37 protein-coding genes and 1 riboswitch are annotated in these 41,649 nt (G+C 46.2%); of the genes, 30 read left to right on the top strand and 7 right to left on the bottom strand.

The annotated features are described in order from the left end of the window. Positions 1–206: 206 nt before the first annotated feature. A complete protein-coding gene (locus tag HMPREF0581_RS08135) occupies positions 207–1,877 on the top strand; it encodes a formate--tetrahydrofolate ligase (RefSeq protein ID WP_036382167.1) in 1,671 nt (556 codons plus the stop codon). Between the two features lie 169 nt (positions 1,878–2,046). Continuing rightward, on the top strand, positions 2,047–3,837 hold the full coding sequence (locus HMPREF0581_RS08130; protein ID WP_036382164.1) for an aminopeptidase P family N-terminal domain-containing protein: 1,791 nt from the start codon (positions 2,047–2,049) through the stop codon (positions 3,835–3,837). A gap of 113 nt (positions 3,838–3,950) precedes the next feature. Here HMPREF0581_RS08130 and HMPREF0581_RS08125 read toward each other — a convergent pair whose 3' ends face one another. Further along, positions 3,951–4,490, bottom strand: a complete 540-nt coding sequence (locus HMPREF0581_RS08125; RefSeq protein WP_009644365.1) for an MFS transporter — start codon at positions 4,488–4,490, stop codon at positions 3,951–3,953. A 370-nt stretch (positions 4,491–4,860) separates the two neighbouring features. Next, positions 4,861–5,271 carry a metal-dependent transcriptional regulator gene (locus HMPREF0581_RS08120; protein ID WP_009644269.1) on the bottom strand — a complete coding sequence of 137 codons (411 nt, stop codon included), beginning with the start codon at positions 5,269–5,271 and terminating at the stop codon, positions 4,861–4,863. Positions 5,272–5,452: 181 nt separating this feature from the next. On the opposite strand from HMPREF0581_RS08120, the gene HMPREF0581_RS08115 reads away from it, so the two are divergent. The 22 genes from HMPREF0581_RS08115 (at position 5,453) to HMPREF0581_RS08010 (ending at position 26,534) form a co-directional block, all read left to right on the top strand. Further along, positions 5,453–5,836, top strand: a complete 384-nt coding sequence (locus HMPREF0581_RS08115; protein ID WP_009644345.1) for a Fur family transcriptional regulator — start codon at positions 5,453–5,455, stop codon at positions 5,834–5,836. A gap of 59 nt (positions 5,837–5,895) precedes the next feature. Beyond that, positions 5,896–6,438: an NADH peroxidase gene (locus tag HMPREF0581_RS08110; protein WP_009644236.1), complete on the top strand. Its 543-nt coding sequence runs from the start codon at positions 5,896–5,898 to the stop codon at positions 6,436–6,438. 203 nt (positions 6,439–6,641) lie between these two features. After that, positions 6,642–6,968: a hypothetical protein gene (locus HMPREF0581_RS08105; protein ID WP_009644286.1), complete on the top strand. Its 327-nt coding sequence runs from the start codon at positions 6,642–6,644 to the stop codon at positions 6,966–6,968. A 20-nt stretch (positions 6,969–6,988) separates the two neighbouring features. Continuing rightward, positions 6,989–8,263: a DUF2130 domain-containing protein gene (locus HMPREF0581_RS08100; protein WP_009644319.1), complete on the top strand. Its 1,275-nt coding sequence runs from the start codon at positions 6,989–6,991 to the stop codon at positions 8,261–8,263. Positions 8,264–8,310: 47 nt separating this feature from the next. After that, a complete protein-coding gene (locus HMPREF0581_RS08095; RefSeq protein WP_036382161.1) occupies positions 8,311–8,721 on the top strand; it encodes a hypothetical protein in 411 nt (136 codons plus the stop codon). 318 nt (positions 8,722–9,039) lie between these two features. Continuing rightward, positions 9,040–9,822, top strand: coding sequence for an acyl-CoA dehydratase activase (locus HMPREF0581_RS08090; RefSeq protein WP_009644246.1), 783 nt, complete (start codon positions 9,040–9,042; stop codon positions 9,820–9,822). Between the two features lie 149 nt (positions 9,823–9,971). After that, the gene (locus tag HMPREF0581_RS08085) at positions 9,972–11,216 is read left to right on the top strand and encodes a 2-hydroxyacyl-CoA dehydratase subunit D (RefSeq protein WP_009644368.1); all 1,245 of its coding nucleotides are present in this window, start codon (positions 9,972–9,974) and stop codon (positions 11,214–11,216) included. Positions 11,217–11,218: 2 nt separating this feature from the next. Further along, positions 11,219–12,337 carry a 2-hydroxyacyl-CoA dehydratase subunit D gene (locus HMPREF0581_RS08080; RefSeq protein ID WP_009644341.1) on the top strand — a complete coding sequence of 373 codons (1,119 nt, stop codon included), beginning with the start codon at positions 11,219–11,221 and terminating at the stop codon, positions 12,335–12,337. Between the two features lie 39 nt (positions 12,338–12,376). Beyond that, positions 12,377–13,615, top strand: a complete 1,239-nt coding sequence (locus tag HMPREF0581_RS08075) for a CaiB/BaiF CoA transferase family protein (protein WP_009644351.1) — start codon at positions 12,377–12,379, stop codon at positions 13,613–13,615. A 130-nt stretch (positions 13,616–13,745) separates the two neighbouring features. Then, positions 13,746–14,747: an NAD(P)-dependent oxidoreductase gene (locus HMPREF0581_RS08070; protein WP_009644326.1), complete on the top strand. Its 1,002-nt coding sequence runs from the start codon at positions 13,746–13,748 to the stop codon at positions 14,745–14,747. 12 nt (positions 14,748–14,759) lie between these two features. Further along, a complete protein-coding gene (locus HMPREF0581_RS08065) occupies positions 14,760–15,902 on the top strand; it encodes an acyl-CoA dehydrogenase family protein (RefSeq protein WP_009644220.1) in 1,143 nt (380 codons plus the stop codon). A 15-nt stretch (positions 15,903–15,917) separates the two neighbouring features. Then, complete coding sequence (gene acrB, locus HMPREF0581_RS08060) at positions 15,918–16,718, top strand: acryloyl-CoA reductase electron transfer subunit gamma (RefSeq protein WP_009644330.1); 801 nt, start codon at positions 15,918–15,920, stop codon at positions 16,716–16,718. Positions 16,719–16,733: 15 nt separating this feature from the next. After that, positions 16,734–17,849 (top strand): acryloyl-CoA reductase electron transfer subunit beta, encoded by a 1,116-nt coding sequence (acrA, locus tag HMPREF0581_RS08055; RefSeq protein WP_009644233.1) that lies wholly within the window; start codon positions 16,734–16,736, stop codon positions 17,847–17,849. 150 nt (positions 17,850–17,999) lie between these two features. Continuing rightward, positions 18,000–19,130 (top strand): butyrate kinase, encoded by a 1,131-nt coding sequence (gene buk / locus HMPREF0581_RS08050; RefSeq protein ID WP_009644306.1) that lies wholly within the window; start codon positions 18,000–18,002, stop codon positions 19,128–19,130. A gap of 190 nt (positions 19,131–19,320) precedes the next feature. Further along, entirely contained in the window at positions 19,321–20,493 is a 1,173-nt protein-coding gene (locus HMPREF0581_RS08045) for a THUMP domain-containing class I SAM-dependent RNA methyltransferase (protein ID WP_036382158.1), read from the top strand. Positions 20,494–20,533: 40 nt separating this feature from the next. Beyond that, positions 20,534–21,496 carry an alpha/beta hydrolase gene (locus tag HMPREF0581_RS08040; protein WP_036382155.1) on the top strand — a complete coding sequence of 321 codons (963 nt, stop codon included), beginning with the start codon at positions 20,534–20,536 and terminating at the stop codon, positions 21,494–21,496. Then, positions 21,486–22,823 (top strand): acetyl-CoA hydrolase/transferase C-terminal domain-containing protein, encoded by a 1,338-nt coding sequence (locus tag HMPREF0581_RS08035; protein WP_009644281.1) that lies wholly within the window; start codon positions 21,486–21,488, stop codon positions 22,821–22,823. The genes HMPREF0581_RS08040 and HMPREF0581_RS08035 overlap by 11 nt, the downstream gene beginning before the upstream one ends. Positions 22,824–22,940: 117 nt before the next feature. Beyond that, entirely contained in the window at positions 22,941–23,642 is a 702-nt protein-coding gene (locus HMPREF0581_RS08030; RefSeq protein WP_039883711.1) for an A24 family peptidase, read from the top strand. A gap of 14 nt (positions 23,643–23,656) precedes the next feature. Further along, entirely contained in the window at positions 23,657–24,505 is an 849-nt protein-coding gene (gene truA, locus HMPREF0581_RS08025) for a tRNA pseudouridine(38-40) synthase TruA (RefSeq protein WP_009644234.1), read from the top strand. Continuing rightward, the gene (locus HMPREF0581_RS08020) at positions 24,493–25,251 is read left to right on the top strand and encodes a segregation and condensation protein A (RefSeq protein WP_009644331.1); all 759 of its coding nucleotides are present in this window, start codon (positions 24,493–24,495) and stop codon (positions 25,249–25,251) included. The genes truA and HMPREF0581_RS08020 overlap by 13 nt, the downstream gene beginning before the upstream one ends. Continuing rightward, positions 25,238–25,843 (top strand): SMC-Scp complex subunit ScpB, encoded by a 606-nt coding sequence (scpB, locus tag HMPREF0581_RS08015; protein ID WP_036382152.1) that lies wholly within the window; start codon positions 25,238–25,240, stop codon positions 25,841–25,843. Before HMPREF0581_RS08020 ends, scpB begins: the two co-directional genes overlap by 14 nt. After that, positions 25,830–26,534 carry a pseudouridine synthase gene (locus tag HMPREF0581_RS08010; RefSeq protein ID WP_009644362.1) on the top strand — a complete coding sequence of 235 codons (705 nt, stop codon included), beginning with the start codon at positions 25,830–25,832 and terminating at the stop codon, positions 26,532–26,534. The genes scpB and HMPREF0581_RS08010 overlap by 14 nt, the downstream gene beginning before the upstream one ends. Positions 26,535–26,683: 149 nt before the next feature. Here the strand turns inward: HMPREF0581_RS08010 and HMPREF0581_RS08005 are convergent, their stop codons facing one another. The 3 genes from HMPREF0581_RS08005 to HMPREF0581_RS07995 form a co-directional block, all read right to left on the bottom strand. Next, entirely contained in the window at positions 26,684–27,316 is a 633-nt protein-coding gene (locus tag HMPREF0581_RS08005; RefSeq protein WP_009644329.1) for a cytidylate kinase-like family protein, read from the bottom strand. A 51-nt stretch (positions 27,317–27,367) separates the two neighbouring features. Then, the gene (locus tag HMPREF0581_RS08000; protein ID WP_009644243.1) at positions 27,368–28,612 is read right to left on the bottom strand and encodes an alanyl-tRNA editing protein; all 1,245 of its coding nucleotides are present in this window, start codon (positions 28,610–28,612) and stop codon (positions 27,368–27,370) included. 299 nt (positions 28,613–28,911) lie between these two features. Continuing rightward, entirely contained in the window at positions 28,912–30,183 is a 1,272-nt protein-coding gene (locus HMPREF0581_RS07995; protein ID WP_009644297.1) for a hypothetical protein, read from the bottom strand. Between the two features lie 149 nt (positions 30,184–30,332). Next, a riboswitch (SAM riboswitch) is annotated at positions 30,333–30,434 on the top strand. Between the two features lie 110 nt (positions 30,435–30,544). Here HMPREF0581_RS07995 and metK point away from each other — a divergent pair. The 3 genes from metK to HMPREF0581_RS07980 all read left to right on the top strand — a co-directional run bounded on the left by metK (position 30,545) and on the right by HMPREF0581_RS07980 (position 35,002). Further along, on the top strand, positions 30,545–31,735 hold the full coding sequence (metK, locus tag HMPREF0581_RS07990) for a methionine adenosyltransferase (protein ID WP_036382149.1): 1,191 nt from the start codon (positions 30,545–30,547) through the stop codon (positions 31,733–31,735). Positions 31,736–31,880: 145 nt separating this feature from the next. Next, positions 31,881–33,269, top strand: a complete 1,389-nt coding sequence (locus HMPREF0581_RS07985) for an NAD(P)/FAD-dependent oxidoreductase (RefSeq protein WP_036382146.1) — start codon at positions 31,881–31,883, stop codon at positions 33,267–33,269. A 122-nt stretch (positions 33,270–33,391) separates the two neighbouring features. Continuing rightward, complete coding sequence (locus HMPREF0581_RS07980) at positions 33,392–35,002, top strand: NAD(P)/FAD-dependent oxidoreductase (protein WP_051426982.1); 1,611 nt, start codon at positions 33,392–33,394, stop codon at positions 35,000–35,002. A 113-nt stretch (positions 35,003–35,115) separates the two neighbouring features. On the opposite strand, the gene dapB is transcribed toward HMPREF0581_RS07980, so the two are convergent. Together dapB and HMPREF0581_RS07970 are read right to left on the bottom strand one after the other, a co-directional pair. Then, positions 35,116–35,910: a 4-hydroxy-tetrahydrodipicolinate reductase gene (gene dapB / locus HMPREF0581_RS07975; RefSeq protein ID WP_009644042.1), complete on the bottom strand. Its 795-nt coding sequence runs from the start codon at positions 35,908–35,910 to the stop codon at positions 35,116–35,118. Positions 35,911–35,979: 69 nt separating this feature from the next. Then, the gene (locus HMPREF0581_RS07970; protein WP_036382143.1) at positions 35,980–36,471 is read right to left on the bottom strand and encodes a deoxycytidylate deaminase; all 492 of its coding nucleotides are present in this window, start codon (positions 36,469–36,471) and stop codon (positions 35,980–35,982) included. Between the two features lie 142 nt (positions 36,472–36,613). Between HMPREF0581_RS07970 and HMPREF0581_RS07965 the strand changes: the two genes are divergently transcribed. From HMPREF0581_RS07965 to buk (HMPREF0581_RS07955), 3 genes are all read left to right on the top strand, one after another. Further along, on the top strand, positions 36,614–38,479 hold the full coding sequence (locus HMPREF0581_RS07965) for a DUF2207 domain-containing protein (protein ID WP_084645374.1): 1,866 nt from the start codon (positions 36,614–36,616) through the stop codon (positions 38,477–38,479). A gap of 30 nt (positions 38,480–38,509) precedes the next feature. Next, positions 38,510–40,393: a translational GTPase TypA gene (typA, locus tag HMPREF0581_RS07960; protein ID WP_036382138.1), complete on the top strand. Its 1,884-nt coding sequence runs from the start codon at positions 38,510–38,512 to the stop codon at positions 40,391–40,393. Between the two features lie 78 nt (positions 40,394–40,471). After that, a complete protein-coding gene (buk, locus tag HMPREF0581_RS07955; RefSeq protein WP_009644036.1) occupies positions 40,472–41,530 on the top strand; it encodes a butyrate kinase in 1,059 nt (352 codons plus the stop codon). Positions 41,531–41,649: the final 119 nt, after the last annotated feature.

Genomic DNA, 41,649 nt, shown 5'->3' with positions numbered 1-41,649 from the left:
TTCTTACTGGGATTAGCAAAACACGTTTTTTGTCCTATAAGCCAACAAGCAGGCTGCAGCAGGGGAACGCATGTAATAAATAAAATATTTAAATAAGTTGAATTTATTAAATTATTTTATGATGCATGTACATATTGTTTGCTTATACGTACATGCGTATAATGATGTTGTATGCTTGTGGTACATAGTTTTTTGTGGAGGATATCATGAAGACAGATGTTCAAATTGCTCAGGAAGCGCATATGCTTCCAATCACTGAAGTTGCTAAAGCTCTCGATATACCGGGCGATGAGCTGGAGCAATATGGAAAATACAAGGCTAAGCTATCTTACTCCTACATAAAGGAGAATATGAATAGAGAGAACGGCAAGCTTGTGCTCGTTACCGCTATTAACCCAACCCCTGCCGGAGAAGGTAAAACGACAACTAATGTTGGATTATCGATGGCACTCAGCAAGCTGGGCAAGAAGACAATCACGACTCTTCGTGAACCGTCACTAGGTCCTTGCTTCGGTATCAAGGGCGGCGCTGCAGGCGGCGGTTACTCACAGGTAGTTCCAATGGACGATATCAACCTTCATTTCACAGGTGATTTTCACGCTATAACCTCAGCTCACAATCTGCTGGCAGCACTGCTTGATAACCATATTCATCAGGGTAACAAGCTTGGAATCGTAACTAAGAAGATTGTATGGAAGCGCGTTGTAGATATGAATGACCGTGCACTTCGTAACATCGTAATCGGTCTTGGCGGCAAGGCTGATGGCGTGACTCGTGAGGACGGATTTGATATTACAGTTGCTTCTGAAATTATGGCGATCCTATGCCTTGCAACTGACCTGGAGGATCTCAAGGAGAGACTGTCCAAGATGGTAGTTGCCTATAACTACGATGGCGAGGCCGTAACTGCCGGTGATCTGGAGGCAACCGGAGCAATGGCTCTGCTGCTCAAGGATGCGATCAAGCCTAATCTGGTGCAGACGCTCGACAACACACCGGCATTCATCCATGGCGGGCCGTTTGCTAACATAGCTCATGGCTGCAACTCCGTAGTTGCGACGCAGACAGCGCTCAAGCTGGGTGACTACGTAATAACTGAGGCAGGCTTTGGGGCGGACCTTGGTGCTGAAAAATTCTTTGACATAAAGTGCAGATATGCCGGCTTAAAACCGGATTGTGTCGTAATAGTGGCTACAGTTCGTGCACTTAAAATGAATGGCGGAGTGTCTAAGGATAATCTCTCGGAGGAAAATCAGGAGGCTCTCAAGGCCGGTTCATCTAACCTGATCAGACATATAGAAAATGTCGTAAAATTTGGTGTACCATCGGTGGTAGCCATCAACAGATTTCCTACAGACACCGAGGCTGAGTTGGAGCTGCTGGATAAGATCTGCGAGGAATACGGCGTGAAAGTGGTCCTTTCAGAGGTGTTCGCAAAGGGCTCTGCCGGCGGTATGGAGCTTGCCGAGGAAGTCATTAGGATTTGCGAGGAAGGAACAGCAGATTTTAAGCCTCTATATGACCTCGACATGACTATTGAGGAGAAGATGGAAAAAATCGCCAAGGAAATCTACAGAGCTGATGGCGTCGACTTTACAGCAGCAGCTCAGAAGCAGATTAATGAGCTTAACAAGCTTGGATACGACAAGTTCCCAATCTGTGTTGCCAAGACTCAGTATTCCTTTTCTGACGATGCCAAGCTGCTGGGTGCTCCCACCGGATTCAGGATCACAGTTAGAGAGCTCCGAGTATCCGCCGGAGCGGGCTTTATCGTGGCTCTGACAGGTTCAATTATGACTATGCCGGGACTTCCTAAGGTGCCTGCTGCTAACGGCATGGATATCAAGTCAGACGGTACTATCATCGGATTGTCTTAAGGTCTCAGGATGCTATATCGGCAGATAGGTGTTAGAGACCCGGAACGGCCGGTCAAATGAGAGCTGTATAAATTAGAATATTTAAACTGAAGCTCTCTGATGATATAATCAAGTGTAGACGTTTATAACCATTATTTATATATTACTTATATTTGAAAGGAGACTTTAAATGAATGTAATTCAGGAGAGGCTTGCTGCACTTCGCGCCAAGATGCAGGAGAACGGAATCAATTACTATGTAGTTCCAACTGCTGATTTCCACCAGAGTGAGTATGTCGGTGAGCATTTTAAGGCTAGAAAGTTTATTACAGGATTCTCCGGATCTGCCGGAACTGCAGTAATCGGTCTGGACGGAGCATGGCTGTGGGTAGACGGCAGATACTTCCTGCAGGCGGGTGCGCAGCTGGAGGGAACAACCGTTGAGCTGATGAAGATGGGAGAACCTGGAGTTCCTACTCTGGATGCATTCCTGGACAGCAAGCTCGTTAAGGGAGATAAGCTCGGCTTTGACGGCAGAGTTGTATCGATGGACGAAGGTTCTCTTTATGAAGGTATAGCTCTTAAACACGGCGGCTGCATCGAGTACAGCCTTGACCTTATTGATGAGATTTGGACTGACAGGCCACCGTTATCCGAGAAGCCTGCATTTGAGCTTGACGTTAAATACGCAGGTAAGACCGTGGCTGATAAGCTTTCCGATATCCGTGAAAAGATGGCAGCTGCAGAAGCTGATATGCACGTAGTAACTACGATTGATGACATCTGCTGGACTCTTAATATCCGTGGAGATGATATTGATTTCTTCCCGCTCATTCTGTCCTATGCTCTGATGGACGACAAGGCATATCACCTGTACATAGACGAACGTAAGCTGAGCGACGAGATTAAGGCACACCTCACGGCTGACGGAGTAGTGCTGCATCCATATAACGATATTTATGAGGACATCAAGCATATTCCTGCAGATGCTAAGCTGATGCTGGATGCTTCTAAGGTTAATTATGCAATGTTCTGCAACATTCCTGATTCAGTTAAGAAGATTGATGTGATGAATCCTGAGATGATATTCAAGAACGTCAAGAATCCTGTTGAGCTCGAGAACATCCGAAAGGCCCAGATCAAGGATAGCATTGCGCATCTGCGCTTCATGAAGTGGCTCAAGGAAAATGTGGGTAAGATTGAGATGACCGAAATCAGCGTTTCCGACAAGCTTGACGAGTTCCGCAAGGAGATGGGCAACTTTATTCGTCCAAGCTTTGAGCCTATTTCTTCATATGGTGCTCATGCTGCAATTGTACACTATGCGCCAACTCCGGAGTCGGATATTCCGGTGCTGCCAAAGGGAATGCACCTCACAGATACCGGTGCCGGCTTCTACGAGGGGTCGACTGACATCACCAGGACATATGTACTGGGGGAGGTTACAGATCAGATGAAGAAGGACTTTACTCTAGTTGCTATCAGTAACCTGTCGCTGGCAAATGCCAGGTTTCTCTACGGCTGCAACGGCGTAATCCTCGATGCTTACGCAAGAAAGCCTTTCTGGGATCGTCATCTCAACTTCAATCACGGAACCGGTCATGGAGTAGGATATCTGCTAAACATCCACGAAGGTCCTGCAAGCTTCCGTTGGGTATACAGAAAGGGTAACCAGTGCGTAATCGATGAAGGCATGGTCATCACAGATGAGCCCGGTATCTACATCACTGATTCGCACGGAATACGTCTGGAGAACGAACTTCTCTGCGTACTGGATGAAGTAAATGAGTACGGCAAATTCCTCAAATTTGAGCCAATCACACTAGTTCCATTCGACCTGGATGCTATCGATCCGGAATACATGACAGCAGAAGAGCGTAAGCAGCTCAACGATTACCACAAGCATGTATACGAGGTCATCGCGCCATACCTGGAAGAGGACGAGAAAGAATACCTTGCTAAATACACAAGAGAGATTTAATTGACATATCATAGATCAGTAAAATCGACACCTGTGCAGATAAAGCCTAAGTTCAATCGAGCTTGGGCTTTTCTTATACGGTGTTCATACGATATGACTAAACGAAGAGTGAGCTAAGGTCTGAATCCCAGCAAATCACCGGTCTTGAAGGTGTACTGATATAGGATCCCGGCAAGCAGAGGTCCGAAGAATGCTCCGATATTTACAAGGGAATAGCGAATTGAGTATGCGGAGTTAAGCTGCTCAGGCTTTACTACTCTTCCGATCAGAGGTCCGGTTTTAAATAACCCGAGGCCAAACGCTACGCAGAATATCATGACGTACACAAGCTTGGCGTCGTGCGCCATAGAGCCGGCAAAGTAGCCAAATGAAATGATGAGTGCTCCTACAGGTGTAGTATATCTCGCGCCGACAAATCTATCTGTTATAAATGCGCCGATGAAACCTGCTAGATATGAATATGCCGTAATGTCTGCCTGCATCTTGGCTGCGGTTGTATCAGCGAGGCCGAGTCCGCCGGATGCAACTGCCGTCGAAACAAATACCAGAATTAGAGAACGACCTAAATAGAAGGAGAGGCGTTCAAAGATCTCCGTACATCCACAAATCCAAAAGGCTATCGGATATTTGTGCTTTCTTTCAATTTCTGTCATTGGTTAACCTCCTTGATAAGGTGTGAAAGCAATAACGTACGCTTCATATTTTGGCTCATATTCCGCTGACGAGATTGCTAAAATAATGGGTTAAAACAATGAAGAAAACACACTAACGTATGGCAGAAGTGACGAAGTATCACAAGGAAATTTTGCCATATATTTTTTGGCAAGTAAACCTTATTTAAAGAATATAAATAATTTTAAACACTTTGAAGGTTGAGATTGTATGGACACACATAAAGTATTGCTGTTAGGTGTGGCAAATTACAAATGTGAAATCTGCTGTGTAAAAAATATTAAAGCAAAAAATACCACCCGCGAGGGTGGTAAAAGCGCTTACATAATCTGCAGCGGATAACTGCAGAGACTATGCTGTCGGTTCATGGTCATGATTCATAGCCGGGCACTCGGCAAGGAAGTTGTTAACGTGATTACATATTGCTTCGTAAGTAGCCTGACTTATGTCATGCTCAATCTTACAAGCGTCTTCGTCCGCAGTATCCTTGTCAATACCGAGCAGAAGCAAGAAACGCGAGAGCATCTTGTGCCTGTCGTAAATCTTTGTTGCGATTGCAAGGCCGGATTCGGTTAGATGAATCAGCCCGTCATCATCCATAGTTATGTAACCGTTTTCTCTTAATCTTTTAGTAGCATACGAAACGCTGGGCTTAGTTACGTCGAGGTGTCTTGCGATATCGATAGACTTGACATAACCTCTCTGCTCACTCAGCATCAGCATTGTCTCTAAATAATCTTCTGAAGACTTCTGAATTTTCATGGAATACGCCTCCTTCACTATAGTTAGAGTAGCATAACACGCTGATAATATCAATATAGAAGACAGATTAATTGATTAACTTTAATTTTTTTCAATTTAATTGTTGACAAGATATTTTATACGAGTATAATAATGATAACGATAATGATTATTAAAATTAAAGGAGACTAATTATTAACTAATGATTAAGTATAGCAAACAGCGTGAAGCGATCAAGAACCAATTATCTGACAGGAAAGACCACCCGACCGCTGAAACTCTGTATACAGAGCTTAAGAGCAGCATGCCTAATCTTAGTATTGCGACTGTATATAGGAATCTCAAGCAGCTCGAAGATATGGGAGAGGTTTCTGCAATCATTACGGATGGAGCTACAAGGTATGATTATAATGTCAAGCCTCATGCGCATTTCTTCTGTAACAGATGTGGCGCAGTCTTAGACCTTGATGCGGATAATAATCGGATCGTTGAGATCGGCCGGAAGAATTTTGGCGGTACGATAGAGGGGTGTGAAGTCAATTTCTATGGCATCTGCCCGGAGTGCATGTCTAACAAGCGTGCATAGATGATTAACAAGACGACTTTATAATTTTATTTCAGCACAGCTGAGGAAGGGAGTATGAAATGGCTAAGTTTGTATGTCAGGTATGTGGTTATGTTCATGAGGGAGATCAGGCACCGGAGAAGTGCCCGGTATGTGGAGTTCCTGCAGAGAAGTTCACTAAACAGGAAGGCGAGATGGAATGGGCAGCTGAGCATGTTGTAGGTGTTGCTCAGGGTGCTGACGAAGATATTATAGCTGATCTAAAAGCTAACTTTGAGGGAGAGTGCAGCGAGGTAGGTATGTACCTGGCTATGGCAAGAGTTGCTCACAGAGAGGGATATCCAGAGGTTGGTCTATATTATGAGAAGGCAGCTTGGGAAGAGGCAGAGCACGCTTCCAAGTTTGCAGAGCTTCTCGGAGATGTTATCACAGACAGCACCAAGAAGAACCTTCAGATGAGAGTTGATGCTGAGAACGGTGCAACGGCCGGTAAGTTCGACCTTGCCAAGAGAGCTAAGGCAGCTAACCTTGATGCTATCCACGACACAGTTCACGAGATGGCAAGGGACGAGGCTAGACACGGAAAGGCGTTCAAGGGTCTACTTGAGAGATACTTCGGCTAGAGCTCTTCCCCGGTGCAGCTACTATTACGATATTAAGCGGGGCTTCGGCCCCTTTTTTAATGCGATAATTCGACAATATTAATTCTTATTTAATATAGCGTCACCAAATATTCAAATACCCTGTGCTATAATACGTTGTAATCGATTAGGAAAACAGAAACTAACTTAGTATATATAGGTGTTTATATAATTAGGAGGACGAAATGTATTATCGTGATGGAGGCGGCCTTGGCTGCGTGATAGGAATATTCATATTTTTGTTGCTTGCATCGGTGGTGATAGCTATTCTGCTTAATCCATTATTCTGGATTGTTGTAGGTCTTCTCGTGTTATTTCAAGCTGTAGCTAGATGGTGGAGAGATAAATCAGGTGAAGCCGGGAGTGCTCGTCGCTATCGCAGTGGTGATAGTGGTGATAGTGGTGATAACAGATCTTCCTATGACAGGAGAGCCAGTGCAGGCGACCTCGAAGATGACTTCACAAAGGATGCGGTCGATGTGGATGTCGAGGTAATTTCGGACGATAAATAGAATTTCTGAGGAGGATTGTCATGCAGCAGATTAAGTGCCCTAAGTGCGGCGAAGTGTTCCGGATAGATGAGGCTGGGTACGCGGCAATTGTCAAACAGGTCAGAGACAAGGAATTTAACAATGAGATAAAACGTGCCGAAGAGCAGTATGAGAGCGACAAGACAGCTGCAGTCAATCTGGCGAAGGCAGAGACAGCTAATCGGCTTCATGATGCGCTGGCCGGTAAGGAACAGGAAATCGTTAGACTGCGTGCCACCATAGCTGCAAATGATAAAGATAAGGCATTGGCTGTAAATGAAGCCGTTCAAGCGAAAGTAAATGAATATCGAAAGCTTGCTGACACCAAGGAGGCTGAATACAGAAAACTCGCTGCGTTTAAGGATGAGGAACTTAATCAGCAGCGGGAGGAGCTTCAAAAGCTATCCGGCGATTTCAAGGTAAGTGAGAAGGAGGCGGAGCTTAATCTTCAGGTGCTTCGCGATGAATATGAAGCCAAGCTCAAGATGAAGGACGAGCAGATAGATTACTATAAGGACCTCAAGGCACGTCAATCGACCAAAATGGTGGGAGAGACGCTGGAACAGCATTGTGAGATAGAATTCAACAAGCTGAGATCCACGGCCTTTCAAAATGCGTATTTTGAGAAGGACAATGATGCCAGAACCGGTAGCAAGGGAGATTATATATTCCGCGAATCAGACAGCAATGGGGTTGAGGTCGTGTCAATAATGTTTGAGATGAAGAATGAGATGGACGCGACTGCAACAAAGCACAAGAACGAAGATTTTTTTAAAGAGCTTGATAAGGATAGAAGAGAAAAGAACTGCGAGTATGCGGTTTTGGTGTCGCTTCTGGAAGCTGATAACGAGTTCTATAATCAGGGAATTGTTGACGTATCTCATAGATATGACAAGATGTACGTTATCAGACCTCAGTTCTTCATTCCGATGATTTCGCTTCTGCGCAATATGGGTCATAACGCTCTCAAGTACAGGCAGGAACTGGAAACGATGAAGGCTCAGAATATCGATATCACTCATTTCGAGGAGGATATGGAGAACTTCAAAAACGCATTCGCAAGAAACTACGATATAGCATCCAGGCGATTTCAGGAGGCTATTGCTGAAATCGATAAATCAATCGATCACCTCGAAAAAATTAAGAAGGCACTGACCTCGTCGGAGAATAATCTTCGTCTAGCTAACAACAAGGCAGAGGATTTGACTATCAAGAAGCTTACAAAGAACAACCCAACGATGCAGCAGATGTTCAAATCACTTGAAAAAAGTGAATAATCTATGTTAAAATGTTTAACCAGATTAATTAGAAAAGGAACGATAAGATGAGCAAAGGTAAGCAGAGACCACCACAATATATTAGACAGTCAAAGGGCTATCAACAGAATCTATATAAGAAGCAGATGAAGGATCAGAATATCCAGCTTCCTAAGTCGATTGATATTGACAAGCTGACTAAGATTAACAGAATACTCGGAATCGTATGGATTGTACTAATCTTTGTATGCGGCTTCTTTTGGACTTGGGTCGCTTCGGCAGTTCTCACGGTAGCAGGTGCGGCGTATATGGGAGGCTTCTTCTTATATATGAACAACTACTCCAAGAAGTACCTGTCTGCGTATAAAAAAATGGGAATGCCTAAGGAGATGTATATGAAGCAGCTCAAGAAGAACGGCACAGACGTCAAGAGTATCGAAAGAATGTCCAAGCTTTGGGATAAGATTAAGGTTGATTAGATTCATTGGATAGATTTACAAGTATCTGATAGTTGCCGTCTTGATGATGTGACGGTGCTATGTCGGTGCTCTTATGATGGTTTATAACAAGACAGATAAAGGTCTACAGTTCGGGGAGAGGCTTATGCCTCTCCTTTTATCTGCGCAAATGTTGAAATTTCAACGAAAATAGGATAGCAGAATCACTGTTTTTAAAATTCTTAATACCATATTTGAAAAACTGCTATAATAATTTTTTAACAAACTCTATTGACTATAAAATAACGAGCGCTATAATGAGTTTGTACGAGAATATGTACATGGGAAGGAGACCGGCAGATGTATACTCTTGGACTCGACATAGGCTCTACCACATCCAAGTGTGTAATCCTGGAAGACGGAACCAAATTAATGGCAAAGGCTCTATGTGTAGGCGGACTTGGCACTTCAGGACCGGAGGATGTCAAGCAGGAGTTGATGACCGGTTCGTGTCTGTCTGAAGCTGATATAACTAATACCGCAGTTACCGGTTATGGACGCAATAAATATAAGGGCTGCGATCTTGAAGTCAGTGAACTGACATGTCATGCGCTTGGGAGCAGATTCGTATTTCCGGACGTCCGTACTGTGATAGATATCGGCGGTCAGGATGCCAAGGTTATATGCATGAGTGAGTCAGGTAAGATGACGAATTTTGTGATGAATGACAAGTGTGCGGCCGGTACAGGTAGGTTTCTGGATGTGATGGCTAATATTTTACGAGCAGATATTTCAGAATTGGAGGTATTAGCTGCGAAGGCTGAGAAGCCGGCCACTATTTCGAGTACATGTACGGTTTTCGCAGAATCAGAGGTTATCAGCCAGTTGGCAAACGGAGAGAGCAGAGAAAATGTTATCGCCGGGATTTGTAACAGCGTTGCGACGCGTGTAAGCTCATTAGTCAGGCGTGCGGGCTTCAAAGAGCCTGTGTGTATGTCTGGCGGCGTGGCGCGAAACGGCGCAGTTCGAGAAGCTATGAGCAAAGCAATTGAAACAGACATAAAGTACGACCCGCTTGCACAATATTTCGGAGCTATTGGGGCGGCGATTTATGCATACAGAAGCGCGGGCTATGACAACTAGGTGAAAAAATTTACATCTTCAAGGGAGCAAAAATTTTTAGGGAAAGATGTTAATGAATTAACAAAATGCGTATTTAATTTTTTTACACAGATAGATTCAGCCTAAATATTTCTAAATGATTAACAAAATGGAAAAGGAGGTAATAGGTTATGGCAGAGGAAATCAAAAAGCCTAGGAAGCCAATTGATCCTAATTCAGCCAAATTTAAGCTAGGAAAGATTGCCGGTGATGCGTTTGCCGGCGCAATTGAGGCAAAGAAACGGGGTGTTCCTGTCGCTTGGGTATCCAGCAACTTCCCTGTTGAGATTCCTGAAACACTGGGAATTGCGACTGCATACCCTGAGAATCAAGCTGCGGGAATTGCCGCCAGAGGTGCAGGAGAAAGAATGTGCAATGTCGCGGAAGCAGAGGGGTATTCTAATGACATTTGTGCATATGCGAGAGTAAGTCTTGCGTACGCCAAGCTCAAGGAATGTCCGGAGCAGGATGTTGCAATGCCGGATGTGCTGCTGTGCTGCAACAATATCTGCAACTGCATGATTAAGTGGTACGAGAATCTCGCCAGAGATCTCAACATCCCAATGATTATTCTAGATATTCCTTTCAATCCGGACTATGAGGTTTCCGATGCTGAAGTAGCCTATGTGTCTGCGCAGTTCTGGGATGCAGTTCATCAGCTTGAAAAGCTATTTGGCCTGAAATGGGATGATGCAAAGTTCGAAAAGGTTACAGGATTTAGCTGCAGAGCCAGCAGAGCATGGCTCGAAGCTACGGCACAGGCAAAGTATGTGCCTTCTCCGTTTAACGGATTCGACCTGCTTAACCACATGGCTGTAATGGTTACAGCTAGAGGCAAGGAAGAGGCCGGAGAGGCCATGGAAACTCTCCTCAGGGAATACAAGGAAAATCATCTTAATGGTACCAGCACATTCAGAGCTGAGGAAAAATACAGAATTATGTTTGAAGGGATAGCTTGCTGGCCTTATCTGAGAGCAACATCGCATGGACTTAAGGATCGCGGTATCAACATGGTTACGACGATATACGCCGATGCGTTTGGATTTGATTACCATTCGTTTGAAGAGATGATTAAGGCATATTGCAGTGTTCCTAACGCCATCAATCTGGAGAAGTCCAGAGATAAGAGAATCAAGCTCTGCAAGGACAATCACGTTGAAGGCTTGTTGGTACATACCAACCGTTCATGCAAGCTGTGGAGCGGATTTATGTATGAAATGAGCAGGCAGATCGGAGAAGCGTGCGATATACCGGTTGCAAGCTTTGACGGAGATCAGGCCGACCCCAGAAACTTTTCAGAAGCACAGTACGATACGAGAGTTCAAGGGCTGATGGAGATTATGGAATCCAACAAATCTGAGAAAGGAGACAGATAGCTATGACATACAATACAATCAAGGATTTTCATGAGATAGCAGCTTCTCCTCGCAAGCAGATGGACAGGTATCTGGGAGAGGGCAAAAAGATTGTTCTCACCGTTCCGTATTACACGCCTGATGAGATAGTTCATTCAATGGGGCTTGTGCCAATGGGAACATGGGGTGCAGATATGGAACTCGACAGAGCAAAGGAGTATTTCCCGGCGTTCATGTGTTCAATAGTTCAGTCTATCTTGGAGCTGGGCATCACCGGTAAGTTTGAGGGCGCGAGCGCGATTATAATTCCGTCGCTGTGTGACACTCTCAAGACCATGGGTGAAAACTGGAAGTATGCAGTTCCTGATATAAAGTTCATACCTATGACATATCCACAGAACAGGAAGCCTGCATTTGGAATCGCGTACACAAGGGCCGGATACGAGCGAGTAATCAAGGAGCTCGAGGAGTGCACGGGAGCTGAATTTTCGCCGGATAAGCTTGCTGAATCCAACCGACTGTACAACGAGCATAATGCAGCGATGCGTAAAATAGATGCTCTGCTCGCTAAACACGCCGAGATTACGGTTCAGGAGCGTAGCGATATATTTGCAAGTGCTAACTATATGCTCGTAGAGGAGCACACGGCTCTCGTAAATAAACTAATTACCGAGCTCGAGGCCGCCGACGAAAGCGTAGGCAACTTCCCGATCGTAATTTCCGGAATACTCACAGACATGGATGGTCTGAGCGAAACCTTTGACGAGTTCGGAATGCACATAGTTGCAGATGATGTCTGTGCACAATCCAGACAGTACAGGACAGATGTTCCTTTTGGAGCTGATGCGCTGCAGGCGCTAGCCGAGAAATTTGCAAATACAGATAACTGTTCTGTTCTCTACAACGTAGAGAAACCGAGAGTTCAGTGGATTGTAGATGTTGCGAAGAATAGAGGCGCTAAGGGAGTGGTAGTAGTAATGACAAAGTTCTGTGATCCGGAGGAGTTCGACTTCGTATGTATAAAGGAAGCGTGCGAGAAGGCTGATTTGCCACTGGCTCTAGTAGAAGTCGATAGACAGATGAATCAGTTTGAACAGGTTAAGACTAACCTTGAGACGTTCCGCGATATGTTATTGTTCTAAAACGTTTTAATGCTTAGATAAATTTCAAGGAGGATAATAATGGGCAATAGACCACTTGAAGGAATCAGAGTCGTTGAGATGGCTACCTTTATTGCAGCACCTTGCACAGCCAGATTCCTGGCTGACCTCGGTGCAGAGGTTATCAAGGTCGAACCGCCTAAGGGCGATCCGCTTCGCTACACTGCAGTAAACGAGGGTCGTCCTCTCGATCAGAAGGAAAACACATCTTACGACCTTGAGAATGCCGGAAAGACCTGCATTGCACTTAACACTAAGTCTGAAAAGGGGAGAGAAGCGCTTGAGAAGCTGCTGGCAACTGCAGATGTATTTATCTGCAACTGGCGTCAGTCACCGCTCAAGAGAGCAGGGTTGGACTGGGAGACTCTTCATGAGAAGTATCCTAGCCTGGTTTATGGATATGTATCCGGATATGGGGAAAAGGGACCGGATAAGGATCTGCCGGGCTTCGATTTTACAGCCTTCTACGCCAGGGGCGGTATCCTGGGTCCGCTTCGTGACAAGAATAGCTTGCCGATGCTGACAGTTCAAGGCTTCGGTGATCATCAGGTCGCTATGAACCTCGCAGCCGGAGTTCTCGCGGCGCTGTTCAAGGCCAAGATGACCGGCGAGGGCGACCATGTGGTGGTATCGCTGTTCCACAGTGCTATTTGGGATATTTCATTGATGCTTCAGGCTAGTCAGTATGGTGCTGACAGCACACAGTATCCGATGGAGAGATGGAAGCTTGGTAATCCGCTGGTCCTCTGCTACGAGACTGCTGACGGCAGATGGCTGCAGATCGCTATGCCTCAGTACGACAGGCATTATCCAATACTTATGAATGCAATGGGGCATCCGGAACTGGCAGATGACGCGAGATTCTATCCACAGAAGAACCTTATCCCTAACCGCGAGGAATTTTCAGCATGGATTACAGCGGAGTTTAAGACCAAGAATTGCGATGATTGGTGTCGGATTTTGGATGCTAATGATTTACCATATGCAGTCGCTCAGGGCTGGGACAGCTTGCTGGAAGACAGGCAGGCTTGGGCGTCTGACTGCTTCTACGAGATGGCTTATAGCAACGGCAATAAACGCACCCTTGTAAGACCGCCGGTTCTATTTGATCGGATGGGACTTCCGCCATACGAGAGAGGACCTTATCTCGGAGAGCAGACAAAGGATATCCTCGGCGAACTCGGGTATTCGACAGAGGATATTTCCGCAATGCTTGAAAGTGGTGCCGCAATCGATATGGATCCCGCTCTACAGGACTAATCAAAAATAAGGGGTGAATTGGGTCGTTTTAGAGATTGCAACGGTTTATATGCAAAGTGGAACAAGCTGTTATATGACATGTTTTATAAGAAAATGTGTCGGTAAAACATATTATACGAGGAGAATTGACATGAAAATTACTGCATATGAAGTTAGACCGGACGAAGAGCCTGTCATCAGAGGCTTGTGTGACAAATACGGCATCGATGTAGTTATTACAAGAGCTAATTTGGATGAGACAACGGTAAACCTGGCAGAGGGAAGCTACGGTATTACAACTCTGGGTCAGAGTACATATTCAAACGAAGTACTCGACGAGCTCAATAAGATGGGTGTTAAGGTTTTAGCATCCCGCTGCGTTGGCTATAATCACATGAACGTAGAGTATGCCAGAAAGCTGGGATTTAAGCTTTGTAACGGCTCTTATGCTCCTAATGGAGTTGCCGAGTACTCTGTAATGGCTATACTGATGTGTATGCGTCATCAGAAAAAGGCGCTGTACAACACTAACGACAACGATTTTACACTTAAAGGCAAGATGGGAAGGGAGCTCCGTTCTCTCACAGTCGGAGTGCTCGGTGCGGGTAAGATAGGCAAGACTGTGGTCAAGATTCTGAGCGGGTTTGGCTGTAAAATCTTAGCTTATGATGTTATTCAGGACGATGAGGTGAAGGAATACGCTACCTACGTTGATGTAGACACAATTTATAAGGAGTGCGATGTAATCACAATTCACATGCCGCTCCTGCCGGCTACAACAGGTATGATCAACAAGGAAGCAATCGACAAGATGAAGGATGGCGTAATACTCATCAACAACGCAAGAGGAGAACTGTTGGATATAGACGCTGTTATCGAAGGTGTTGAAAACGGTAAGATTGGCGCATTGTACTGTGATGCATTCCCCGGGGAGACAGGAATCATTCACGTTCCTCACAACGAGGATATTATCAGGACAGAGGGAATGCCTTACTTCAAGCTCAAGTATCTGCGTTCTTTCGTAAATGTGTATCACACACCACACATGGCTTTCTTCACAGAAGAGGCTGCTGCATCTATGGCTGCATGTGGAGTTGACAGTATTTATGAGATCATGACTGAAGGAAAGTCGTCTCACGAGATACCATGCTAAGGAGGTAAATAAATGATTTTGGATCGAAAGCACGCGCTGCAGCAGAAACTGTTCCGTGAGTTTGCTGAGACTGAATTCACCAAGGAGCTTCAGGATGAGCTCGATGAGACCGGTGAGTTCAACTGGGATATGCACAAGAAGATGTCCCGTTACGGATTTATGGGAGTTAAGATTCCGGAAGAGTACGGCGGCGCAGGATCGGATAGCTTGACCTATGTGCTCATGGACGAAGAGTTTGCACGCCAGGATGCAGTTCTGGCTATTTACGCAAATACTTCAAACTCACTCGGTGGAGGCCCGCTGCTCCTCGCAGGAAGTGAGTCTCAGAAGAAAGAGTATCTACCGCAGGTTGCAAGCGGAGAGAAAATCCTCGTATTTGGACTTACAGAGCCGGGAGCCGGATCAGATGCCGGTGGTACAACCACAACAGCAATTCCTGATGGAGAAGATTTTATCATCAACGGACGTAAGTGCTTTATCTCCGGTGCACCGATGGCAGACTGGATTATCATCTATGCCAAGACAGATCTCTCGCAGAAGGGTTCCCGCGGTATATCTATGTTCATAGTCGACATGCACGCAGAGGGTGTTTCGCTGGGAGCACCGGAGAAAAAGATGGGAATTAACGGATATCCGACATCTGATGTGGTATTTGAGGATGTAAGGGTTCCTAAGGCAAATCTTATAGGACCTCTCAACAAGGGATTCCAGTACGCTATGAAGACTCTGGATGGAGGCAGACTCGGAGTTGCGGCTATGTCTGTTGGAGTAGCTCAGGGGTGCCTGGATGAGGCTGTAAAATACGCTAAGGAGCGTAAACAGTTTGGTCGTAGAATTGCAGACTTCCAGGGTGTTAGCTTCATGATTGCAGAGATGCAGGCGGATGTAGAGGCTGCAAGACAGCTCACATATCACGCAGCAAGCCTCAAGGATCAGAATTCACCACAGGCCGGAATGGCTTGCTCTATCGCTAAGTTCTTCGCTGCAGAGGCTGCAAACCGCTGTGCATACAAGGCAGTACAGATTCACGGTGGATATGGCTACATCAAGGAATACAGAGTTGAGAGACTTTACAGAGATGCTCGTATAATGAGCATATTTGAAGGAACCAGCCAGATTCAGGAAGTTGTAATCGCTAACAATTTGCTTAGATAGAGGAGGAAGGAAGAAATGAAAATTTTCGTAACAGTTAAGCAGGTTCCTGATACCTCCGGCAAGGTTGCAGTAAACGAGGATGGAACACTTAACCGCGCTTCAATGCAGACAATCATCAACCCGGATGATCTCAACGCTGTAGAGCAGGCGCTGACTCTCAAGGAAGAGTTCGGATACAAGGTAGTCGCTTTCACTATGGGACCTATGCCGGCTGAAGGAATGCTCAGAGAACTGATGGCAATGGGAGTAGACGAGACAGTTCTCGTTTCCGCTCGTGAATTTGGAGGATCTGACACATATGCTACATCGCAGATCTTGGCTGCGGCTATTGATACGTATGGTGTTGAGACTGATGATATCATCATCGCCGGCCGTCAGGCTATAGATGGAGATACAGCTCAGGTTGGGCCTCAGATAGCCGAGAAGCTGCATCTGCCGCAGGTAACCTATGCCGGAGAAGTCAAGAAAGAGGGAGGCTCACTGATAATTAAGAGAATGCTGGAGGACGGATATATGCTGGTCAAGGTTTCGACTCCTTGCATGATTACTTGTATCAAGGAACTGAATACTCCTAGATACATGAGCGTAGTCGGAACAGAGAAGTGTTGGGATATGCCGCTTCAGATTATGGACTTTGCAGCGCTTGAGAACCATCCGCTGATCGATAAGACTACTATCGGACTTAAGGGTTCTCCAACCAACATCTACAAGTCGTTTACACCTCCGGTAAAGGGTGGCGGCATGATGATGGAAGGTTCTGATAAGAATACTACTGACGAGCTTGTGTCAATTTTGACCGGCAAGCATATCATATAGAGAGGAGAATTCAATATGGCTTACGATAGTTCGCAAATCGACGCTTTCAAAGATGTATGGGTGTTCTGTGAACAGCGTCAGGGCAAAATGATGCCGACAACATTTGAACTTGTTTCCGAGGGCAGAAAGCTTGCTGATGAGCTTGGCTGCAAGCTGTATGGCATCCTCCTCGGAGATGACGTAGATGGCCTTGCTAAGGCGCTGGGCGGATACGGAGCAGACGGTGTGTATGTGTACAACAGCCCGCTGCTTAAGAATTACACAACAGATGGTTACACTAAGGTGATAAGCGAGGCGGTGCAGGAATTTAAGCCGGAGGTTATGTTGTTTGGGGCTTCCAATATCGGTAGAGACCTGGCTCCTAGATGCGCTGCCAGACTTCATACAGGTCTCTGTGCAGATTGCACACACCTTGATATAGACCTTGATGGTTATATCAATTTCCTGCGCACAGGCTCATCGCTCGATGTTGACAACATGAAGTTTGATACCAGGTTGTTCGATGTTAACACCAACCTCAAGATGACTCGTCCGGCATTTGGCGGACACCTCATGGCTACAATCGTGTGCCCAAGATTTAGACCGGCTATGGCGACTGTAAGACCCGGTGTTATGCAGAAGTGCCCTTACGATGAAGCAGGAGCTGCAAAGGTCGAAATCATGCACCCTGCATTTGAGTTAGCAGCTGGCGACATTGAGACAGAGGTTCTCGATATCGTTAAGGCGGCTAAGAAGATGGTCGACCTGATTGGTGCAGACGTAATCGTATCGGTCGGAAGAGGAATCGCTAAGGATATAGAAGGCGGAATAGCTCTTGCAACAGAGCTGGCAGAGCTTCTCGGCGGAGTGGTAGGCTCCTCCAGAGCTTGCGTAGATGCCGGCTGGATAAGCGCAGACCATCAGGTGGGACAGACCGGAAAGACTGTACATCCGAGGATTTACATAGCTCTCGGAATTTCGGGAGCTATTCAGCACAAAGCAGGAATGCAGGATTCAGAGTGTATCATAGCTATCAATAAGAACGAAGCAGCACCTATATTTGAGATTGCTGACTACGGAATTACGGGAGATCTGTTCAAGGTAGTTCCACTGCTTATCGATTCAATCAAAGCAGCAAAGGAAATTGCATAAGCGGCAAGTACAGGGGTGTGAGGACGTGTTCTTCGCGCCCCTGTTCTCAGCAATATATGCCTTGATGTGCTTTGGAGCCATAACAAGATTCGCGGTTGCCCGTGATAGACAAGCCCTATTCTCAACAACATATGCCTTGGAGGGACGAATATGACTGATAAGATATACAACATAGTCGCGATAAATCCTGGATCGACTTCGACAAAATTCGGATTCTACCACAATAGCGAAAAGGTATTTATCGAAAATATATACCATAATAAGGACGAACTCTCCAGATTTGGCAGTATTCAGGAACAGCTGAGCTACAGACGGCTGCTGGTAGAAAATCGTTGTGAATGCAATGGCGTTAAGCTCAGTGAAGTCGATGCTTTTGTCGGCCGTGGTGGAGGGCTTCTGTCTTCCAATGGCGGTGTTTATTGCATTACGGACAAGATTATCTATGATTGCGAAACGGCGGCATCCGGTGTAGAGCATCCCGCTCAGCTCGCATCTCAGATTGCGAGACAGCTTGCAAATAAGTATGGTGCAAATGCATACATCGTTAATCCGCCGGATACCGACGAATTCCAGGATCTCGCTAGAGTGACCGGAATCAAAGGAGTGTATCGCGACAGCCATGTGCACTGCCTCAATCAGAAGGAAGTTGCCAGAAGGTATTGTGAAGAAAAAGGCTTGAATTACAACAAATGTAATTTTGTAGTATGTCACTTGGGCGGAGGAGTTTCTATCACTGCTCACCGTGAAGGGCAGATGATCGACAGCAACGATAATCTTATCGGCGATGGCCCGATGACACCGCTTAGAGCCGGAACAATACCGGCGACCAAGCTGCTGGATCTGGCATTTAGCGGTGACTATACGCATGAGGAGCTTGAGGATATAATCGTCAGAAACAGTGGCTTAAGCAGCCATCTGGGTACCTCCGATGTCAAAGAGATAATGCGGCGCATTGAAGAAGAAAACGATGAATATGCCAGGCTGGTGCTGGATGCTATGATATACCAGTTTTCCAAGGCTGTAGGTGAGTGTGCCTGCGTGCTGAAGGGCAAGGTGGATGCTATTCTGATTACAGGTGGACTTGCTCGCTCTGAGTACATAGTCAGGAGCCTCAAGCAATATGTAGATTGGATAGCGGAGACGTGGGTTATGCCCGGAGAGTGGGAGATAGCGGCACTTGCATCAGGTGCCTATCAGGCTATGACAGGACAGGTTCCTGTGTTGACCTATACGGGTGTGCCGGTATTTCGCGGTTTTCGCTCTTTGAAATATCATCTGTAAAGCTACGTGATAATGATATTTAACGAAGGCGCGGCAGAAATGCCGTGCTTTTGACGTGCAAGATAAAATTCCAGACTAAAACAGCGCTTATGTACAGGTTAATGTGCTAAAATTATAAAGTAATATTGTATAACAGCTCGGAGCATCGGAGTGCGACGAGAGATTATGATTTTGGGAAAGTAAATATTTTATGAAATATGAATTGATTGCAACAGCGACATTTGGCCTTGAAGCTGTGGTCAGGATGGAGCTGCAAGAGCTTGGGTATCAGGTGCTCAAGACGGAGGATGGGAAAGTAACCTTCGTCGGCGATGAAAAGGCAGTTGTACATTCAAATATGTGGCTGAGGACGGCAGATAGGGTTTATATCAAGGTTGCCGAATTCAGTGCCGAGACGTTTGAGGACTTGTTCCAGCAGGTGAGAGGACTACCATGGGAGAACTTTCTTCCTATAGATGCGGCATTTCCGGTTGTCGGAACCTCTGTCAAGTCCACGCTTCACAGCGTACCCTCGTGTCAGAGTATTATCAAGAAGGCCATAGTCTCAAGGCTTTCGGATTTCTACGTACAAAAGCATTTTGAGGAAAACGGTGCGAGCTACCGCGTCAGGTTCTCAATTTTAAAGAATAAGGTTACGATTATGCTAGATACATCAGGAGCCGGTCTGCACAAGAGAGGATACAGGGTATTTGATGTGGCGGCGCCTATGAAGGAAACGCTGGTAGCCGCACTTGTGAAGCTGAGCTTCTGGAAGGAAGGCGTGATGCGCAGGGACAAGGATAACCCCGAGCACTTCTCAAGAATGCTTGTAGATACGTGCTGCGGTTCAGGCACGATTCTGATTGAGGCGGCGATGATGGCAAGAAATATTGCTCCGGGACTGACCCGCAAGTTTGCAGCTATGGACTGGGATCTCATTCCGGATGAACTGTGGGATGAGGAGAGACAAGCTGCATATAGGGCTGTGGATTATGACAGTGAACTGATTATCATGGGCTTTGATATAAACGGTAAGGCGATCGCCTCCGCTCAGGCCAATGCGGCGGAAGCCGGCGTTGAAGAGGATATCACGTTCAATCGCATGGATATGCGCAAATTCAGAGCTGCCGTATCCAATGGCGTCATTATCACCAATCCGCCGTACGGAGAGCGAATTGGTGATAGGGAGGCGATTCACGGTATATATTTCAGACTCAAGGAGATTCTTGAAAATGATCCCTCCTGGTCGCTGTTCATGATTACGACGGATCGTGAGGTTGAAGAGATATTTGACAGAAAGGCGGACAGGAGACGCAAGCTGTATAACGGAAGGCTTCAGACTACATATTATCAGTTCCATGGTCAGAAGATGGCTAATAAGTAAAGGATGAAAATACATAATTAATACAAGACAGGGAAAATCGATGAAAAAGACAGACGAAAAATTCACATCTGCGGATGGCAGAACACCAATACACGTTAGAAAATGGAGCCCTGATGAGCAGCCAAAGGCAGTTGTCCAGCTGATTCACGGTATGGTTGAATTTGTGGGGAGATATAGCGCCTTTGCTTCATATCTGACGGATCATGGCTACGTGGTAGTTGGTCATGACCAACTAGGTCACGGAGAGTCGGCGATGACGCCTGACGATTATGGGTATTTTGGAGAATACGGCAACGAGGCGCTGATTGCCGATATTCACACGTTGAGAAAGAGAACCGAGGCTGAATATCCGGGACTGCCTTACTACATGCTCGGACACAGCATGGGTTCGTTCTTGCTGAGGCAGTACCTGACGGAAAAGGAGAAGTATGGAGCTAGCTGTTCTGAAGGATTGGCCGGTGCAATCATCATGGGCACGGGTCAGCAGAAGGCAATTGCGCTACAGTCAGGTATCGTGCTATCAGCGATAATCAAAGGAATTAGGGGGCATCGCCATAGGAGCAGGCTGATTAATTCCATGGTATTTTCATCGTACAACAAGAAGTTTAAACCGGCGCGTACAGCGTTTGACTGGTTGACCAAGGATACTGAAGTGGTGGATTGGTATTGTGACGAGGAGTGGTGCAGCTTCATATTTACGGTGAGCGCATACAACGAGATGTTCAAGGGGATTCTCAAGTCAATTGATAAGAACAGGACGAAAACCATATCACCGAACCTGGCAATGTTGTTTGTATCGGGTGCAGATGACCCTGTCGGTGATTTTGGTGAAGGAGTCCGCAAGGCTTATATGCAATATATCAGCAACACAAAATGCATTGTTGATATCAAGCTTTATTTAGATGATAGACACGAGATATTGAATGAGACGGACAGAGATGTAGTTTACGCAGATATTTTAACTTGGCTCGATGAAAGGTTGGCAGACATTGATGAACTATAGAGAAGAGTATAAAAGCAAGCTTAGGACCGCTCGAGATGCAGCACAGATTGTAAGAAGCGGTGACTGGGTTGATTTCGGATGCTATCAGGGCTTTCCGTCGCTTTTTGATGAGGCTCTGGCAGCTAGGCGTGATGAACTTGAAGATGTAAAGGTCAGAGCGTTGCTCATTACCAAGCCGCTTCAGATTGCAGAGCAGGATCCTGAGGGCGAGCATTTCACATATAATTCGTGGCACATGATTGGATACGAGAGGAAGCTGTGTGACAGAGGGCTGTGCAAATTTATACCTATGGTATTCAGAAACCTTCCCGATTACTACAGGAGATTTCTCTCAGTCAATGTAGCGGTGATGGGTGTAACACCTATGGATGAGCAAGGATATTTCAATGTGTCGCTCAATAATTCCAATGCGCGCGCTGTCTTTGATGTTGCAGACGTAATCATACTTGAGGTCAACGAGAAGCTGCCTTGCGTGCACGGTCTTGAAAATACAATTCACATCTCCGAGGTGGATATGGTAATTGAGGGCGAACACGAGGCTTTAACAGAGTTTCCGTCAATCGCAGCAGGTCCCGTTGAGGAAAAAATTGCATCCTCTATTGTCGGACGTATGACTGACGGAGCTTGCATACAGATCGGCGTTGGCGGTATGCCGGATGCCATAGGCAAGCTGATAGCAAACTCCGAGCTCAAAAATCTCGGAGTTCACTCAGAGCTGCTTGTAAATGCGTACCTGGATATGCATAAAGCGGGAAAGATTACTAACCTCAACAAGCGCGGAATCATGCGTGGTAAATCGGTGTTCAGCATTGCTCACGGCAATCAGGAACTGTTTGACTGGGTAGATAACAATCCCAGTATGTGCTGCGCCCCAATAAACTATGTAAATGGACTCAATGTGATAGGTGAGATTGAAAACTTCGTATCTATCAATAGCTGTATTGCTGTGGATCTTTTCGGCCAAATTTCAGCTGAGAGCGCAGGCACTCGTCACATCAGCGGTACAGGCGGGCAACTCGATTTTCTGACGGCAGGTTTCAAGAATCCCGATGCACAAAGCTTCATAGCGCTGCCATCGACATTTACCGACAAGAAGGGCGTGATGCATTCCAACATCAGACCTATCTTTGATGGTGGGGATATAGTAACAGATCCCAGAAGTCAGGCATATATTATGGTGACCGAGTACGGCGTGGAGAATCTTGCCGGTTCTTCGGTATGGGAGCGCGCGGAGAAGCTGGTTAACCTGGCACACCCTGATTTTAGAGACGAGCTGATTAAGTCGGCAGAGGAAATCAATGTGTGGAGACGATCAAATAAGAGATAGTATCATATACAAAAAGTGCATCAATCATCGATAATAGGTATTGAAGGGTACACTTTGAGGTGCCTTAATTATTATATTGTGTGTTATAATTAGCGGATGAATCAATACTATGTGTTTATGGCAATAAAAGCGGTAATAGCGATCGTTATCGCATTAATACTTGGGAATGGCGGAGTTGTGTGGTTTAACCATCTGCCTGTGCGATGGTTCTCCGGGGAGGATAATTCTCTGCCGGAGAGACTGCTGCAGGACATGGATAGTGACAGACAGCGGCTACCCAGCACTCCGTGGAAGCTTGTGTTTACAGTTTTTTTCGGTGCGTGTGGCGTTTTTTTGGCTGTTCGCGAATCGGCTCAATTTATGCTTTCCGCCGTGCTTGTCATATTTATCGTAACTATGATGGCTACGTGCGATGCAAAGTACCGCGTGGTTCCAGATCAGCTCAATGTGCTGCTCTCTGTATCAGCGGTCGGCTTTGTGAGCTTCAACGACAGACTGCTTGAGCCACTCTATGGTGCGCTTGTTGGGCTTGCTCTCGGTATGGCCTCGTATGGGCTGGGGCGTATCCTATATCATAGGACTGTGATAGGAGGGGCTGATCTAAAATTTTATATTTCGATAGGATTTGTGACCGGAGTCAGAGGGATTATCTCGATCTTTATATTGATAGCAGTGTTTGCGCTTGTTCACATAATATACCTGAGTGTTGTGCATAGATTCAATGCTGACGAGGGAAGACCGATGTTGGTATACGCATTGCCGGCGGTGACGCTGTACATGCTTGCGCTGTGGGATTTCGTACCTTTTGTGCTGCTATAGCAGTGTTCGCTGCCTTGGCATATAACAGAGAGTTGGTGACAGGGGAGAATATGTCCGATAATACCAAAAATATCCTGCTAAAAATTCAATATGACGGTACTAACTTTCACGGTTGGCAGAAGCAGCCTAATGGGAGAACCGTACAAGGTGAAGTAGAGCATGTGCTGAGGTTCATCGCCGGGTATGATGTGCCGGTAAATGGCACTAGCCGTACTGATGCGGGGGTACACGCTCTCGGTCAATGTGCTTCGTTTAACTGGGATAATCCGCTGCCAACGAATAAGCTTGCTAACATCATGAACAGAAGATTTGGAGCCGGAGGGCTTGGCAGAAGCGGTCTTCCGGGCGATATACGGGTAATCTCGGCAGTAGAGGTTCCGTCGGATTTTCATGCGAGATTTTCGTGCCACGGTAAAACATATAAGTATGTTGTTGACAGAAGTGGGGATATCTTTGAGCGAAATTACGTCTATCAGTATGGTTATGAACTTGACCACGAGGCCATGAGAGTAGCAGCCAAGGCTGCGGTTGGAACGCATGATTTTGCGTCTTTTCAGACAGCCGGAGGGATACCGCGAGAGACGACAGTTAGAACCGTTACCGATATTGCTATTTCCGATGAAGGGGAACGAACGATTATAAGAGTCACCGGTGACGGATTCCTGTACAACATGGTGAGAATTATCGTTGGCACACTGCTGGAAATTGGTACCGGCAAGCGTTCGGCGAGCGATATGGAGCAGATTGTGGCTGATGCCACGCGGAGCAGCGCCGGGTTTACGGCACCGCCACAGGGGCTATATTTGGAGCAGATATATTTTGATGACGAATTTAAACGTGGAGGCAGTACTTGTACAAGGTAAGGATTGATAAGTTTGAGGGTCCATTTGACCTGTTGGTATATCTGATACAAAATGCGAAAATGGATATATACGATATCAGGGTTGCTGAGATTACTGAGCAGTATATAGCGTATCTCAAGGAGATGGGGGAGCTCAATGTAGAGGTCAGCAGCGAATTTATTGTGCTTGCAGCTGTGCTGATTAGACTTAAGTCGCGGATGCTGCTTCCTCGCGTCAATGAGATTGGCGAGATTGTGATAGACGAAGATCCTCGCATGGAGCTGGCAAGCAGGTTGGCAGAATATGTCAGAACCAAAAAAATCGCAGAGATGCTGCAGGAGAGAATGGAAGCGAATGAATGCGTTCACGAGAAGCCGGCGGAGGACATGTCGATATACATAGACTCGCCGGACGAACTTCTCAAGACGGATATCGAACAGTTTGTAAGTGCATTTAATGCATTTTTGCAAAAGAAGAAACGAGTCGCTGATGTTAAAAAGCGATATCAACGAATCAAGCGAGATAGGGCTTCGATAGAGGAGCGAATCAACTATATGAGCATGATTATCAAGGACAGGGTTAGCGTGGGAGAATCTATCGATTTTGCAAGACTGGTACCCGAGGATGCGGATAGATATGATGTGACTCTGTCGTTCATGTCGCTGCTGGAGATGATCAAGATGCAGGAAGTTGACGCTAAACAGGATCGAAATTACGGAAATATAAGTGTTATTAAGAAAGAGGTTCAGACAGATGTACAACGATAAGGTAATGAAATCAGCGCTGGAGTCCATGATGTTTGTCTGGGGAGAGCCTCTCAAGGTTAAGGATGCTGCAGAGGTACTTGATGCAGATAAGAAAGAAATAAAAGAGCTGTTACTCAGTCTACAACGCGAATATGCAATGAGAGGGAGTGGCCTCAGAATTAGAGAAGTAGACGGGGCTTTTCAATTTGTGACTAACGGCGAAAACGAAATTTTCATCGAGAAGCTGTGCACTCCGGTCAAGATCAGGAAATTATCTCAGGCGGCACTTGAGGTACTGGCGATAATCGCTTACAGGCAGCCGGTGACGAAGAGTGAAATCGATTCTATTCGCGGTATCAAGAGCGAGAGGGTAATCGATGGACTCATGAACAAGGAGCTTGTAGAAGTTGCCGGCAGGTCGGAAGGTGTGGGAAGACCGCTCCTGTATAGGACGACTGCAGAGTTCCTCAAAAAATTCGGGTTTACATCCATCAATGAGCTGCCGGACATCACAGAGTTCGATGAACTGCAGGATTACGACGATGAGGATGGAAAGGCTCACGAGCAGTTGTCGATTAATTTTGAAGGAGACGCAGATAGTGAGGATAAATAAATATATCGCTTCTTGCGGAATTACGAGTAGACGCAAGGCTGACCAGCTTATATTGGACGGTAGGGTTGCAGTTAACGGCGTCATTATGAGGGAACCCGGATATGATGTGAAGCAGGGAGAAGAAGTCACATGCGACGGCATAAGGATTGCACCCGAACGAGACAAGATCTACATACTGCTCAACAAGCCGCTTGGCTATGTGACGACAACATCCGATGACCGGGGGCGTCCTACAGTTCTCGACCTCATACAGGATGAGGATAGGCGGATTTTTCCTGTGGGGAGGCTTGATTACAATACTTCAGGGCTTCTTATCTTGACCAATGACGGCGATGTGGCAAATAAACTCATGCATCCGTCGAAGGAGCTCGAAAAAACGTATCGAGCCGTTGTATCGGGGATACTTACGTGCGGCAAGATTGCGAGATTGGAATGCGGAGTGAATATCGGAGGCTTCAAGACCTCGCCGGCGAAGGTAGAGGTAAGGAAGCACAATAAGAAGTCGACGGTTGTGGATATCACTATTCATGAAGGCAAGAATCATCAGGTTCGCCGCATGTTCAAGGCTGTGGGTGCACCGGTGCAGGAATTGCAGAGAATCAGAATTGGCAAACTGGTGATTGGTCGACTGGCGATAGGAGGTTATAGAAAGCTGGGACCGGCTGAAGTAGAGTATCTCCATTCTATTTAGCGTGCCATATACATTCCATGAATGTGACGACATAATAAGCCCTGTACGGCACTTGATTAGGAAGTGCTCACACAGAGCTTTGGCTTACACAAACTTTGGAATAATCCCTGAAGCATGCGCAGCATGTACAACAACCGCATTACAGTTATCTAGTCCGGCATCATGCTTTCGCCACGGCTTGACTCGATATAAGATCTGATGATTTTAACAGCACCGTCGATTCCGGCACGGCTAGTGTTGATGAGCAGGTCGTATGAATCTCTCTCTCCCCATCTGGTATCGGTGTAATATTCGTAGTATCTACGACGCTGCTTGTCCATCTGCTTGACAATTTTCTCCATCTGAGCAGGCGTCATTTTTTTGGCTTCTTCACCAGAGAGTAGAGCCATCTTGCGCTTAATTCTGTCTTCAATAGGTGCGAAGAGGAAGACGCTGACGTGTGATTGATCGCGCAGGATGTAATCCGCAGCTCTTCCAACTATTACACAGCTGTCTTCCGCAGCAATCTCGCGGATGAGCTTATACTCCTCAGAGTGAATCTTGTCGTAAGGAGACGGCTGATATAGTTCTATACCGGAGAACAGTGCACTTGCTGCAAAGTCCGGAGCCTTCTCCTCGTTACTCTTAACGTAGTCCTCATGGAATCCGGTCTTCTGGACTGCGAGTCTGATGAACTCGTTGTCGTAAAACTTGATGCCAAGAGCCGCGGCTAATCTCTTGCCGACCTCGTGTCCGCCGCTTCCAAATTCTCTTCCAATAGTTACTATGACTTTATTTGACATAATACAGCCTCCCTCCTGCTGATTATAACACAATCGTGTTTTTAAATAATACTATAATTTCTGCGCGATAGCTCCGACAAATGCTTTTAGATCGTCATCGTTATCGAACTGGGCACGGGCGTTGTCAGCTCTGCCTCCCCCTTTACCACCGTACTCCTTGACGTTTTCCTTGACCAGCTTGCCGCAAGGGTAGCTGCCGTCGGATACCAGCATGAGTGTGCCGGATGGGGAGCAGGCTAGAGCCAGTAGAGGTTTGTTATCTCTTTCAATCAGGTCGAGCGCTTTGAAGCCTAGCTTTTGGAGTTCGTTAGGTGAAATATCGGAATATGCCCTATATACGAGCTTGTCGTTGGGAGCAGCTGCACATAGTGCAAGAGCTGTAGCCTCGGCAGTCCTGAAATATTCGGCCAGATGTGCACGTTCAGCCTTTAGTTCAGATTCTTCCTTGTCCCTTTTATCTAAGGTACGTATCAAATCCTCCGGCTTCGAAGAAAATCTCTCCGCAACATCGGTCAGGATGCGGTGCGACTCCTGATAGTGGACGAGGGCGTTTCTGCCACAGTCGAAGTAAATCCTCGTCATTCCCTTGTTGGATTCTGCTTTAAATATCTTGATAATTCCAATCTGTCCGCTGGTGGAAGGATAGGTGCCGCAGCATGCGCAGCAGTCAAATGGGTCGGCAGGATCGCCGACTGTGACGATAAACACAGAGCCTTCCACTTTTTCGTTGACGGCCTTTCTGAGGGGCATAGCGTTTGCCTCTTCAACTGAATCGAAATAATGAGCCCGGATAGGCATGTCAGCCCATACCGCTTCATTGGCAAGCGTTTCAGCAGCTTCCAGCATGGCAGTATCCATAATTTTTCCGTCAAGATCAATATCAATAGTTATATAATTATGCCCCATGTGAAAGCCTCTATTAGTTCCTCTGTACAGCTTGTAGATTGCGCCGCTCAGGATGTGCTCACCATAGTGTCTCTGCATGTTGCTAAATCTAAAAGTCCAATCCAGCTCCATAGTGACCTTGTCGCCGACATTGAAAGGTACATGCTCCGAATTTGTATAATGCGCAACTGACTCGCCGGAGTCGTGTGTGTCGTAGATATCCACATGCTTGGTTTCATCCTCCGTCAAATACATTGTACCCCTGTCCCCGGGTTGTCCGCCGCCCTCGGCAAAGAAGATAGTTCTGTCTGTAATTATTTCAATCCTGTCCTTTTTAGAAATAACATCCAAAACAGTGGCATCCAGTGATTTTAGGTACCGATCATTGTGGAAAACTTTTTCTGTTTTCATAGTCCCTCCTCGTTTTTTCCCTAGATTGAAAATCGAACAAAAGTGTAAAAATTATTTTTATAAAACTGTTGATAACTTGCCTTGACATATCCATTAATCGCTGATTAGTGTTGAAAAATACGCATTTTTACCAAGTTACTTATCCACTTCGACATGTTGAAAAGATTGTATACAATTTTTGAACTTTATGTGGATAATCCCCGATGTGCACATTTTATCGGCAATCGAGTGATGTGGATAACTTGTGCTTGTTTCAGACGGCAAAAAAGAACAACCGTTAACAAATAAATTTCAATTTACTATTGCTCCGGATTGAATATCATATCGCTGAACATCGTATTAGGCGACTCGGCGAAACTCTGGAATACCTGAGTCTCCAGCTTGTATCTGCCCTTGAGCTCCAGCTTACTGATATTGATACTCTTGTTGATATCCATCTCCATATTGGTGATTTTCATCAGATCATGACTCATCACAACCAGCTCATTTTTTGGAGTCAGCAGGTATGCTCCATATAAATCATGATTCATATAGTAATTAGCTGAATCAACATGTGAATTGTCTTTGTTGTATAGGACGTAGACGATTCCGTTAGGGGCCGGCGTCATCGCGGTGTCTGCCCCGAAGACGGAATCATCGATATCGAATTTTTCCTGCGGTACTGTCAGCTTATACAGTGTTATGTATTCAGGTTGCTGCAGCTGGAGCGCCGCCTCGTAGTCGGAAATGTGCATCAGTGTCGTTACTTCGAATTCCAGAATTCGTCGTGACCGCGTGAGGCTGCGCAGAGACAGGGTGAGCAGCGCTTCACCATATATGTAATCATCGGAAAGCGCTGTGAACCTACACTTGTACACTGTCGCTTCGCCGCTAGGCGTAGCGGCAGTGGTTTCCTTGGATATTTTATTTCTCACTAGCTCAGCTAGTCCGATCTCATTGAATTTGCTGCGCTTCATCGCTCCGGCAGTCACATCGGCAAGCAGTGCGGCTCCTCTATAATCCTTATCCAGCAGCCTCATCAGGAAGTAGTTGATTAGTTCAAAAGATGTGAGAGGAGACTTGCACACCATCTCCATGCCTTCTCTGCTCGTCTTGTCAAAGCCGGTGTCTTCACCAAGCAGCTTTACCGAAGCCTCTTTCATGAGATTGATGCGCATGAGCGTCTCCTTGCGGAACTCCTGTATGAATGGCGCATGATTTTCATAGAACAGATCATTCGTAGCGATTACTTCATTGATCAACTGTATCATGGTGAAGAACGGAATTTTGACTTCATTTCCGCCAAGCCCTCCGGAAATACGCTTCCATTCCGCCTTGACCTCTCGCCCTCCCTCCAGATTACCGGCCTTGGTGAAAATCTCTCTGTAATCGTCCACTCCATATTCTGAGAAATCCAAGTGGATAAGCTGAAACAGCTTATCCTTGCTTCCATCCTTAGCAGTCCACGACACCTTGAGGGCTACAACACCCATCAGACGGGTGTTTGTAGCGACACAAGAATCAAAGCGGTAGTCCATGAAGTGATTGTATTTATTTGAAAGTTTACCCTCTACTACTTTTAGTACCGGCATAGTTGCTCTCCTCGGTAAGTCAATAATATATAATTATACCAAATATGGCGGTGGAATCCTTCATCTAACCCATTAAAATCAAAAAACAATAATATTCGTAACATCTGAAACTTGACACTGCTCAAAATACATATATAATACAGGTGAATTCCTTATTGAGAGCGAGTGAGGGAATGGGCCCTATGAACTCGCGGCAACATCGTGTATAACGGTTGTGCCAATTCCCACAGGCAAGGCCTGAAAGATGAGGAGACATATTCATATTTAGAACTTGTCTCTTCATGCATGTGGCTCATGCTGAAGAGTTTTTTATTTCATGGATTGGAGGGGGCATGATGCTCGTGCCCGAAGGGAGGTTTCAATGAAGAAGTTATTCACATCCGAATCAGTTACCGAAGGTCATCCGGATAAGGTTTGCGATCAGATTTCTGATGCCATACTGGATGCAATCCTCGCTGAGGACCCAAATGCTCACGTGGCATGCGAGACAGCGACTAAGACAGGCTTTGTAATTGTATTTGGAGAGATTTCAACTACGTGCACAGTGGATATTGAGGGTATCGTTAGAGATGTAGTCAAGAGTATCGGATACGACTGCAGCGAGGTTTGCTTTGATGGAAATACTTGTGCTGTGCTCGTAAGCATTGAGGAGCAATCACCGGATATCGCAATGGGTGTTAACGAAGCACTCGAAGTTAAGGAAGGTGAGGAAGCAAGCGATGATGCTATGACCGGTGCGGGAGATCAGGGTATGATGTTTGGATTCGCCTGCGACGAGACTGATGAGCTCATGCCTATGCCTATCTCGCTCGCACACCGACTAGCCGAAAGACTTGCAGATATTCGCAAGGACGGCACTCTGAGATATCTGAGACCTGACGGCAAGACACAGGTTACGGTCGAGTACGATGACGACAGGGTTGTGAGAGTTGATACAGTTGTAATTTCGACACAGCACGATCCTGATGTTGCACTCGAGCAGATCAGAAAGGATATGATTGAACATGTTATCAAGCCGATTATCCCTGTTGAGCTGATTGATGACGACACAAAGTTTTTCGTAAATCCGACAGGCAGATTTGTAATCGGTGGGCCTAAAGGTGATTCCGGTCTTACAGGTCGCAAGATTATAGTCGATACTTACGGTGGCTATGCAAGCCACGGGGGAGGTTCATTTTCAGGAAAGGATCCGACTAAGGTCGACAGAAGTGGCGCATACATGGCTAGATATATTGCAAAAAATATCGTCGCCGCCGGACTTGCCCGCAGGTGCGAGATTGAGCTGGCATACGCAATCGGCGTAGCAGAGCCTGTATCCGTGTATGTCAACACGTATGGAACTGCAACTCTCAAGGACGAGGATATCGCCAAGCTCATAAAGGCGAACTTTGATATGAGACCTGCTGCTATTATCAAGCAGCTAGACCTGCTCAAACCGATATACAGATCTCTGGCTGCATACGGCCACTTTGGCAGGACCGGCCTCGGTGTCAAGTGGGAAGATACTGACAAGGCATCACAGCTCAAGGCTGCGGCAGATCAGTATGCATAGACAATAGGAATAGGGCTATAGTATATTTTCGTATCATCAATATGAACGACTGGAAATTTATAGGCTAATGCAATCATGTAGGTGTTTGTATTAGCCTATAATGTTATAATTAGCTTCAATTTAAATCGCAGCGAGAGGTGGATATATGGCTCACAGTACTCAAAAAAGGCATGCAAATACACGGAATATCACTGCCAAAGCTCCTGCTTCCGTATGCGACATACTCATCATCGGTGGTGGTCCGGCGGGGATGGCTGCTGCCACAAGCGCCAAGCTCAGCCATCCGGATTCAGAGATCGTTATACTCGAGAAGAACGAAATCCTCGGAAGGAAGCTTAGAGCGACAGGAAACGGACGATGCAATATAACTAATACATGTGCAGACGGATACGAAGAAGTAATAACTTTTCTTTTCTCGTTAGGGATAGCTACGAAGTCTAAGGAGAGGGGCTTTGTGTATCCTGTATCGGAGTCAGCGCCGGACGTTGCAGAGCTACTGGAGCTGCGGCTTGAGCAGCTTGGAATAAAGGTGTATAAGGGTGCTACAGTATCTGCAGTTTCTGTAGTTCCATATTGCGATAAACAGGACAGACCGCTCGATGGTGCAAGCTTCAATTCAGGTATTTCGTTTAAAACTGTATTTACCATTGCCGGTATCGATAACGATTACCGGATGGAATCGCAGGCTCTTGTAATAGCCGCCGGCGGGAAGTCGGCTCCGGTATATGGAGCCACAGGAGACGGATTCTTGTTGGCAAGGTCACTTGGACACAGCGTCACCAGGACGGTTCCATCGCTAACCCCTGTGGAGTGCGGAAACTCTGAGCTAACAGGCTTGTCCGGGGTGAGAGTGCGCGCAACAGCCAAGCTTTTGAAGGATGGAGAGCAGCTATATGAAGAGAATGGCGAGGTGCAATTTACCAAGTACGGACTTTCCGGCATTTGCATATTTAATCTCTCGAGGATGATGAGATTTGGAAAAGGCGAGGGATTTGATAATTTCGATATATCGCTGGATGTAACCGATGGCTTTAATTTGAGCGAGTGGCTTACGGCTGCAGCTAAGAGGGCCGTAGTGAATAGAGAAACAGTTGACGCGAGGAATTCACAGAGGAGTGCTATCGAGGCGAATTCTGCGGTGTGCGAGAATTCCTCATATAATAAACTTGTAGAGGTGTTTATGACAGTATATAAGGAAGGGCTTGCCGTGGAGATAATCAGACAGGCAGGATTGGATTATACGTCTAATGCTTCTATATTGACAGATGCGGATGTTCGCGACAAAATCATCAGGAGTGCAAGTGACCTGAGATTCAAGCCGACCGGGCTCAAGGGCTGGAAGGAAGCGCAGTGTACTTCCGGTGGTGTCGATATGCATGAAATAGATGATGAGAGCTTTGAGTCGAAGCTCTTGCCGAAGTTATACATTGTTGGTGAGACTTTGGACTATGACGGCTTTTGCGGTGGCTACAACCTTAATCACGCATTTTTGTCCGGAAAGCGCGCCGGAGAAGCTGCGGCTAGAGAGATATAAAGCTTTTCCTCATGGGGTATGCTGTACAGCAACTGTGGCGCATGGATTGTGCATAATATTTTCTATAGAGATAAAAGCATTAAGATATATTGAACAGACGTAATAGTTTGCGAAGGTGGGAGATGGATGCAAGGTTTAAGAACAGAGTGTGGCGTGGAGGAGAGAGGGCCGGGAAATATGCATACAGGATGAGTGAGATCAAGCTGCCTGTCGGAGCTGAAATGACAGAGCTGCCTGCCAAAATTGCGAAGCAGCTGTCCATAAAGCTGTCAGATATTATGACTTGGCAGGTCGCTCGAGAATCGATAGATGCCAGGGATAAATTAAATATCTTCATGGTATATACATTGGATTTTACGACGAACTCGCAGATATCATCAAAGACTGCCAAGAAGCATAGGTGTAACGTGTACAAGCATATTGAAAGGCACGCGCCGATATCAGGTAATGAGTGCTTGACAGGGCGTCCTGTAGTCATCGGGTTTGGACCATGCGGTATCTTTGCTGCGCTTGAGCTGTCACATAACGGATACAGACCGATTGTTATAGAGCGTGGCAAGACTATGTCCGCACGAGTAAAAGATGTGGAGAATTTCAGACAACACGGGGTACTTGATGGGGATTCCAACATACTTTTCGGGGAAGGCGGTGCAGGCACATTTTCGGATGGTAAACTGACGAGCGGAATTAAAGATCCGAATATAAAGTTCGTATTAGAGACATTTGCCGGCGCCGGTGCGGGAGACGAAATTGTCTACAAGCATAAACCTCATATAGGGACTGATGTGCTTAGAGCTGTAATTGTGAGTCTCAGAGAGCAGATCTTAGACCTCGGTGGAGATGTCCGTTTTGGAACGCGTCTGACCGGACTTGAAATAGCTGATGGCGAGTTAAAAGGTATAACCGTTATGGATAGCGATGGCCGAGAGGAGCACATTGACACCAATGCTGTTATTCTGGCAACAGGGCACAGCGCAAGAGATACGTATGAACTTATAAAAGAATCTGCTCTGGAAATGGAACAGAAACCTCTATCTATAGGCGTCAGAATGGAGCATTCGCAGGAATTGATAAATCGCGCTCAGTATGGTGAGGAGGATAGACTGCCGCCTGCAGAATACAAGGTCTCGTATAAAGCCAGCAACGGAAGAGGAGTGTATTCGTTCTGCATGTGTCCGGGCGGGGAGGTTGTAGTGTGCTCGACCGCTGATGGCGAGCTGTGCGTCAACGGCATGAGCAACAGAAGGAGAGATAGCGGAGTGGCTAACAGCGGCATCCTGTGTGATGTAAGGGTGAGCGACTTTGATTCGGATGATGTGCTGTCAGGTGTCAAATTCCAGCAGAAATACGAGAGGCTGGCGTTCGAAAATGGCGGCGGCAAATTTAACCCGCCCACCTGCACTATGAAGGATTTTCTTGATGCGAATGCTCAATCCGTTATAGCTTCTCTTCCGGACTTCGCGTATGAAGCAATCAGGGAGGCTATTCCTTTCTTTGCTGAGAAAATACATGGATATGATGACCCGGATGCAGTGATCAAGGCGGTGGAAACGAGAAGCTCGGCACCGGTGCAAGTGCTTAGAGATAAGGATAGTGGAGAGAGCACTGGAATTTCCGGCATCTATCCGGCCGGTGAAGGCTGCGGCTATGCAGGAGGAATTACATCTGCAGCATGCGACGGAATTAAGCAGGCCGATAAGCTGATCGAGCGTTTTGGCAGACCTCGTGGATAAGCTGAATTGAGTGAAAGCGGTGACTGCGGAAACGCCGATGATAGTAATAGCATAAGAAAAAGAGATATGGGCTGCTCAGCTGCTCAGCTCATACCTCTTCTTTTTCTTATTACCTACAGTCCAAAACAATCCTGTACCGTGTATGAACCGACTGACTGCTTGCCGAGGAATACCGCGCAGTCGACAGCGCCGGCAGCAAAGCACTTGAAGCTTTGTGAATGATGTGTAATCTCGAGTCGCTCGCCCGGACCTACAAAGTAAGTAGTGTGGCTGCTCGAAATATCTCCACCTCTGATGGAGTGAAAAGCAATCTCCCCGTGCCTACGAGGGCATCTGCCTTCGCGTCCATATCTATCTACGTCGTGTAAAGCTTTTCCTCGCGCAGCTGCGACTATTTCGCCGATTTCCTTTGCGGTTCCGCTTGGTGAATCAAGCTTGGTGTTGTCATGCATGTCAAGAATCTCAATATCGACATCTCCGGCGAGCTTCGTGGCATCCTCGATTAGCTTATACATTACATTTACAAGCCTCGATGTGTTTGCTGCGAGCATAACAGGGATAACCTTGCCGGCTTCTTCAAATGTTGAACGCTGTTCTGCGTTGAATCCCGTAGTGCCGCAGATCAGCGCCTTTTTGTGTCTTACCGCTGCCTCGAGTGTGACCATAGCCTGCTCAACGGTTGCAAAATCAATGATAACATCGCACTTATCGATAAGCTCTTCTACGTCGGAAACAACCGGTACTCCGAGTGATCTGCCTATCATAGCGACTTCTCCGAGATCCGTGCCAATGTAATCTCTGCCTGAAGGCGCAACACCTCCGACTAGAGTTATGTCTTCGCGTTCAGCTGCAATACCTGTGATGAGACGCCCCATCTTGCCGCGAGGGCCGACCACTAGAAGCTTCATAACAATACCTCCTCATAATTCTGAATAAGCCATAATATACTTAATATAATATTGCATATAATACTGTCGTTATCGATCCGGGTTGCTTTCAAAACTGAGTACCAGAGTTTTCTCCCTGGGCTTCAGCTTGCGCATTTTGACGCCTGCCATCGAAAGGAGCCGCTTAGAAGCGAGAGTGGATTTTGCGTTTGCGTATTTGTCGTCCAAATACACGACTTCACGTATACCCGATTGAATAATTGCCTTGGCACATTCATTGCAAGGGAAGAGCCCGACGTATATGGTCGCATCTCTCAGCGATTTTCCGCCGGAATTCAAGATAGCGTTGAGTTCAGCATGCACAACATAAGGATATTTTGTATCTTCGCCGGTTCTTGCCCATGGCAGTTCGTCATCAGAGCAACCGAGCGGGAAGCCGTTATACCCCGTAGAGAGGATGACGTGATTGGAATCAACTATGCACGCTCCAACCTGCGTATTAGGATCCTTGCTGCGCTTTGCTGCCAGCAGGGAGACCCCCATGAAATATTCGTCCCACGAAATGTAATCTTGTCTCTTCATATTGCTACCTCATTAATGTAGTATCTATTCTGTATTTTATACTAAGGCATATGCTGCCGCAAGCGTCCGATAGTGTTTAAGCATTTGAATTTAGACCCCCTATAAGGTATAATATTCAGAAGTATTGCCTAGAAGGAGGCGTATGATGACGAGCAGCAGTAAAGCACTGTCAAATACATATAAATACTTACTCAGAATGGTTTTTATCATGGTAATTTTGAGCGTTGGCTTGGGTGTATTCCGAGCCAATGCTTTTGGTGCGATAAATGATACCAGTTACGAGATTATTAATTATGATTTCAAAGCTGTAGTTAAGAAGAATCACGTATACGAGGTAACAAAAAAAGTTACAGTCAATATTCCAAATAATCTATCCGAGCTCAAGTTCGATATTCCTACCGGAAACTATATGGTCGGCAAGGCAAATGTTAAGGGCACGGATTTTGAGCTGCGCAAGGATGGGAATAAATATAACATCATCATCAAGGATAAGACTAAGCTCAAGAAGGGAAAGCACACCTACGATATCACCTATGTTGTGAGAGAGTATGCTGATAAGAACAAAAATTACGACCTGTTTTACCTGAATGCACTATCATCTGATTGGGAAGTACCAATTCAGAACTACAAATTCACACTGGTTCTGCCTGATGATTTTCCTCGTGATGACCTTCAATACTATGCCGGGCAGTTTGGGTCACAGGATGTATCCAACAAGACCTCATATACGGTTGATGATAACGTCATCACAATGACAGGCTCACTGATTCCGGCGGACTTCGGTATCACATTTAAGGCGGAGCTCCCCGACGGGTATTGGAAGAAACCGCTTAACAACGAATGGACCATCGGGCTCGGAGGTCTGCTGTTCGTGGGTGCAGGGACACTGATACTGATTCTGTGGCTGATTGGCGGCAGAGACTCAAGGTTCAAGCGGAAATTTATCGCACAGCCGATAAGCGGAATATCGACAGCTGATATCGCTTACATATTTAATGGTCAGCTGACTATCAGAGACATAGTTCCGCTGCTGGTTAGACTCGGCATAAATGGAAATCTCAAGATAGTTGAGTATGCACCTAAAAAATACAAGCTTGTCAAACTTGCTGCGCCTTCAATCGACGAGGATAGGTACATCAGAGGCATTTATTCTGAATTATTTGAAGATGTATACGAGGGTAGGGCGATTGAGATGGAAGATCTGGGTAAGCACCTCAAGAGAATCCTTTATGACGTAGAGACAAGTGTTTCCAGCGGGTATAACTCTAAGGGTATGCGGGCAAGTACCAGACTTTCGCTGGTCTTCAGATGGCTTGGTATTTTGGCTATGTCGTTAACTGTAGCGTCTGTGCCGATATTAACCAGTATGTATGTGTACGAAGAAGATATTTTGTACGGTATTCCGATTGCGTTTTTCGCTTTTTCAGTCCTTGTTCTCAACATGATTGCAAGGCGATTTGACCTCAGGTATGATATGGACTGGACGCACTTTAAGGTATCTATAGGTATGTATTCATCTTTGTATGCTGCTGAGCTCATATATGCAGGTTACATGATATACAGCTGCAACAAGTCGGTTTTCATTCCAATTCTGATTCTCATCTCGGGGGTATTTGGAGCGATTCTGATTTGCCTCATGCCGGCGAGAGCCCGCGAGAATGCTCGCCTGGCAAATAGAATGATGGGTATGCGAAATTTTATCGAGGAGTCGGAGCCGCGTGATGTAGCGGTGCTCCAGAGGCGCAATCCGGGATATTTCTATGAGATGCTTCCATACGCTATACAGTTCTCACAGTACGAAATATGGGCACAGAAGTTCAGAAGCATCGATGTCGAAGCACCTTCTTGGTTTGAAGGCCTTGCAGAAGGTCACACTGTTAACGTAAATATCTCAAAGGACGATCTCGAGAATTTAGCAAGGGAGCTTCATAGATTTGAAAGAACTATTGAAAGCGTATACAACGTGATGAACCGCAGACAGAGGATTTTCCTCGGTGCGGGAAGATAGATATGGCAAAGCCGGTTGGAAGGGATAATAATGGGAGATAAAGAGAAGATAATTAACATTGCAGTTATTGCGCACGTCGATGCAGGGAAGTCTACGCTGGTTGACGCGCTGCTTGCACAGTCTCATGTATTTCGTGAGAATGAAGAGGTTGTGGATTGCGTGATGGATAGCGATGCTATAGAGAGAGAGCGTGGCATTACTATTTATTCCAAGAATTGCTCAATCATGTATAAGGATTATAAGATTAACATCGTAGATACACCCGGACATGCCGATTTCAGCTCTGAGGTTGAGCGCATTATGAAGACTGTGGATACAGTTATTCTGCTTGTAGATTCGAGCGAAGGGCCAATGCCTCAGACTAGATTTGTACTGAATAAGTCGTTGGAACAGGGGCTCAATCCAATCCTGTTCATCAATAAGATTGATAAAAGAGACGCTAGAATCAATGAGGTTGTAGACGAGGTATATGAACTGTTTATGGATCTCGAGGCTAATGACGATCAGCTGGATTTTCCAATCATGTACGGAATCGCAAGACAGGGAATCGCTGTTAGCGATCCAAGTGAGGTTGCGGACATCATGGTTGATGATGGAACCATCAAGATTAAGAAGAGTCCTAAGGGGTACGGAGACCTCAATGTTGAGCCGCTGCTGGACAAGATTGTGGAGCACTGCAATCCATATCCGGATCTGAGAGAAGAACCCCTCCAGTTCCAAATATCCTCGCTCGCTTATGACGATTACATAGGCAGGCTTGGAATCGGAAGGATAACCAGAGGCAAGCTCAAGGCGGCTCAGCAGGTTGCGGTTATGAAGAACGAAGAGGAATCCTACAACGCCAAGGTCAATCAGGTGTTCGTATATCGCGGCCTGCAGAGAATGGCTGTAGATGAGGCTGAGTGCGGCGATATTGTAGTTGTATCCGGTATTCCGGACATCTCCATCGGGGAGACCATCTGTGATCCCGCTCATCCTGAGTCTCTTGGAAATATCAGTATTGAGGAACCTACACTTTCGATGAACTTCATGGTCAACTCATCTCCATTTGCCGGCAAGGTGGGCAAGTTTGTCACAAGCAGGCATATCAAGGAGAGACTGGAGAAGGAGCTTGAGGTAAATGTTGGACTGGTTGTCGAGCCGACCGACTCGACAGATTCATTCAAGGTGTCAGGTAGAGGAGAACTCCATCTGTCAATTCTGATTGAGAATATGCGCCGTGAGGGTTACGAGCTTGCCGTATCCAAGCCGGAAGTTGTAATCAAGCGAGGCGCAAACGGAGAGGTTCTGGAGCCTGTTGAAGAGGTTGTAGTAAGCGTTCCTGACGAGCATTCAGGCTCTGTGATTTCCAAGCTCAATATACGCAAGGGAATGATGAAGCAGATGATGAGTGAAGGAAATGGTTACTCCAGGATCGAATATTCAGTTCCCACTCGTGGACTGATGGGTTATAGAAGCGAATTTATCAACGATACGCACGGCGAAGGGACTATGGTTAGACGTTTTGATGGATTTGAGCCTTGGAAGGGTGAGATTCCGGAACGTACTAATGGAGTTGCAGTAGCTCAGGAAGAAGGAAACTGCACTCCATATGCAATCTTCAACATTCAGGAGCGTGTTCAGATGTTTGTCGAGCCCGGAACTCATGTGTATGAAGGTATGATAGTGGGTATGAACTCCAGAGGTGACGACATGGTAGTCAACCCATGCAAGGCCAAGAGAGTTTCCAATATGCGTGCTGCCGGCAGTGATGACACAATCAAGCTGACACCGCAAAGAACATTTACACTCGAAGAAGCGCTTGAATTCATCAACGGCGATGAGGTGGTTGAAGTAACCCCTGAAGATATAAGACTTCGCAAGAAGCTTCTCAGAGAGATTGACAGACGTAAGGCTGGCAATAGAAATAAGTAGTCATGTTATCACGTTCATAAGTATTTATACTAAGGACATGATTAAAATATAGAGGTAACGAAAGGAGAAATTGGTAACATGAAGATTCTTGTAATCAACCCTGGTGCAACATCGACTAAGATTGCTGTATACGAAAACGACCAGGAGCTGATGCGCGTTGGTATTGACCACGATGCTGCTGAGATGGATAAGTATGCAAATATCGTAGATCAGATGCCATTCCGTCGCGATGTAATTATGAAGACCCTTGAGGAAAAGGGCTACAAGCTCGAGGATTTCGACGCAATCTGCGGACGCGGTGGCCTGTTCAAGCACATTCCTTCCGGAACATACATCGTCAACGATGCAGTTATCAGAGACATTAAGAACCCACCTTACGGTGAGCACGCAGCTAACCTTGGAGCATATATATCCAAGGAGCTCGCAGACAAAGTAGGTATTCCGGCGTTCTTTGTAGACCCTGTTTGCGTAGATGAGCTCGAGGATGTTGCCAGATATTCCGGACTCAAGGGCATGGAGAGACAGAGCTTCTTCCACGCGCTCAACCAGAAGTCAGTTGCTAGAAAAGCAGCAAAGGAAATCGGTAAGGCATATGAGGACCTGAACCTCATAGTTGTTCACCTCGGCGGAGGAGTGTCCGTTGCAGCTCACAAAAAGGGCAAAGTTGTAGATGTATTCAACGTTAAGGACGACGGTTCGATGGGTATGGATAGAGGCGGTGCACTGCCTGCAAATGCTCTCGTTAACCTGTGCTTCTCCGGCAAGACAAAGTCTGAGGTTAAGAAGATTATCGGTCACGAGGCCGGCGTGTTCTCATACACAGGAACTAAGGATTTCCGTACAGTCGAGAACAAGGCTTTTGATGAGGGTGATGAGGTATGCATGGGAGCATTCCGAGCGATCGCATACCAGTTGTCAAAGGATATAGGTGCTATGGCAGCGGTGCTGCACTTTGATGTAGATGCAATCGTATATACTGGTGGAATGGCTTACAGCGACAGATTCTGCGAGGAGATTACATCTTACGTAGGCAAGGTTGCTCCGGTTCTGAGATTCCCGGGTGAGGAAGAGATGAAGTCTCTCGCTGACGGAGCTCTGAGAGCACTCGAAACTAAGGAATACAAGATTTATGAGTAATAACGTAAACAATACAAAATACACAAACGGGACTGCAGCGATCTGCAGTCCCGTTTGTCGTTGGTTCTGCTTTAGCAGAGGATTCGCCGAGCGATAGCGAGGTGAATCAATAAACCACC

Source organism: Mogibacterium timidum ATCC 33093, from assembly GCF_000525775.1.
GTDB classification, from domain to species: domain Bacteria; phylum Bacillota; class Clostridia; order Peptostreptococcales; family Anaerovoracaceae; genus Mogibacterium; species Mogibacterium timidum.
This window is presented reverse-complemented; position numbering and strand designations above follow the sequence as displayed.

Bases quoted from the DNA above. Each gene is read 5' to 3' on its own strand.
- HMPREF0581_RS08000 (WP_009644243.1), bottom strand. From the start codon at position 28,612: ATGAAAACAGAAAAAGTTTTCCACAATGATCGGTACCTAAAATCACTG.
- HMPREF0581_RS08085 (WP_009644368.1), top strand. From the start codon at position 9,972: ATGGCAGAGGAAATCAAAAAGCCTAGGAAGCCAATTGATCCTAATTCA.
- HMPREF0581_RS08120 (WP_009644269.1), bottom strand. From the start codon at position 5,271: ATGAAAATTCAGAAGTCTTCAGAAGATTATTTAGAGACAATGCTGATG.
- HMPREF0581_RS08030 (WP_039883711.1), top strand. From the start codon at position 22,941: ATGGCAATAAAAGCGGTAATAGCGATCGTTATCGCATTAATACTTGGG.
- HMPREF0581_RS07965 (WP_084645374.1), top strand. From the start codon at position 36,614: ATGATGACGAGCAGCAGTAAAGCACTGTCAAATACATATAAATACTTA.
- HMPREF0581_RS08075 (WP_009644351.1), top strand. From the start codon at position 12,377: ATGGGCAATAGACCACTTGAAGGAATCAGAGTCGTTGAGATGGCTACC.
- HMPREF0581_RS08070 (WP_009644326.1), top strand. From the start codon at position 13,746: ATGAAAATTACTGCATATGAAGTTAGACCGGACGAAGAGCCTGTCATC.
- HMPREF0581_RS07980 (WP_051426982.1), top strand. From the start codon at position 33,392: ATGGATGCAAGGTTTAAGAACAGAGTGTGGCGTGGAGGAGAGAGGGCC.
- buk (WP_009644306.1), top strand. From the start codon at position 18,000: ATGACTGATAAGATATACAACATAGTCGCGATAAATCCTGGATCGACT.
- HMPREF0581_RS08110 (WP_009644236.1), top strand. From the start codon at position 5,896: ATGGCTAAGTTTGTATGTCAGGTATGTGGTTATGTTCATGAGGGAGAT.
- buk (WP_009644036.1), top strand. From the start codon at position 40,472: ATGAAGATTCTTGTAATCAACCCTGGTGCAACATCGACTAAGATTGCT.
- HMPREF0581_RS08065 (WP_009644220.1), top strand. From the start codon at position 14,760: ATGATTTTGGATCGAAAGCACGCGCTGCAGCAGAAACTGTTCCGTGAG.
- HMPREF0581_RS08130 (WP_036382164.1), top strand. From the start codon at position 2,047: ATGAATGTAATTCAGGAGAGGCTTGCTGCACTTCGCGCCAAGATGCAG.
- scpB (WP_036382152.1), top strand. From the start codon at position 25,238: ATGTACAACGATAAGGTAATGAAATCAGCGCTGGAGTCCATGATGTTT.
- HMPREF0581_RS08090 (WP_009644246.1), top strand. From the start codon at position 9,040: ATGTATACTCTTGGACTCGACATAGGCTCTACCACATCCAAGTGTGTA.
- HMPREF0581_RS08005 (WP_009644329.1), bottom strand. From the start codon at position 27,316: ATGTCAAATAAAGTCATAGTAACTATTGGAAGAGAATTTGGAAGCGGC.
- typA (WP_036382138.1), top strand. From the start codon at position 38,510: ATGGGAGATAAAGAGAAGATAATTAACATTGCAGTTATTGCGCACGTC.
- HMPREF0581_RS08045 (WP_036382158.1), top strand. From the start codon at position 19,321: ATGAAATATGAATTGATTGCAACAGCGACATTTGGCCTTGAAGCTGTG.
- HMPREF0581_RS08035 (WP_009644281.1), top strand. From the start codon at position 21,486: ATGAACTATAGAGAAGAGTATAAAAGCAAGCTTAGGACCGCTCGAGAT.
- HMPREF0581_RS08135 (WP_036382167.1), top strand. From the start codon at position 207: ATGAAGACAGATGTTCAAATTGCTCAGGAAGCGCATATGCTTCCAATC.
- HMPREF0581_RS08095 (WP_036382161.1), top strand. From the start codon at position 8,311: ATGAGCAAAGGTAAGCAGAGACCACCACAATATATTAGACAGTCAAAG.
- acrA (WP_009644233.1), top strand. From the start codon at position 16,734: ATGGCTTACGATAGTTCGCAAATCGACGCTTTCAAAGATGTATGGGTG.
- HMPREF0581_RS08105 (WP_009644286.1), top strand. From the start codon at position 6,642: ATGTATTATCGTGATGGAGGCGGCCTTGGCTGCGTGATAGGAATATTC.
- HMPREF0581_RS08100 (WP_009644319.1), top strand. From the start codon at position 6,989: ATGCAGCAGATTAAGTGCCCTAAGTGCGGCGAAGTGTTCCGGATAGAT.
- dapB (WP_009644042.1), bottom strand. From the start codon at position 35,910: ATGAAGCTTCTAGTGGTCGGCCCTCGCGGCAAGATGGGGCGTCTCATC.
- HMPREF0581_RS08040 (WP_036382155.1), top strand. From the start codon at position 20,534: ATGAAAAAGACAGACGAAAAATTCACATCTGCGGATGGCAGAACACCA.
- HMPREF0581_RS07970 (WP_036382143.1), bottom strand. From the start codon at position 36,471: ATGAAGAGACAAGATTACATTTCGTGGGACGAATATTTCATGGGGGTC.
- HMPREF0581_RS08080 (WP_009644341.1), top strand. From the start codon at position 11,219: ATGACATACAATACAATCAAGGATTTTCATGAGATAGCAGCTTCTCCT.
- HMPREF0581_RS07995 (WP_009644297.1), bottom strand. From the start codon at position 30,183: ATGCCGGTACTAAAAGTAGTAGAGGGTAAACTTTCAAATAAATACAAT.
- metK (WP_036382149.1), top strand. From the start codon at position 30,545: ATGAAGAAGTTATTCACATCCGAATCAGTTACCGAAGGTCATCCGGAT.
- HMPREF0581_RS08115 (WP_009644345.1), top strand. From the start codon at position 5,453: ATGATTAAGTATAGCAAACAGCGTGAAGCGATCAAGAACCAATTATCT.
- acrB (WP_009644330.1), top strand. From the start codon at position 15,918: ATGAAAATTTTCGTAACAGTTAAGCAGGTTCCTGATACCTCCGGCAAG.
- HMPREF0581_RS08125 (WP_009644365.1), bottom strand. From the start codon at position 4,490: ATGACAGAAATTGAAAGAAAGCACAAATATCCGATAGCCTTTTGGATT.
- HMPREF0581_RS07985 (WP_036382146.1), top strand. From the start codon at position 31,881: ATGGCTCACAGTACTCAAAAAAGGCATGCAAATACACGGAATATCACT.